46 protein-coding genes (2 of these 46 running past the window's edge) are annotated in these 57,671 nt (G+C 45.7%); 16 read left to right on the forward strand and 30 right to left on the reverse strand.

The genetic code is table 11. The features are described 5' to 3' along the window. The 4 genes from ACXAGP_RS10330 to ACXAGP_RS10345 form a co-directional block, all read right to left on the reverse strand. Window positions 1-2,241 carry the 5' portion of a CHAT domain-containing protein gene (locus ACXAGP_RS10330; RefSeq protein WP_475261237.1) on the reverse strand. 540 nt of this gene lie to the left of the window's left edge, so the window shows 2,241 of its 2,781 coding nt (coding positions 1-2,241); the start codon lies at window positions 2,239-2,241; its stop codon lies beyond the left edge, outside the window. Beyond that, window positions 2,228-3,937, reverse strand: a complete 1,710-nt coding sequence (locus ACXAGP_RS10335) for a ShlB/FhaC/HecB family hemolysin secretion/activation protein (RefSeq protein WP_475261238.1) — start codon at window positions 3,935-3,937, stop codon at window positions 2,228-2,230. The genes ACXAGP_RS10330 and ACXAGP_RS10335 overlap by 14 nt, the downstream gene beginning before the upstream one ends. After that, a complete protein-coding gene (locus ACXAGP_RS10340; RefSeq protein WP_475261239.1) occupies window positions 3,934-8,037 on the reverse strand; it encodes a two-partner secretion domain-containing protein in 4,104 nt (1,367 codons plus the stop codon). Before ACXAGP_RS10340 ends, ACXAGP_RS10335 begins: the two co-directional genes overlap by 4 nt. A 154-nt stretch (window positions 8,038-8,191) precedes the next feature. Then, entirely contained in the window at window positions 8,192-10,363 is a 2,172-nt protein-coding gene (locus ACXAGP_RS10345) for an adenylate/guanylate cyclase domain-containing protein (protein WP_475261240.1), read from the reverse strand. 230 nt (window positions 10,364-10,593) lie between these two features. Between ACXAGP_RS10345 and ACXAGP_RS10350 the strand changes: the two genes are divergently transcribed. Further along, window positions 10,594-11,073: a cyclic nucleotide-binding domain-containing protein gene (locus tag ACXAGP_RS10350; protein WP_475261241.1), complete on the forward strand. Its 480-nt coding sequence runs from the start codon at window positions 10,594-10,596 to the stop codon at window positions 11,071-11,073. Between the two features lie 33 nt (window positions 11,074-11,106). Here ACXAGP_RS10350 and ACXAGP_RS10355 read toward each other — a convergent pair whose 3' ends face one another. Continuing rightward, window positions 11,107-11,349, reverse strand: coding sequence for an HP1242/YdcH family protein (locus ACXAGP_RS10355; RefSeq protein WP_475261242.1), 243 nt, complete (start codon window positions 11,347-11,349; stop codon window positions 11,107-11,109). 207 nt (window positions 11,350-11,556) lie between these two features. Between ACXAGP_RS10355 and ACXAGP_RS10360 the strand changes: the two genes are divergently transcribed. After that, entirely contained in the window at window positions 11,557-13,128 is a 1,572-nt protein-coding gene (locus ACXAGP_RS10360; protein ID WP_475261244.1) for a cation:proton antiporter domain-containing protein, read from the forward strand. Between the two features lie 26 nt (window positions 13,129-13,154). Here ACXAGP_RS10360 and ACXAGP_RS10365 read toward each other — a convergent pair whose 3' ends face one another. From ACXAGP_RS10365 to ACXAGP_RS10380, 4 genes are all read right to left on the reverse strand, one after another. Beyond that, window positions 13,155-14,840 (reverse strand): AsmA family protein, encoded by a 1,686-nt coding sequence (locus ACXAGP_RS10365; protein WP_475261245.1) that lies wholly within the window; start codon window positions 14,838-14,840, stop codon window positions 13,155-13,157. A gap of 44 nt (window positions 14,841-14,884) precedes the next feature. After that, complete coding sequence (locus tag ACXAGP_RS10370; protein ID WP_475261246.1) at window positions 14,885-15,262, reverse strand: hypothetical protein; 378 nt, start codon at window positions 15,260-15,262, stop codon at window positions 14,885-14,887. A 150-nt stretch (window positions 15,263-15,412) separates the two neighbouring features. Next, on the reverse strand, window positions 15,413-15,787 hold the full coding sequence (locus tag ACXAGP_RS10375; RefSeq protein WP_475261247.1) for a hypothetical protein: 375 nt from the start codon (window positions 15,785-15,787) through the stop codon (window positions 15,413-15,415). A gap of 179 nt (window positions 15,788-15,966) precedes the next feature. Beyond that, window positions 15,967-17,202 carry a serine hydrolase domain-containing protein gene (locus ACXAGP_RS10380; RefSeq protein ID WP_475261248.1) on the reverse strand — a complete coding sequence of 412 codons (1,236 nt, stop codon included), beginning with the start codon at window positions 17,200-17,202 and terminating at the stop codon, window positions 15,967-15,969. Window positions 17,203-17,440: 238 nt separating this feature from the next. Here ACXAGP_RS10380 and ACXAGP_RS10385 point away from each other — a divergent pair, with 238 nt between their 5' ends. Together ACXAGP_RS10385 and ACXAGP_RS10390 are read left to right on the forward strand one after the other, a co-directional pair. Further along, window positions 17,441-19,615, forward strand: a complete 2,175-nt coding sequence (locus tag ACXAGP_RS10385; RefSeq protein ID WP_475261249.1) for a winged helix-turn-helix domain-containing protein — start codon at window positions 17,441-17,443, stop codon at window positions 19,613-19,615. Window positions 19,616-19,729: 114 nt separating this feature from the next. Beyond that, window positions 19,730-20,002 (forward strand): hypothetical protein, encoded by a 273-nt coding sequence (locus ACXAGP_RS10390; protein ID WP_475261250.1) that lies wholly within the window; start codon window positions 19,730-19,732, stop codon window positions 20,000-20,002. A gap of 46 nt (window positions 20,003-20,048) precedes the next feature. Here the strand turns inward: ACXAGP_RS10390 and ACXAGP_RS10395 are convergent, their stop codons facing one another. Continuing rightward, the gene (locus ACXAGP_RS10395) at window positions 20,049-20,918 is read right to left on the reverse strand and encodes a LysR family transcriptional regulator (RefSeq protein WP_475261251.1); all 870 of its coding nucleotides are present in this window, start codon (window positions 20,916-20,918) and stop codon (window positions 20,049-20,051) included. Between the two features lie 97 nt (window positions 20,919-21,015). Here ACXAGP_RS10395 and ACXAGP_RS10400 point away from each other — a divergent pair, with 97 nt between their 5' ends. Continuing rightward, window positions 21,016-21,735: a hypothetical protein gene (locus ACXAGP_RS10400; RefSeq protein ID WP_475261252.1), complete on the forward strand. Its 720-nt coding sequence runs from the start codon at window positions 21,016-21,018 to the stop codon at window positions 21,733-21,735. Between the two features lie 622 nt (window positions 21,736-22,357). Here ACXAGP_RS10400 and groL read toward each other — a convergent pair. Beyond that, a complete protein-coding gene (groL, locus tag ACXAGP_RS10405; protein ID WP_475261254.1) occupies window positions 22,358-24,004 on the reverse strand; it encodes a chaperonin GroEL in 1,647 nt (548 codons plus the stop codon). Between the two features lie 38 nt (window positions 24,005-24,042). Then, the gene (locus tag ACXAGP_RS10410; protein ID WP_338294367.1) at window positions 24,043-24,333 is read right to left on the reverse strand and encodes a co-chaperone GroES; all 291 of its coding nucleotides are present in this window, start codon (window positions 24,331-24,333) and stop codon (window positions 24,043-24,045) included. A gap of 257 nt (window positions 24,334-24,590) precedes the next feature. Here ACXAGP_RS10410 and ACXAGP_RS10415 point away from each other — a divergent pair, with 257 nt between their 5' ends. Further along, on the forward strand, window positions 24,591-25,202 hold the full coding sequence (locus ACXAGP_RS10415; RefSeq protein ID WP_475261255.1) for a DJ-1/PfpI family protein: 612 nt from the start codon (window positions 24,591-24,593) through the stop codon (window positions 25,200-25,202). Between the two features lie 25 nt (window positions 25,203-25,227). Here ACXAGP_RS10415 and ACXAGP_RS10420 read toward each other — a convergent pair whose 3' ends face one another. The 3 genes from ACXAGP_RS10420 to ACXAGP_RS10430 form a co-directional block, all read right to left on the reverse strand. Next, window positions 25,228-26,394, reverse strand: coding sequence for a sugar ABC transporter substrate-binding protein (locus ACXAGP_RS10420; RefSeq protein WP_475261257.1), 1,167 nt, complete (start codon window positions 26,392-26,394; stop codon window positions 25,228-25,230). Continuing rightward, window positions 26,373-27,212 (reverse strand): type 2 periplasmic-binding domain-containing protein, encoded by an 840-nt coding sequence (locus ACXAGP_RS10425; protein WP_475261258.1) that lies wholly within the window; start codon window positions 27,210-27,212, stop codon window positions 26,373-26,375. Before ACXAGP_RS10425 ends, ACXAGP_RS10420 begins: the two co-directional genes overlap by 22 nt. Before the next feature lie 101 nt (window positions 27,213-27,313). Beyond that, window positions 27,314-27,832 (reverse strand): FxsA family protein, encoded by a 519-nt coding sequence (locus ACXAGP_RS10430; RefSeq protein ID WP_475261259.1) that lies wholly within the window; start codon window positions 27,830-27,832, stop codon window positions 27,314-27,316. 159 nt (window positions 27,833-27,991) lie between these two features. Here ACXAGP_RS10430 and cutA point away from each other — a divergent pair, with 159 nt between their 5' ends. Further along, the gene (gene cutA / locus ACXAGP_RS10435; RefSeq protein ID WP_475261261.1) at window positions 27,992-28,309 is read left to right on the forward strand and encodes a divalent-cation tolerance protein CutA; all 318 of its coding nucleotides are present in this window, start codon (window positions 27,992-27,994) and stop codon (window positions 28,307-28,309) included. Next, complete coding sequence (locus ACXAGP_RS10440) at window positions 28,306-30,135, forward strand: protein-disulfide reductase DsbD (protein ID WP_475261262.1); 1,830 nt, start codon at window positions 28,306-28,308, stop codon at window positions 30,133-30,135. The genes cutA and ACXAGP_RS10440 overlap by 4 nt, the downstream gene beginning before the upstream one ends. 5 nt (window positions 30,136-30,140) lie before the next feature. Here ACXAGP_RS10440 and ACXAGP_RS10445 read toward each other — a convergent pair whose 3' ends face one another. The 4 genes from ACXAGP_RS10445 to ACXAGP_RS10460 form a co-directional block, all read right to left on the reverse strand. Further along, entirely contained in the window at window positions 30,141-30,779 is a 639-nt protein-coding gene (locus ACXAGP_RS10445) for an HAD hydrolase-like protein (RefSeq protein WP_475261263.1), read from the reverse strand. Then, window positions 30,772-31,941 carry a hypothetical protein gene (locus ACXAGP_RS10450; protein ID WP_475261265.1) on the reverse strand — a complete coding sequence of 390 codons (1,170 nt, stop codon included), beginning with the start codon at window positions 31,939-31,941 and terminating at the stop codon, window positions 30,772-30,774. The genes ACXAGP_RS10445 and ACXAGP_RS10450 overlap by 8 nt, the downstream gene beginning before the upstream one ends. After that, window positions 31,938-32,693: a polyprenyl diphosphate synthase gene (uppS, locus tag ACXAGP_RS10455; RefSeq protein WP_475261266.1), complete on the reverse strand. Its 756-nt coding sequence runs from the start codon at window positions 32,691-32,693 to the stop codon at window positions 31,938-31,940. Before uppS ends, ACXAGP_RS10450 begins: the two co-directional genes overlap by 4 nt. Before the next feature lie 163 nt (window positions 32,694-32,856). Next, window positions 32,857-33,282 carry a hypothetical protein gene (locus ACXAGP_RS10460; RefSeq protein WP_475261267.1) on the reverse strand — a complete coding sequence of 142 codons (426 nt, stop codon included), beginning with the start codon at window positions 33,280-33,282 and terminating at the stop codon, window positions 32,857-32,859. 270 nt (window positions 33,283-33,552) lie between these two features. Here ACXAGP_RS10460 and ACXAGP_RS10465 point away from each other — a divergent pair, with 270 nt between their 5' ends. Then, a complete protein-coding gene (locus ACXAGP_RS10465; RefSeq protein WP_475261269.1) occupies window positions 33,553-37,287 on the forward strand; it encodes an FG-GAP repeat domain-containing protein in 3,735 nt (1,244 codons plus the stop codon). Window positions 37,288-37,370: 83 nt separating this feature from the next. Here ACXAGP_RS10465 and upp read toward each other — a convergent pair whose 3' ends face one another. Beyond that, window positions 37,371-38,000, reverse strand: a complete 630-nt coding sequence (gene upp, locus ACXAGP_RS10470) for a uracil phosphoribosyltransferase (protein ID WP_475261271.1) — start codon at window positions 37,998-38,000, stop codon at window positions 37,371-37,373. 335 nt (window positions 38,001-38,335) lie between these two features. Here upp and aroQ point away from each other — a divergent pair, with 335 nt between their 5' ends. Genes aroQ through accC form a run of 3 tightly spaced genes read left to right on the forward strand, consistent with a single transcriptional unit; the run spans window position 38,336 to window position 40,627 of the window. Beyond that, complete coding sequence (aroQ, locus tag ACXAGP_RS10475) at window positions 38,336-38,779, forward strand: type II 3-dehydroquinate dehydratase (protein ID WP_475261272.1); 444 nt, start codon at window positions 38,336-38,338, stop codon at window positions 38,777-38,779. Window positions 38,780-38,813: 34 nt separating this feature from the next. Continuing rightward, a complete protein-coding gene (accB, locus tag ACXAGP_RS10480; protein WP_338294357.1) occupies window positions 38,814-39,266 on the forward strand; it encodes an acetyl-CoA carboxylase biotin carboxyl carrier protein in 453 nt (150 codons plus the stop codon). Window positions 39,267-39,277: 11 nt separating this feature from the next. Next, window positions 39,278-40,627, forward strand: a complete 1,350-nt coding sequence (accC, locus tag ACXAGP_RS10485) for an acetyl-CoA carboxylase biotin carboxylase subunit (protein WP_475261274.1) — start codon at window positions 39,278-39,280, stop codon at window positions 40,625-40,627. A gap of 214 nt (window positions 40,628-40,841) precedes the next feature. Here accC and ACXAGP_RS10490 read toward each other — a convergent pair whose 3' ends face one another. Next, entirely contained in the window at window positions 40,842-41,027 is a 186-nt protein-coding gene (locus ACXAGP_RS10490; RefSeq protein WP_475261276.1) for a hypothetical protein, read from the reverse strand. A 284-nt stretch (window positions 41,028-41,311) separates the two neighbouring features. Between ACXAGP_RS10490 and ACXAGP_RS10495 the strand changes: the two genes are divergently transcribed. Further along, window positions 41,312-42,556, forward strand: coding sequence for an aspartyl protease family protein (locus tag ACXAGP_RS10495; RefSeq protein WP_475261277.1), 1,245 nt, complete (start codon window positions 41,312-41,314; stop codon window positions 42,554-42,556). Window positions 42,557-42,709: 153 nt separating this feature from the next. Then, the gene (locus ACXAGP_RS10500) at window positions 42,710-45,289 is read left to right on the forward strand and encodes a leucine-rich repeat domain-containing protein (protein ID WP_475261278.1); all 2,580 of its coding nucleotides are present in this window, start codon (window positions 42,710-42,712) and stop codon (window positions 45,287-45,289) included. Between the two features lie 116 nt (window positions 45,290-45,405). On the opposite strand, the gene ACXAGP_RS10505 is transcribed toward ACXAGP_RS10500, so the two are convergent. The 3 genes from ACXAGP_RS10505 to ACXAGP_RS10515 all read right to left on the reverse strand — a co-directional run bounded on the left by ACXAGP_RS10505 (window position 45,406) and on the right by ACXAGP_RS10515 (window position 49,386). Then, entirely contained in the window at window positions 45,406-46,659 is a 1,254-nt protein-coding gene (locus tag ACXAGP_RS10505) for an MFS transporter (protein WP_475261280.1), read from the reverse strand. Window positions 46,660-46,776: 117 nt separating this feature from the next. Continuing rightward, window positions 46,777-47,778, reverse strand: coding sequence for a LacI family DNA-binding transcriptional regulator (locus ACXAGP_RS10510; RefSeq protein ID WP_475261281.1), 1,002 nt, complete (start codon window positions 47,776-47,778; stop codon window positions 46,777-46,779). 102 nt (window positions 47,779-47,880) lie between these two features. Then, on the reverse strand, window positions 47,881-49,386 hold the full coding sequence (locus tag ACXAGP_RS10515) for a trehalase family glycosidase (RefSeq protein ID WP_475261283.1): 1,506 nt from the start codon (window positions 49,384-49,386) through the stop codon (window positions 47,881-47,883). 255 nt (window positions 49,387-49,641) lie between these two features. On the opposite strand from ACXAGP_RS10515, the gene ACXAGP_RS10520 reads away from it, so the two are divergent. Beyond that, on the forward strand, window positions 49,642-51,945 hold the full coding sequence (locus ACXAGP_RS10520; protein ID WP_475261284.1) for a TonB-dependent receptor: 2,304 nt from the start codon (window positions 49,642-49,644) through the stop codon (window positions 51,943-51,945). A gap of 227 nt (window positions 51,946-52,172) precedes the next feature. Here the strand turns inward: ACXAGP_RS10520 and ACXAGP_RS10525 are convergent, their stop codons facing one another. The 4 genes from ACXAGP_RS10525 to ACXAGP_RS10540 form a co-directional block, all read right to left on the reverse strand. Further along, the gene (locus tag ACXAGP_RS10525) at window positions 52,173-52,727 is read right to left on the reverse strand and encodes a DUF5655 domain-containing protein (protein ID WP_475261285.1); all 555 of its coding nucleotides are present in this window, start codon (window positions 52,725-52,727) and stop codon (window positions 52,173-52,175) included. Further along, window positions 52,727-53,302 carry an SRPBCC domain-containing protein gene (locus tag ACXAGP_RS10530; protein ID WP_475261286.1) on the reverse strand — a complete coding sequence of 192 codons (576 nt, stop codon included), beginning with the start codon at window positions 53,300-53,302 and terminating at the stop codon, window positions 52,727-52,729. The genes ACXAGP_RS10525 and ACXAGP_RS10530 overlap by 1 nt, the downstream gene beginning before the upstream one ends. Beyond that, entirely contained in the window at window positions 53,299-53,655 is a 357-nt protein-coding gene (locus tag ACXAGP_RS10535) for an ArsR/SmtB family transcription factor (protein WP_338294345.1), read from the reverse strand. The genes ACXAGP_RS10530 and ACXAGP_RS10535 overlap by 4 nt, the downstream gene beginning before the upstream one ends. 155 nt (window positions 53,656-53,810) lie before the next feature. Further along, window positions 53,811-54,680, reverse strand: coding sequence for a diguanylate cyclase (locus ACXAGP_RS10540; RefSeq protein ID WP_475261288.1), 870 nt, complete (start codon window positions 54,678-54,680; stop codon window positions 53,811-53,813). 160 nt (window positions 54,681-54,840) lie between these two features. Between ACXAGP_RS10540 and ACXAGP_RS10545 the strand changes: the two genes are divergently transcribed. After that, on the forward strand, window positions 54,841-55,992 hold the full coding sequence (locus ACXAGP_RS10545) for a GGDEF domain-containing protein (RefSeq protein ID WP_475261289.1): 1,152 nt from the start codon (window positions 54,841-54,843) through the stop codon (window positions 55,990-55,992). Between the two features lie 2 nt (window positions 55,993-55,994). Here the strand turns inward: ACXAGP_RS10545 and ACXAGP_RS10550 are convergent, their stop codons facing one another. Continuing rightward, window positions 55,995-56,396, reverse strand: a complete 402-nt coding sequence (locus ACXAGP_RS10550) for a response regulator (protein ID WP_475261290.1) — start codon at window positions 56,394-56,396, stop codon at window positions 55,995-55,997. Then, a protein-coding gene (locus ACXAGP_RS10555; protein WP_475261291.1) for an ATP-binding protein crosses the window boundary here: on the reverse strand, window positions 56,380-57,671 show its 3' portion. 334 nt of this gene lie beyond the right edge of the window; 1,292 of the gene's 1,626 nt are visible here — the last part of the coding sequence; its start codon lies beyond the right edge, outside the window — the gene reads right to left on this strand; its stop codon occupies window positions 56,380-56,382. The genes ACXAGP_RS10550 and ACXAGP_RS10555 overlap by 17 nt, the downstream gene beginning before the upstream one ends.

Raw genomic sequence — 57,671 nt, forward strand, 5'->3', positions numbered from 1 at the left:
GGGCAGTTTTAAGCGGTTTTTCAGGCGCTCCAGGCGCTGCGCTTTAAGCAGGCGCAGCTGCTCCTGATTTTCGGGTAAGGAACGCTTTAACAGACGCAGTTGTCCGGTATTGTTACTGGCCAGCAGTTGCACTGCCTCCCCTTTTGCTTTTTGAGCGGCGTAAGGTCGCTGGTAGCGCGTTTTAGTGACTATACGAAGCGGTTGTTGCGGCTCTCTTTCTTGCAAGGCCGCCACTAATGCCTGCTGGCTTGCATATTTGGCCACAATGCGCAGCGCAGCGTATGAATTGTTTTTGTCCTGGTTTTGTTGCAAAGCGATTTTGTTCACTATGCGCAATTGCTGCCTCAATTGTGCTTGCTTAGTTTGGTAATTGGATTGTTGCTTAACACCCGGGCGCTTGCTGATGTAACGCAATTCCTCTTCGTTAATGCTGCGCTTGTCTGTGACAGCTGTTTTATTAACGATTCTTAGTCTGGACAGCATGGAAATTTTGTTTTTCTCTCTCTGTCCTCTCGGCTGAGTATCTTGCTCTCGTCGCTCACGAGGGTAGGTGAGTCTGCGACTCAAGTTTTCCTGAATTTGACTGTCGGTGGCGACATTAATCGCCGCGTAAAGCCGCTCGCTGACATCATCCACAACCGGACCCGGGGTGCTCAGTCCAGCCAATAATACCTGCATCTCATCTTTATCCCGGATGCTGGTATCAAACAGGGTTAAACCCGGCGAGGTAACAATACTGTATTGCTCAATTAAGAACTGTTTTCCATCACTGATACTGGCCAGCGGCACCAGTCGAAGTGGTCCGTCAGGCAAATAAATCAAGGTGTCAATTTGATGATCTTGTAACAGGTCGTTGATGGGGCTGATCAACCAGTCGTAAAATTGGTCTGAGAGGGTGTAGTAGTATGGGTCCAGTGTGCGAAAACTGCTGGCCAGCGCAGTGGCCGCCTGGCTGATCTCTGCTGCGCCAACCGCCACGGTGCGCTGCTCTATGCGATTGGCAAAACTCACCAATATCTCTAGCCGGTCGGGCAGTAATATTGGGTAAATTGCCGCTGTTGCCTGATTGACAGCGCTTAAATCAATCTGTTGCTGATTGTCGATAATGCAGCGATTATCAAAATAGTCTTCCAGCTCAGAGCGTTTGAGCAGTTCCACGGTTGCTCTGGCCTGACGCAAATGTGCTTGTTGCGCTGAACTCTGCTGGCTTTGGCTGGCCTGCAGCAATAGCAGGTCTGTGAGTTCCAGGTAAAGTGGCTCTAGGGTTTGTCTGAACGACGAGCGACCATCCACATAGTCCACCGGAATATCCTGACGAATGGTTTCTAAATGGTTGACGGCTCGTTGCAACGCGGCTACCGCCTCCGTTAAATTACCTTGATTACGCCAAGCTTGCCCGGATAGCCATTCCCAACGGTACAACAACTCAGGTTGTTGCTGGGCGCTGTAAATGGCGTTGTTTAATAGTTTAAGGGACTCCTCATAACGTAGCTCTGTCATGTATAGCCTGGCCATCAACCCATAAGCCTGGGATAACGCAGCTTGACTAAAATACTGTTGATTTTGCAACAGGCGATTCAAGCTATTGAATATTTGCTCTTTATGGGCTGTTTTATTGGGTGCCAGTGGTAAATAATCTAATAGCAAGGAAGCCCAGTTAAGCAGCACTTCACTGCCGGAATTTACACTTATTTGTGAGATTTCCCGCTGTAATGGTGCTAGCACGTCGATGCTTTCGGGAGCACTCTGCCATTGCAGACGAGCAAGGTTGATCCCCGACTGAACGCCTAACAGTAGATCCCCTGAAAGGGCTGCAAGACTGCGGGCTTTTTGAAACCAGCGCTGTGCTTTGTCTAGGTTTTGCTGCCTTAAAAACAGATTTGCTAAATAACTGGATTGGTCGCCTGCGATAAACCACCATAGGTTTTGCTCTGCCAGAGGTTGGGTTTCGGACAAAATCAAAAAAGCCTCATTGTAACGCCTCTGCAGTAGCATGATGTTGGCTTTCAAGCCGAGGATGAGGGTGTGCTGTTTGCTCTTCAGCTGCGTCTGTTGCTGCGCTTTGTTAAGCAAGGATAGCGCCTGGGGTAATTTGCCCTGTTCCCGCAATGCTTCCGCCTGTACAAGTTGCTTACTGACGTCCGACAACGTTTGCGCTTGTAAAGCACCCATGCCAAGCAGTGCCCAGCACATAGTGAGCCAAAGGAGGTTGTGGCGAGAGACTAACTTAGAATAAATCACCGGTGATCCTCATGTGAATGCCATCATCTTGTAGAACATAATTGGCTCTGTTTTGAGGCGCCTTAATGGTATGACCATAAATCACTTCAAGTTCCCAGCCGGGGGTAAATTGCCACACCAACCCCAACCCTGCTGACCACAAAGGGCTGGCGTTATCCTGGATTTCTGAGCGATAACTGCCCTCTCCGTAATCGCTAAAAAGGTAGGCATCCAATGCGCCAAGTTTTCCGCCGTAGTCCAGGTCATCAAAGACTGGGGAACGTAATTCAATGGAGGTAATAAAGCCTTCATCGCGTACCAGTTCATTTTCTCGGTATCCCCTGACGGTGCGAGCACCACCAATGGCAAATTGCTCTAGCGGCAACAAACCATCACTGCTCAGTTGACCATCAGCGCGCCAGGTTAAGCGCAGCCCGCCCTCAAGCAAGCGAGCATACTGTAATTGCAACAGCAGTGCTGAAAAGTCGCTATCCGGTGTGAGGTTATTATTATCCGTTGCATGAAAAGCAGTGATGCCGTGGGAGTAACGCAAGTGCGCTGACCACACCTGTTTGGCGCTGCGAATACTGCCTTGTAAAGCCAGTCTCAGTGCTGACACTCTCGACAAACCGTTGTTTTCACCATAGGCGAAGGAAAAGGGCTGGTCCAACAAGCTACCTTGATTTTCTCGCACTGATAGTGTGCCTGTCACCAGCAAGGTGCGCTCAAGGCTACTGATAATAGGTTGGCTCAAGCTGATTTCGGTGCTTTGATAATCACTTTCAATATCCAGGGTTTCGATTTGTTGTTCGATCACGTCGGAATCGTTAAAACCCAATTGCACTGTCAGGCGGGTGTCGTATTTATTGAGTGGTAATTGATAGCTTAAACTGCCGCCCAATGAACCCTCTTTCATCCTGATAGAGGCAGACATAATATCGCCATGCCCTAATAAATTCAGGTAATGTCCGTTAAGGTTGAGCTGTCCTTCACCACTACTGGCAGAGCCAAAATTATCCGCCTGAATTGACAAGCCATAAGGTGTTGCAGGGGTAATAGCCAGGTCCAGAATACTCTTTCCCGGTTGTGAACCGGGGCGAAAGCGACCGTCAAATTTATCAAACAAGGGATTGTTGAGCAGTAGTTGATATCTTTCCTGGAACTCGTTCAGGTTGAAGGGCGCTGCCGGGTCAGGTAACAACCGATCAATGATGAATTCCGGATAAATATTATCCATGCCAGAAAGCTGGATACTACTCAGGCTTCCCTCTATCACCTGAAACTGAATTTGTCCGTTACGAGCCGTTTGCGCGGGTAAGATAACCCCGGAATTGATATAACCGCGTGCAATGTAAAACTGAGTTAGCTTAACTCGCATTGCCTCAAGGTCTGACGCTGAAATGGGGCGGCCAATATAGTCAGCAATATGTTGATTGAGTTCAGAGGCAGTAAACAGCGTATTACCACTGTATATCACATTGCTGAGCACAAACGACTGGCCGGTCTGATGGTTTTGAGGAGTATCCTCTTTAATTTCCGGTAGGCTAAAGGGTTTATCTTTATTTTTTTGTTGGCTGAATTGGGGTAGCTGCGGTCGCATCTCACCTACATTTGAGGTGACTTCCTGAGCTTGATTGCTCAATGGCAAAAACAGCCACAGCCATGGCCCAACCGTTAACAGGCGTCTCGCTGTGGTACTTAATCCTTTAAACCTCATGGTGCGCCGTATTCCTTATTGCTTTCGCTGTGATTTACCTGACATTCGACTACCTCACTGGACGCCAAATGGTGATGGAGTCTTGAACGGGTATTCACATCCTCAGGAGCCGAGGATTTATGTTGTACACCATTTGAATCCGGTTGTAGCCGAATTTTGATAGCGTCGCTATTTAATATCGGAGAGTTGTACTCGTCCGGTTGTTGCGCCAGTCCGCCTTTACCTGTGTTAGCCAGGGTGCTGGCATTGCCGGTATTGCAAGGATTGTTATCCAGGTTATCCAGCTGCAATACCTCAGCGCCAATACTGGCCAATTCATCACTCAAATCAAATTCCAAGGCACCAATATTAACATCGCCGCTTACGCCATCCGGTGCCGCTGCCTGAATGACATTGATGCCGCTATTTGGCGAAAACACCAGGCGTTCTTCACCACCGGATACCAGACTTTGATTACTGACAATCAGAAAATCTGCACCTATGGTGATATCGCCACCAGTAAAATCTTGTCCCCCCGTGTTACCTTGAATAAAGCCGCCTTCCATTAATATGAAATCAGTATCTATGGCAATGTTGCCACCGTTACCGTTATTGCTTACAGAGGTGGTAACCAAGCTGTCTTCCATGAAAAACTGTTGGGTCATTAGATTGATATCACCAGCGTCAGCATCAACCGCTGACGAAGTAATTTGAGCGTCAGTGAGGGCAGTTCGGTGAGTAACTTGTATATCAATATCTCCGGCGGCGATGTTGCCACTGCTACCAGAGGTAATATTGGCGTTGTTGGCCATGAAAAACTGATTGCTGCTCAAGGTAATACTCCCGGCCTCGCGGGATTCATCGGTTTCCAGTGTGGCGCCAGTATCCACCGCAATTAAGCCGCCGCTCAGGTTAATGGTATCCGTGGCACTGATTGTGATATTTCCGGCAGCTCCCGTTCCTTCCAAACCCACCTGACTGGAAATATTCGCGGCGCGAATGTCATCATTATTGTGGTTCATCGCCAGATTATTGGTGTGAATGATGATGTCTCCCGCGTCTCCGGTGGCAAAAGAACTGGAATTAATTTCGCCGCCATTGCTCACTGTCAGGCCATTCACGTTGATGTTAATGACTCCGGCATTACCCACCGCATCGAAGTCCGAAACGGTGGTGATGCCCGTAGATAACAGTTCATTGGAGCGAATATCGATAATCGCTGCCCATTCAATGAGATCGTCATCATCCAGCGGCAATTCTTCGAATTCGTCCGGGAGATCTTCAAATTCGTCTTCAACGTATTCAATGTATCTTTCAAGTGATACCTGATTTTGAGCATCGATGATCAGTTCACCTGCGCTGAGGTTAACGGTCCCGGCATCACCGGTCGCACCTAAGGTACTGGATGTGATTTGCCCGCCCGCAGTGAGTAGTACGGTATCTACCACATCGATATTAATCTCCCCCGCAGTGCCCCGGCCCAAAAGTGAGGTGCTGGAAATGCGGGTTGGGAATCCTTCTCCGGATAAGGTCAGATTCTGCGCTGAGATGGTAATCGTGCCCGCTTCATCGGCCAAAATACTGTCGGAAACAATGTTACCGCCTTCGGAAAGGGTTATATTCCCGCTCACCGAAATATTGATATTGCCGGCATCTGAGCGGGTGAGGGCGGCGGTACTGGTAATGGAGCCCAGCTCGGAAATATCCAAAGAACCTGCGGTAATGGTGACATTACCTGCGGCCCCGCCATTGAAGGAATCAGAAGCAATGGCTCCTTCATCAGTAATAGTGACGTTCCCGGCGATCACCATAGTGACATCGCCGGCATCTCCCGCTCTAAAACCTTCCCCTTCTGCTTTACTCTCGATTTCGCCACCTTCCATATAGAAGTTGGCCGCTTCGATATAAACATTACCTGCATTGCCCAGGCTTTCACCTTCGGTTTTAATTTCAGCTTCACCAATCAGGACCATATCGCCGCTTAAGCGGATCTCAATATTGGCGGCATTTCCCGAAGAAACAAATTCTTGAAGGTCATCTTCTTCGACGGGTATCTCTTTATCTGTAGCACTACTGCTGATGCCTGTATCGCCAGAGTCATCGATAGCCGACATAGATAATGAGCGAGCATTAATAAAAATATTACCTGCATTGCCGGCATTTTCCGTATCAGAGGTAATGTTGGCACCATTAATCATCTGGATGTCATCCGTTACGTTAATGATGACTGTACCTGCATTGCCTCGGGAGCCAGGTCCGGTTGTTGAACTGTTGATACCGGAACGCGCCCTTTCGTTATTTGTACCGGTCATATAGAGGCTCTGCGCGTTGATGGTCATATCACCCGCATCACCTGCACTATTGGACAGTGTGGTGACAAAGGCATTGCCCAGAAGATTCACCGCACCTTCGGAATTAATGATGATATTACCCGCGTCCCCTGTCGCGTCAGGGCCTAAAGTATTGCTGCCGATGGTAATGGGGGTTTCACCATCCTCACTTTTTAGATATAGGCTACCCACATTGATGGAGATGTTTCCGGCATCACCATTGCCGGTGGTCACTGATGCAATTTCTCCGCCCGACTCAATGCGCAACTCGCCTGCGATATTCAGTTCAATATCCCCTGAATCCCCTTCCGGGGCATTGTCCAAATCGTCTTCAGTACCACTTAAGCTTCTAATGCCGGGTCTTGCAAGCGAGTTGGGATTATTTTCATTTCCAGTGATGGTCAGGCTGTTTGCCGTGATCTGGATGTTTCCTGCATTGCCACTGCCCAACGTCATGGCATTGAGTTGGCCGTTGCCGATTAGCTGCAATTCATTGTCTATTGCAATAACCAAGTCGCCGCCTTGGCCACTGCCTGCCGTTAATGTGGTTACGCCTACATCTGCTGTGGCGGTAACGGTGTCAACCAGCATTGAACCCGCGTGAATTTCAATATTGCCACCCGGGCCATTCTCTTGCGTAACATTACTGATAGTGGCGTTGTTGAGAATTTGTAGTGAATCTGCAATTTGTAGTTTGATATCGCCGGAAGAGCCGAAGTTAATATTATCAGGTGGCGGTGGTGGCATGGTGCCATCTGGAGGTGGAGGTGCATCACCTGGTGGTGGCCTGCGTACCTTTGATTCTGAGGACAGCACGGATTCATCTTGTTCTGTATTGCCGTCACTGGTGAGGGTGAGGGTGTTCGCTGTAATAAGCACATCGCCGGCCCGACCCGAGTTATTGGTTTCGGTTCTTATCAGACTATTTGTTATCACCATGTTCTCAGCAACAACCTCAATACCCGTCTGGCTATCCAAATCTCCCGTGTTCTGTACGGCAATCTTGGTTTTATAGGTGTTCACGTCTGAACCTACAATAACAAGACTGGCGTTGCCATTGCCCTCCAGTTTGATTTCTGATTGCTGGAAATCAATACTTCCATTACCGGTTAACTGCGGTGCATCAAGGTTCTGTGTTGTGTCACTATTACCTGTGGCAATCAAACTTAACTCACCGCCTCGATATTTTATTTCACTGGATGCTGCGCTGATGTTTGCGGCAATAAAAGCCACTTGCTCGCCGGCTTCGATTTTCAGGTTACTGCCATCAAATACAATACTGCTGGCGTGTTCTCCTAAAAAACCGAAGCTTTCAGGAGCCGCAATGGAAAGAGTGCTATTGGTTTCGGTATCGGCAGAAAATACTCCGCCATCAGAAAAATTCAGCTGTTGCGCGGTAGAGACGTAAAATGCGCCGGGCACGTCCACTTTTGCGCCTTCGCCAAACACCACGCCAGCGGGATTAATAAAATAAAAGTCAGCTGTGCCAATTTCCGATTCAATTCGACCTTGAATTTGGCTTGGGGTACCGCCTGTAACGCGACTAATGACATTACTGATGCTGTCGCTGCCGGTGAAGGTGGCAGACTGGTCAATTAACAAGTCGAATTGACTGAAACTGTGGAACAGGTTGTTGCCACTTAATGTGCCTAAAGACTGTTCAATGGTGTAATTGGGGCCTGACAGGTCGGTTGCTTCACCCATAGTACCATCAGTGATCACTTGTGCAGATGTTGTAGCACCAAACAATGCGCTACTTAAAGCGAGGGTGAGTTTCGATTTGCTCAGCATAGTCAGGCCGATTCCGTTTGCATGATACTGTTTATGAGTATATCTAATCACAGGCTAAAATCATTGCCTGAATGTCAAAAGTCATGCTTTATCACAGATGATGAATTTATAACTGCACAAAGTTCATTTTTTGTCATTAATCCCCGTATTTGCACTATTTTTCTTTGAGCAAATAACAGGTTTGTTTCGCATCCCACAAACCTTGTTCTTGCCAGTGCTCAAGTGTGGCTTTGTCCAGAGTGAAATCTTTGAGATTGTCGTGCCATGGGGGCGCCGCACCTTCATGAAAAGCCTTTTGCCAGCCGAGCCAGGCATCAATTTTTTGCGGAGCAAAACGCGGGTCGTTGCGCTCTCCCAAAGCATAAACTCCAATGGGAGCATTGCGGCCTTTTACCACGACATTAGCGATGAAGCGAACCGCAAGCTCAAGCTCTTGGGCAGGCTTTACCAAGTCTTCTGTGATCAAGATTTCGGTATTAAAATAGCGAGTCAGGCTTTCAACTCGGCTAGCCAAATTGAGGGGATCCCCCAAGCAGCCAAATTTCTGGATCCCGTTTTGCGGCCCCAGATTTCCCATCATAACCCGGCCGCTGGTTAACCCGATACCCGCGCCGATAAAACCAGAGATAGTGGTCAGCGTTTCTGCTGGAATTTCAAAGGTTTTGTTTTCCGCCAAGGTATTAAAAAAATGTTGTTGCCTACGGGCCATATCTATCGCGCCGCGCAAGGCCAGGCGCTGCTGTTCAATCAAGGAGGTGCCTTGATGAACAGGCCAGTAAAAACACACCATGTCGCCCACGTAAGACTCTAGCCAACCAGAGTACTGATTTTGTGTCGACAAGGTGGTTTCTTCAAAGTACTGATTTAACAAGTGAAACACATAGGCGGGATCTTTCAGTTCACTGGTCACATTGGAGTACTTGGCGATATCACTCATTAGAATGACGGCATCGATATGCTTGTGCACAAACTTCTTATCGCCTTTGTACTTAAGCAATAGACTGCGTATCTGAGGGGGAATGTATTGCGCCATGAGTTTGGCCTTAGCGGTTCCCAGGGAAATATGTGTCGCTAAAACCAATACAGTGCCAATCCCTGCACTGGCTACACTGGCTGCAACTGGCCATAGCTGTGTGGGTATTGAAACAAAACATAGAAAACAACTGCCAGCTAATACCAATATTGGTGCCATTAACGCAATAACGGTACGCGCATAAGCGCCCAATAGTACGCCGATGAAACTACTGACCAATAGTAACAAGAGGCGTTGTCCCAAAGCGGGTCTCACTGGTGCATCGCCTTGCATTGCTGTCTCTACCGCATCGGCTAAAAACTGAGGTCCAGAGATAAACTGGCGCGGTGAGCCAAAAGCCGAAAGCATTGGGGTTACTTTGATATCGGTGGCTTCTGTAGGCTCAGTTAACTGCAATATCACCACCCGATTTTCAAAGCGCTTTTGCATATCCGCTGTGGCTGTGAAAGGCGCGCAGGAAACCAGTTCACTCAGTGGAGTGAGGGGCTGTTCCGGGCGTTCAGAAAACTGCTGTTTAGGATGAGAAAAGCGAATTCGTTTGCAAGGTTTATCTTCACATTGCTCTGTATGACTAAGGTCCGGTGTCAGCTTTAAGCGCTCGCCTTGCAGTTTCGTCACTTTGGGGATCACCGCCTGCTCAGCCAAATTCATCCAACGAAATGAGGCGTTGAAGGCACCTTCACTGCGTTTGTGTACCGATGCGTCTGCGATGAGCCTGTGCAACTGTTGAGTATTGTTTTCCAGCTGGAAAAAATCCACTGGCAATAGCGTTTCGCCAAAGTAATTTTGTAAAAGGTTGATGGTGATGAAGTCGTCGTTTTCGGCAAACTGAGGGCGCGCAATAAAAAAGCGTTGAAACTGCGCTTCGCTTAAATTGTCAAAGGGCACAAGGTTGGCCGAGGCTTGCCAGCGAAATTGATTAGGCAGCCCATCTTGTTGGTATTTCTCGATACAAGTTGCATAGCTGGTGCGATGATCATATTCATACAGAACGGCATCCATAAATACCGCAGTGGCACCCATTTCGAACACACGTTGTGCCGCAAGCGCATAGAGCGGGAGTGTCTGGCGGCGACTGACAAAGCCCGGAATACCGGGATCCAAGGCTACGAGGCTAACGTGTTGCCACTCATTTCCGGCGTTGTGGACGACTGCTGCATCATGGAAAAAAGCATCAAACCGCGTTTCCAGTTTAGAATCAAACAGCAAGCCAACGCTGAAAGCAACGAAAACGAAAATACCTAATAAAAGCGGCTTCCTGATGGGCAATGGATGTCGAAATCTGTGCAGCAAAGTAAACCCTAAGCGTTTTAGTATTATCCAGTAGGCTAGTTCATCACTGATTGGGCAAAAAACTGCTTACTACAATCTTTGAACTTGGCCTATTATTGTATACAGTGCATTGACTGTCACTGCAAAGGTAAGCTGTAAATTGGGTTAGTAATGGTGAACTTGCTCAAAACACAGACTTATCTGACTTTACAACCTTTAATGGAATCTCGGGTTAATTTTACTAAATAATTATGAAGCCGCTGTCCTACCAATCAAAATTAAAAGCTGTTGATGTCATTCAACGGTTAGACTTTTTCAAGGGCATTTCTAAGTTTGATATCGCCAGTCTCACCAAATCGGAACAGCTTTTCTGGTTTGGTGAGCGCGATGAGACCATCATGCAGGTGGGGGAGCCCGATGATAAAAGTTTTTATTTGGTGCTTACCGGCATATTGGATGTTTACGACAAAAAGAAGAACTTTATCCGAGAGTTAAAAGGCGGGAGTTTCTTGGGTGAAATTGGGTTTATATTGGGCGAAACTCGCACTGCTACCGTCATAGTCCATGAAGACTGTATCCTGATGCGCATAACTCAGGAAGAAATGAATAAGTTTCCTCTGGGCATGAAGGACAAGATAAAAGATAAGATTATAGAAGGCCTGGCTGCCAGAGTGCTTTCCCTTAACAAAACCTGTGCCGTCCTGTACGACAATATCCGCAAAGGGTCATAGGCCTACATTGAATGAATGCAGGCCCCGCACCATTTACTGACTTTTCTTGATAATCGCCAGCAGCTCATCTTTTAATAACAGACGCTCTTTCTTACGCTCGTGCAGATAATCGTCAGACGTATTTTCAGCACCCACTTCAATGCGATGAATCTCATGCTCAACGTCATTGTATTTTTCGTGAAGATTACGGAAGTGATTGTCGTTCATCTTCAAATTGTGGATCTGATCTTTAAACTCCGGTAATTCTGCGGCGAGGCTGTGGTTTTCAATGCTCATAGTGTTTAGCTCCATTGCTGTCGTGTTCTTTTTGATGACTACAATTCTAAAGCGCCGGAAATTCGGATTTTTTGATGTCGATCATAAATCTCTATTTTTACTGATATTTATCTCTATTGTCCGGGGTTACCCGCTAGCCTGACCAGGGGGTTTTTGAATATACTAGTGCTCGACAAATTTACACGATCGAGTTATTGGAAAAGGGCTATGGATTTTATCTGGATATTTTTTGCGTTTGCCTGTGGTTTGGCCTGCCGCCTTGCATCGTTACCCCCTTTAATCGGCTTTCTCAGCGCCGGTTTCATTTTAAATTATATGGGAATGGAGCCCGCTGCCGGGCTGGAAACTCTGGCTAATCTCGGCATCACCTTAATGCTGTTTACCATTGGTTTAAAGCTTAACGTAAAACAGTTATTTAAACCTGAGGTCTGGGGCGGTACCGCAGGGCCCATGGTGCTGTGGGTGAGTTTGTTTTCTATTTTCAGCTTGCTATACGCCACTTTTGGCCTGAGCTATTTTGCTGGACTCGATTTAAAAACCGCCGCTTTATTGGGTTTTGCCCTGAGTTTTTCCAGCACGGTTTGTATCGTCAAAATACTGGAAGAAAGCGGTGAAATGAAAACTCGCCATGGCAAATTGGCCATTGGCATCTTAGTTATGCAAGACATTCTGGCTGTGGTATTTTTGGTTTTGGCTACAGGCAAAATTCCCTCTATCTACGCCTTGGCCCTGCTGGCATTGCCCTTGATTAAGCCTCTGTTGGATAGACTAATCCATGCAGCGGGGCACGGTGAGTTGTTACCTTTAACCGGCTTTTTCCTCGCGCTTGGTGGTTATGAGCTGTTTACCCTGGTTGGGGTTAAAGGCGATTTGGGCGCGTTGATTTTTGGTTTGTTACTCAGTAGTCATGTGAAAGCCTCTGAGCTGTCCAAAGCGCTAATGGGTTTTAAAGATTTATTCCTGATTGGCTTTTTCCTGTCCATTGGCTTTACTGCCTTACCCACCCTTGAAATGCTGGCGATGGCAGCGTTCATTTGCATCTTGATCCCTTGCAAGTTCCTGTTTTTCTTCTTCTTGATGACACGATTAAATTTGCGCGGCCGTACTTCTTTTCTGAGTAGCTTGTCCCTCAGCAATTACAGTGAGTTTGGCTTGATCGTCGCCGCATTGGCGGTGGCAAACGGTTGGTTGGGAGATCATTGGCTGGTTATTTTAGCCATCGCGGTTTCCATCAGCTTTGTGATCAGCAGTATCGTTTATCGCCACGCCCACCGTATCTATACCAGCAAAAAATCCTGGATTAATAAATTGGAAACCGATACTCGCCTGGCAGAAGATCACTATGCTCAACCGGGAGACGCCAAAGTTTTAGTGGTGGGTATGGGACGAGTGGGCAAGGGCAGTTACCAGGCATTGCGTCATACCATGGGGGATGACGTTTGGGGAATTGATGCTGAAAGTGAACGTATTGAAACACTCCAGAGAAAGGGCTACCAGGTGATTTGCGCTGATGCCGAAGATATCGACTTTTGGGAGTCTATTGAACTGTCACATATTCGCTTGGTGATGCTGGCTTTACCTGCCACGGACGACATAATTAACGTTTACGAGCAATTGGAAGCTGCGGGTTTTGACGGCGAAATAGCCGCTATAGCCCGGTATAGTGATGATCGCAAAAAGTTGGAACGCTCTGGCATAGACCATGTTTTCAACTTTTATGCTGAGGCTGGCGCGGGTTTCGCTGAGGAAAGTAAGCGCTTAATCTCAGGTGCAGTGTAATTATTTTTACCCTGCAAGCATAGACACTAGCTTGCGGGGTGCGTTACTTCACCTTGATAAAACGGTTTGCACTGCGAAGCTGAGTTTTTTAGGGTTTTAAGCAAACCGGAAATAGGGGCTATAGCTGAGTCTAACAAAGATTGCGCTATGGCACTGGAGGGATTGGACATAGCGCCGTTCAGCGTTTGTTTGATATCTGCGCAACCCGCTTTGTCTAGCAGTGCAAAGGTAAAGTCCTTGAAGGTCTTTTGACCGGGATTTACCTGACCATCAAACGCCAGGCGATATTCATCGGTGGCCAACGCCGTGTTTTTAAACAGGATTGCGCCCTTATCCATAGCACCATTCACTTGTAATTGAGGGATCAGTGTTTCACCACCAGAGGTAGCCGCTCCCGCACCCAAATCAAACATATTTGCAGCTAAAATCCCGATAGGGCCTGTCACCAGGAAACTGCCAACGTCCTTCCAGTCACTTTCTTTACTGTCTTTAAAGCCTTTCACAATTTTATTGATGTCGATCCCGGTAAGCTTTCCGTTATTCAGGCCAATGGCGAAATCACCGGAAAGGCTTTGCAACAGGCTATGTGGATCTTCAAGTAGGCCGCGAGTATCCAATAATCCTGAAAGTTTTATATTGCCTGAAGGGAGCACTGGCGAATCCTTCAGCAAACCTTGAAACTCATCCATATTGATTTGACTGTCATTAATTTGCAGTTTGATGACTTTCTCGCCTTGCTCACTGCTAATAATCGACTCCAGATCCAGCAGGCTTTTTGCAGTGTCCAGGCTCATCTTCAACTCACTGGAAAGGTTGGCAATAAGACTTTGTGGATTGGTCAGTTCGCCTTGTGCATTGATGTTACCCGCCAAGCTTAATAAGCCCTGTAACGGTATGGGAAGCTCTGGTGCCAGTGGTGCGAAATCCTCCAGGTTTAGCTTGCTGTCTGCTATCGCCAGTTGAATATCGGCTTGTTCTTTCGGATTTTTAATGGTCCCCGAAAGTGCGAGCTGCGAGGTTTGGGAGTTCAGTTCAAAGCGCTGGATATTGATGGTTTTTTCGGTAGCCATGATATCTGTACCGATCTGGCCAAAGTTTGCCCCTTGCGCGCTTATGTTCGCAACGCTGAGATTCGCGTTAATCGGAGCCTTATCCTGCAAGAGGACTATTTCAGCATTCTCCGCGATGTTCAGGTTTTTAAGAGTTAGCGTAAGGTTCTCAATCAGAAACTGTTGCAAGGCTGAGGTGTCTCGGAAGCTGGCATTTTCAATACTGATTTTCTTGACGATGATGCGATTGACCGGCAACGGTTCTGGCTTACCTTGTGGTTCGGGAGTGGAATTTTCTGCTTGTGTCGCTAACCAGCTGTCGAGCGCCTGCATATCGATGTCAATACGTGGTGCCAGAAGGCGAATTTCGTTGACCACTATGTTTTTGCTGAAGGCATCCAGCACATTGACATCCGCGATTAGCGTCCCTATGTCACCATTGGCGATTGGACCAGCAAGTTTTATGTCATTGAGTTTTATTTTCCCTGGTGTTAGCAAACTGTGTTCGATAACAGTAAAGCTGATACTGTGGCTTTCGACATCTTCGAGATAAGGGGTTGCCTGTCCCTTAAACCAGTTGGCATCCCAAGCAAAAATGATCACCAGAATGAGCAGAAAAGGCGCTGAGATTAAGCCAATTAGCGTTTTTTTGCGGGCATTCATGGTGGGGCAACTCCGGTTTTAATGATCAACCATAAGAGTGTATATCAAATTGCCAAGGCGCGCTGTTGTGCTTCGCTATCAAACAGTTGTAAGGGCAGATCAAAGCCATGTTTTTGTAAGAAATTACAGCTTTCTTTAACTGAAAAACACTTGTGAACCTTTATCTGCTTGGTACTGCCAAAGCTAAGTAAAAAGTCTCCTTGGTCAGCGCGATCCACAAGCCAGACTTCCTGAGATTGATTGCGGCGGTCGGTATCGAGACTGTTGGCAAACTGGCCTGCGATATTATTGGCGTGGATATGGCAGTCACGCATATCCACGAGCAATGACCATGTATTCCGGTTTACTTGTTTGATTGTGTCACTGAGCTGTGACATGTAACACAAGTCGATGGCGGGGTGCCAATCACCTCTTAATGTCACACAAATCACTTTGTTGTGGATGGTAATATCGAACCAGGCGGGGATCATACTGCTAATTAACTGTTGCTGGGCTTAGCAGATTAACGCCATTGTGTGACGTTAAGATTAAGCCGCTATTACCTGTCGGTTAAACTGACGGATGGCGTTTTGTCAGAAATCGATGCCGTATTGACTTAGCCATGTGCGGGCGGCAGATACACTTGTACAGCGTTTTAACGGGATTTTAGCCTTTTCAATAAAGTGAATCAGGTGGGCTCCTTGCGACAGATCATCCACTAACCAGCACTCGGCCATTTGGTTGCGTCTGTCCATGTGAAAAATGGTTTTCTGTTTGAAATTGACCATATCCTCACTTATCACCCAACCCCGCATGTCTACAAGCAGTGCCCATGGAGTCCCCCGAACTTTTCGCATTGCTGCGGACAACTGATTCAGGTAATCCAGATCAGACTTAACATCCCAGCTACCTTCAAGGTTTACCTTGATTAGATTTTCGCAAACTAGTACCTGAAAACTGGGGAGCATGACAAGACAAAAGGGTGAAAAAGTGGAGGCAATATTACCACTTTTTACATTTCATGGCAGATTTTATTGCTATTTAGTCGCCGCTTTAAATATAGCTATGAAAAATAAAAGGTAAATCAACTGAGTGATATAGTTACCGCTCCATCAATATTCTGGTGGAGCGGCTAGATTAAGGTTCTTTACAAGAACAGTGGGAGGATGTGCTCTGCCACCATTTGCTGAGTTTTGTCATCTCTATGATGGGCAGTCACCACTACCACCAGATCCCGCTCTTTTACCAGCATGATATACATACCGCCACCACCTTGCGCGGAGGCACTGGTAAACTTCTTTTTACCAACACTTAAGTCCGTTCCCCAAAAGTAGTAGCCATAGCCCTGATTGGATACATCCTTACCACCGCCATAGATATCATCATCGCCGTTATAAACAATGCGGCTGGTGGCCTTGTTGAGATATTCCTCGGAGATCAGCTGCTCACCCTGCCATTTGCCATTATTCATGGCCAGCATGCCAAACTTCAGCATATCACGTGAGGTAAAGCTGGTTTTCCAGCCAGATTCAGGTAATCCGCTGGGGGCGGTTTTCCAGTCGTAATTACGGATCCCTAGCTTATCGAGTAATTCTTTTTTGATGAAGTCTTTAGCTGAGCCGGGAACGACTGCATCCAGTACCTGCATAATAAACTGCGGGCCCGTACCATAGTTGAATACCTGCGTCTGTTGCGAAATGGGTTTGCTGGTTTCCAGGATAACCTGGATCTCGTTTTGCCCTTTTAGCTGCTGTGGATTTTCGTTAATCGCTTTCCATTGTTCTTCGCTAATATCGATACCTGTGGTCATGGTAAGCGCGTGATGCAAGGTGATTTTTTCGGCCCCGGCTACTAACTTTTGTGGATTGAGATGGGTTAAAACGCTGATCACTGGTTTGTGCAAATCCGCCATAGTGAGATAACCCATTTGAATCGCCCTGCCTACAGCCAGAGAGGTATAGCTTTTAGTGGCGGAGGATTGTGGATGAGACAAGTCTATTCGGCCACGCCTGTAGTAGGATTCAAAAAGCAAAGTTCCGTTTCGGGCAATCAGTAAACTATCAAGCGTGCCGTGTTGACCAGCTGCGATTTCTCTCACTAGCTCGGTTAAGGCAGGTTTGCTTATCTGGTTATTGGAGTTAGCAACGGTAATTCCATCGTCTTGCTGTGTTGGTTTGAGGGTCATGTAGGGAGTTTTAAGTTCCGGAATATCCCAGAAATCCAGATCCAGTTCTGGAACACTCCAGTGCTGTATTAAGGTTTCTTGTTTTGTTGCCTTTGGAGCGTGTTGCAGAAATGCACTGTTATCCGCTGCGCTATAACTACTAAAACTACTAATAAGTACAAGCCCAATGAGGCTTTTAAACGGGAATTTGATGTTCATGGTTTTCCTTTATTTGCGCTTTTAAAGTCACACTTAACGTTTGTCTGTTGGTTGACCAAGCTATCCGAATACAGCTGAAAAACATGAAAATCTGCTGATTTGTCGCTGATTTTAAACTGATTGTCGACTCGCTATTTTGCTCCTGGGTGGATGGTGATACCTTTAGCAAAAAATGGATGGCGCAGCGTTCCTTGATTAAAGTGACCGGGACTTTAAAGGGAGGCTGCAAAGAGGATTTATGGCGGAACAATTTTGGCTGGGTGGTTTTTTCATTGATTTGTCTCGCAATCAGATCACTCACAACAATAAAACCATTACATTGCCACCAAAAGCACTGGCGGTACTTACTTATCTTGCTGAACACCAGGGCAAAGTTGTCAGTCAGGATGATTTGCTGGATAACATCTGGCAAGGCACTATAGTCGCGCCAAACACTTTGCAGCGTTGTATCGCACAATTGCGCAAAGCCTTGGGGGATGACAGTAAGCAACAGGCCATTATCAAAACCCACGCCAAAAAAGGCTATAGTCTGGAGTGCCATGTGCGTTGGCAAGCAACGGATGGTAGCGCTTCTCAAAGCAATAGCGCCACCATACAGTTGAGTGAACAGCCGAGATTATCTGAAAGCGATAAAGTTAAGAGCGATATTGAGCTTGGCAATGGGCCAGATATAACTAAATCCCCAAAACAGCCGGAACTGAAGTTTGCCTTCGGCGCTGTCGTGCTGCTATTGGTTATTGCGGCTATCAATTTTTGGCCTGCAAGCAATACGCAATTCAGCTTCGAAGTTGAAAATATACGACCGCTCACTACCACTGATAACCGAGAGCTGGCCAGTACTTACTCACCTGATGGCAAATACATCGTATTTAAACGCTATCCAGAGATTCTCTGTGTAAACTCACTCTGGGCAAAAAATACCGAAACACAACAAGAATTCCAGCTCACCGACAACGTCAGCTTTTTTGGCACTCCCGCCTTCTCTACAGATGGCAAAACCCTGGCCTTTGTTAAAGAGGAAGATTGCAGGAAACCTATTACTCAAAAGAGTTGTTTTAAGCTGCAAAGTATTGATTTTGCATCGGCACTCAATGCACCGCAATCACCTGAAACGTTGCTTGAATGCAACAATACTGAAATTCGCAGTGCCACCTGGTTGAATAACGATGAAATTGCTTTAATGCAAAAAGAGAATGAGAGCTGGCGGCTGATAAGCTATTCCATTAGCAATAATAAAAGCACAACCCTGTATGCCCCTGATTCTGGCAACGTCATTGCTTTTGATTATTCTTCTGAAAAAGAACTAATTGCCTTAACCAGTAAGTTACAAGACGGCAAGTTTTACATTGAGACCCTGCGCTCAGATGGTCAGCGACTCTCTCGTCATGCCATTCAATATCCGCAGGAAATTGCAGGCTTTCGTCCCCTGTACCCACGTCTTGCACCATCGGGCGAACTGATGGTATTCAGCACCGGTAGACAGTTGTTTACACTGACTTTTAAAGGTGAGATTAATCGCGTGAGCGTGCCTTTAGATCAGGCCATTGGGACGCCAGTATTTCATCCGGATGGTAAACACCTGTTAGCCATCAAAGGCTATTACGACAGTGATATCGTCTCTATGTCTGGAGCGCAGTTTGCCGTTGACGCGGCCACAAACAACGAGTCAAATCCTGAATATACTGCGCTTTATCGCTCTACCCATGGAGAAGATCTTGCTGTATTCCAACCGGGTGGTGATGGCATTGCCTTTATTTCGAATCGCTCCGGTACTTCACAAATCTGGCTGGCAAGTGGTAATAACTTGCGACAACTCAGTGACTTTCCGCTAGATACCTATATTAGCGGTTATGCATGGAGTGCAGATGGCCAAAATATTCTGATAAGCGCATCATATGAAGTCACTCAAATCTCGCTGGATGGAAAATTCTCGACCTTTAGATTCGCGTCTCCTGTCTCCACTATATTTGATTGGGATAAACTAGCTCAAACCGCATTGGCTATAGCGTGGGTAAATGGCGTAAAGCGTTTTGTGGAACTCAATCTGGCAAATGCTAGTATGCAGGTACTCAACAACAAACAGGTGACCTGGGCACAGAAAAGTGAATCTGGCGCACTGATCTATAAAGATCACCTGGAGCGTTACTGGCGGCCAGGGCCGGCAGAGGATAAGCTCATTACCGCACTGATAGAGCAAGGTAGCGATCGACATGCGGTTATTTTTGAAGATGTATTGTATGGTATCAATCGCGACTTTCAGTTGTGGTCTTATGATCTAGACGATGCCAGCTTTAACATCCTGGCTGACTTGCCAGATACAGTGGATGCCATCACTGATATTAACCACGAACGAATCTTACTCACCATGCGTATCGACGCCCGTAAAGATGTGGTGGAACTAACGTTGAAATAGGGCCATCAAAAGGCCCGAGGTAGTTGAATGAGTTGCAAAGTTATATTTGAATCGTTGACTGAAATAACGAGTACAATAGTTTTCCTATGGTTCAGTCCTGGATAAATTGAACGAATGCAAAAACACCTTAATAGTTCGGTTAAGCCACTTTTGCTGGCTCTGATTATCTGTTTTAGTCCAGTAGCGTTAGCCACTAATGGCAAAATTCAGTGGGAACTCTATCTGATTGCGATTTCTGTTATTTCGGTAGCCGGTGCCTGGTGGTTTACCAGTAGAAAAAACTATGAAAGTTCGTCAATCAAGTTCCTTGCCGCCAGTGTTTACTTCTGGATTTTTACCTTTTTTCAAACCATTATCTGGGCTTTAATCTATGAGCTAACGGGTTAAATCAATGTTTTTAGCCGACCCTACAACCATCAAAAAACGCTAATCCTCAATGCACACCCGATATCAATCCGATATTTTTTTCAAAGGTTTCATACAGAAATTGCATGAGGGCTTTGATGCGAGGAAGGTCCCTTAGATCTGGATGTGTTAGCACCCACATTTCAGATTGAGGTGTCACTTCAGCGCCTTCCAGCCTCACCAGGTGTTTTGATTGCTCCGCCATAAAACACGCCGCCCTGCCAATCCCCAAACCTTGCTCTAAGGATTTGAAAACACCGACAATATCATCAATTTGCAAAAACACGGGTGCATTGGGGTAAGGAGACGACCTTAGCCATTCAGGGCGCGGTCCTTGACCCGTGCGCGTGATCCAGCGCAGCTCAGATTCAGGGGTATTACTGAGATAATCTGGATTGCCATAAAAGGACAAGCCATAAGGTGCAAAACGCCGCCCCACCAGATGAGGAGGTGGCGTATTGGTACTGCGAATAATCACATCGGCCTCGGCATTATCCAAATCTACAAAGGCGGTAGAGCAATGCAAGGTCAGTTGGATATCCGGATGATTTTTTTGAAACTCACTCAGTGGATTCATCAAAAAATATTGGAATAAAGGCTCGCCCAGAGACAAGGTGATGGGGCCTGACAGCGCGTTGGATTGAATGGCGTTGGTCCTTTGCATGCTGAGTTCAAGCTGTTCCATTTTGGTAGCAACCTGAATGAAGGAACATCCCAGTGCGGTGGCGTTATAACCGTCAACCAGTCGTTCAAAGAGGGGGGCTTGTTGTTTTCTTTCCAGTTGATCTAGTCGTCTGGCAACCGTGGTATGTGTAGTGTTTAACAGCTTCGCCGCACCGCGCAAGGAGCCTGCTCGATGTATCGCCAAAACTACTTGATAACCATTCCAATCTTGCATGGCACGATAATACACCAGGGCAAGTCAAAAACAATCCTCTCGCGTTGAGTGTTGGATAACGTAAGTTAAAACAACAATTTAGTACGGAGAGTTAAAAATGAATAATCGAATCTGGTTGGTGATGTTGCTGACACTTTGCGTTGTTTCCTCTGTGGTGAAGGCGGGTGAATCAGGCATCAGCTTTTCACCGGGCGCGGCGATGCAGGTGATAGTTGCCATCGGCAAAGAGAATGCACAAGACGTCAGAACAGAATACTATAACACGGCGATACCTTTGGCTCGTTCGTATGGCTTTTCAACGGTAGCGAGGCTTAAAGTGGATAAAAGTCTGGTGGGTAACATAACCGCCCCCGTGATTGTGATTGGAAAATGGGATGACGCTGAACGTTGGCAGGCGTTTCAAAATGACCCTCGTTGGCCAGCACTCAAGGCAATGCGCGCTAAAGGGTGGCAGCAACTGGATTTATACACCAAAGCCCTGGATTCGGCAGTGACGTTAAGCTTTAACCCCGATAAATTCTATACCCTGGCGTTTGCGTCATTTAATCCGGAACATCCCAATGATTACGCCAGCTACTTACACAATATTCAGCAGCCGCTGAGTGAAGCCGGTGGTAAGTTCATTCATAAAATGATTCAACCAAGTTTTGACACTCATAGCGAGTTTGCTCCACAAGTGAATCAAATAACCCTTGTGGAGTGGGATAGTGCAGAGGGACTGCAACAGCTGCTCACTTCCCCTGATTATCTAAAGCACAAGCACTTTTTAGAAACCGGGGTAACAGATTTTGCTTTTTTACGTGTTTCAGCGATGTAGGTTCGAGTTTACTCGGACAACAATGGTTGAATCTCACTTCATCGTAGAACTGGTCTATTTTTGCTCCCTGCAAATTAGACATTCACGACATCCATGTAGCTTGCCGATTAATGCTCCATGTAAAATCGGCTTAAATGGCTGTCCAGAATTAGTTGACCACTGCACATAGGGTTATCAAGTTACAGTGTTTTACCAATAAGATAAGACACTTAGAGTAAGTGTGCTAACGAAGGCTAATATTGTTGTTCGCATGAAAGTGAATAGACCGCCCCATTTCCCCTCATGAAGCGCCATTGAAAAACGTCAAGCAAGTTGCCGGTGATTTTCAGGGATGAAAATCAAGTCACGCCTAAGCATGGACGCGCATCGTGACGACGGAAACTTGCAGTTTTTCAATGGATTAAGCGTAAGGCGGGGAGCCTTTTTCTTTCGCATACGGTTTCTTTTTGGCAAAAAGAAATGGTATGTGGACCAAAGGGATTTGGTTCAGAAGAGCCATGGATGGCGTCTGTCAGGCTACATTAAAGTCAAAGAAGATATGCGGATTAGCAATAGATTGTAATAAACAAAAAACCCGGCAAGTGCCGGGTTTTTCGTAGATAGCTTAAGTAGCCAGGGCTGATTACATCATGCCGCCCATGCCACCCATGCCGCCCATGCCGCCCATATCTGGAGCTGCAGGTGCTTCATCTTTAGGTGCATCAGTAACCATGCACTCAGTAGTGATCATTAAGCTTGCGATAGACGCTGCGAATTGCAGAGCTGAACGCGTTACTTTAGTTGGGTCAAGGATACCCATCTCGATCATGTCACCGTAAGTGTCGTTACCCGCGTTGTAACCGTAGTTACCTTCGTTGTTCTTAATCTCGTTAGTAACAACAGACGCTTCTGCACCGGCGTTAGTAGAGATTTGACGCAAAGGAGCTTCCATCGCACGTAGTGCCAGGTTAACACCGTGAGTTTGGTCTTCGTTGTCACCAGTCAGGCCAGCCAATTTAGCTGCAACACGAACCAGAGCAACACCACCACCAGGTACTACACCTTCTTCAACCGCTGCGCGAGTTGCGTGCAATGCATCTTCTACGCGCGCTTTTTTCTCTTTCATTTCAACTTCAGTAGCTGCGCCAACTTTGATAACTGCTACACCGCCAGACAATTTAGCCAGACGCTCTTGCAGCTTCTCTTTGTCGTAGTCAGAAGTTGATTCTTCGATTTGACCACGGATTTGCGCGCAACGACCTTTAATCGCTTCTTCGTCGCCAGCACCGTCAACAACAGTTGTGTTGTCTTTGTTGATAACGATACGCTTAGCTGTACCTAAATCTTCCAGAGTCGCTTTTTCTAGCTCAAGACCGATTTCTTCAGAAATCACAGTACCGCCAGTCAGTGTAGCGATGTCTTGCAACATAGCCTTACGACGGTCACCGAAACCAGGTGCTTTAACCGCAGCAACTTTAACGATACCGCGCATGTTGTTAACAACCATAGTTGCCAACGCTTCGCCTTCTAAGTCTTCGGCGATAACCAGTAAAGGCTTAGACGCTTTAGCAACAGCTTCTAATACTGGCAACAATTCACGGATGCTAGATACTTTCTTGTCAACCAACAGGATGAAAGGGTTGTCTAGTTCAACAGTGCCATTGTCCTGGTTGTTGATGAAGTAAGGAGACAGGTAACCGCGGTCAAACTGCATACCTTCAACAACGTCTAATTCGTTTTGCAGAGCCTGACCTTCTTCAACAGTGATAACACCTTCTTGACCAACGCGGTCCATTGCTTCTGCAATGATGTTACCTACTTCTTCGTCAGAGTTTGCAGAGATAGTACCTACCTGAGCAATAGACTTGCTGTCTTTACATTCAGTAGACAGGGCTTTTAATTCTTCAACTGCAGCAGCAACGGCTTTGTCGATACCGCGCTTAAGATCCATTGGGTTCATACCCGCAGCAACAGACTTCAGACCTTCAGTTACGATAGATTGTGCTAACACAGTTGCAGTAGTTGTACCGTCACCGGCTTCGTCGTTCGCTTTAGACGCAACTTCTTTAACCATCTGTGCGCCCATGTTTTCGAACTTGTCTTCCAGTTCGATTTCTTTAGCTACAGATACACCGTCTTTAGTGATGGTAGGAGCGCCGAAAGACTTGTCTAAAACAACGTTACGGCCTTTAGGACCTAGTGTTACTTTTACTGCGTTTGCTAAAACGTTAACACCCGCCAACATTTTTGCGCGAGCGTCATCTGAGAAGCGTACTTCTTTAGCTGCCATGTTTAATTCCTCTAAATTTGCTTAGTTGATGGGGTGGATTATTCGACAATTGCCAGGATGTCGCCTTCGCTCATGATAAGCACTTCTTCGCCATCCAGCTTTTCAGTTTTAACGCCATATCCATCATTGAAGACAACGATGTCGCCAATTTTTACGTCAAGGGCACGTACATCACCGTTGTCAAGAATACGGCCGTTACCCACAGCGATAACTTCGCCACGTGTTGATTTTTCAGCAGCAGAGCCAGTTAGAACGATGCCGCCAGCAGATTTAGTTTCCTGCTCGTGACGCTTTACGATAACGCGATCGTGTAAAGGACGAATTGCCATCTCAAGATCTCCTGATCAGTCTTGTTTAATAAAATAAAAACCCTTCGCAGGGCGGTTATTTCTGCCATCGTGCTTGCGCAAGACAGCTTGTTGTTTATGTCTGCAAGCCTAGATGGGGGTCTCAATATCGATCTCAAGGACTTTTTTTAAAAAAAAGTAAATTTTTCCGATTTTGTCCCAAAATGCAGTGTGAATGTCCGGTAAATCAGTTTACGTGCACTGATAATGAGAGCAGTTAATTGTTAAGGAGCAAGATTATGAAGCGCAAAAAACTGGCGATTCTCATTTTTGATCAGGTGGAAGTGTTGGATTTTGCCGGACCCTTTGAGGTGTTTTCGGTAGCTGATGAGCTACACCAATTCTCGCTATTTGATGTATGCACCGTCACCTGTTCCGGTAAACAAATAACGGCGGTGAACGGCTTAAAAGTAGTGGCCGATTACGACTTTGATGATTGCCCGGCAGATATCGACATTTTGGTACTACCCGGCGGCGATGGCACTAAACGACATCATGGTGATCCGACTTATCAAAACTGGATTGTGGAAAAATATAAAAAGGCTGAACAGGTATTATCGGTTTGCTCTGGCAGCCGCTTTTTGGCCAGTGCTGGGTTATTGAATTCTAAGCGCTATTGTACTCATCAAGAGGTCTACCCGGCTCTCGCAGAGCTTGCTCCTCAAGGATTACCACAGCAGCACTTGCGCTACGTTACTGAAGGTAAGCTGACTTCAGCGGGGGGCATATCAGCGGGTATTGATGCGGCATTTGATGTGTTGCAACGAATAACCGGGACCGAAGTAGCCAATAAAACTGCGCAATACATGGAGTATTATCGCAACCCTGCTGAAATGCATAAGCGTTATTGATCGTAACTTGTATCGGCAATGGAGATTAGTAATTGCCTTTTGTCTCGGCAGCATTTTGGGCATTTTCTAACATTTCTTCCGCACTGATTTTATGATCGAGATACAGCGGCAGATCCCTTCCCAAGGATATCCATATCTGGTGCATCGCGGCACTGTTTGGGGAGCGGTGAGAGCGTTGGAGTTGAGTGTAGATAGCACTCAGCGATGGGTCGTTAAGGTTTTCAATAATTCGCTTGGTACCTTTGTGGACGGGCATCAGGTAGCCGTTTAAGGCAAACCTGGTCTGTACCTCCATACTGGTTAAGTAGTCTATCAAGCGCTTTAAGAGCAATTGCTCGTCGTTGTCTAACAGTTGATGGGGCAAGAATAAACCCACTGTTGTGTAATAACCTGCAATAGGCTGACCGTTGATGCTGGGCAGTGGTGCAACCCCAAAGTTGTCAGCCAATTGTTTGGCATTTGTTGTTGCAGCATTGTCTACATCAATGCTGTAGGCCGTTTTACCCTCATGAAATAAGGACTTTCCACATTCCCAGCCGCAGTTAGCAGCAAAAGTATGATTAGCTTGTTGTTGCTGATAGAAATTTAATGCATTGAGGTTAGCGTCAGAATTGATATCAGGGACGCCATTGTGGTTAAAAAAGCCGCCATTAAAGGCTTTTAAGAAGCTCAACAGATAAAACGGTGAATGAAGCGGGAATCCGATAGGGGAAACGCCCAAAGCTTTTAGCTGTGCAGTCTGCTGCGTCAATTCTTCCCAACTAGTGGCGGGTTTTGCAATGTGTTTTTTATTAAAATATAACAGCAAGTGGTTGCCACTAAAAATTGGGATCCCGTAGAGCATTGAGTCTACCCTTACCGAATCCAAATATGAGCGTGCAACAGATTCCGGTACCCAGTGGTGCGGGACAGGGGATAGAAACGACTGTATTTTACCAACCTTGTCAGCTGGCATTAGAATTGCCGTTGGATAAAGCGGAGATGTTTTTGCCTGGATTTCGTTTTCATGCACATCGGTATAGATTATTTCTAAAAGTGCATCGGGATTTTTATCGTTAAACATCTCTTCTAATGTGAACATTAGCGACTCGTGTCCCTTGAGAGAATGCAACAATTTTAGTTGTTGAGCGCTTTGCGTTGCGGGCGCAATAAGCAGCAGACCGAACAAGATTAGTACGAGAGTTCTGGCCATGCGTACACCTCGCTACTGTCTACAAATGGATTTTCAAGTTTAAACAGGGTTCTGTCAGGTAGATTAGCTTTGTTGATTGCGCCGGCTTCGATCGCATTAAACAAAAGATCGAATGAGCCGTCCTCAATACTGAGTAGTAACCCTTGCTCAATGGCGTTAGCTAAATCATGGTTGTTTGGATGGACGAAGAAAAATACGTAGGTGGGATAGTGGAAGGCGAAATATTTTTCTACTGCGACATTGTTAGCTTTGTGCTTTCTCGCTTCTCGCCAAATTTCCAGTATGGAGCGCGGAAAGTAATCTGCACGTTCTTTCACCAACAAATCGAACATGGCTTCATAGCGTTCAACCCCCATAATGTTGAGCTGATTGTGCTCAAATATTCGCGTGTCAGGCCAGTCATGACCTTGTATCGCTATTCTTTCCTGCTGCAAAGTGGTAAAACTCAATCCGGGTGGGAAGTCTGATTGTCGCGTGTTCTTGATAAGTAGCAGCCGATAGCCAAACAGGCCCTTATAGATTGGAATTTTGATGGCTTTTAAATACTGCTCTCTTTCATTACTGGTCATACTCCAGGCGACGTCAATCTCGACGTCTTTACTAAGCAGCATCAACGCTCGTCCTTGTTGAATATCTAGGCCCGATTCGGCTAATTGATACTGATGTTCCGCTGCGCTTTTAGACAGCGCTAACTTTAATAGCGCAACGGGGTAACCGTCGCTGAAGGCTTGAAATGGATAAGTGATCAGTTGTGTCCCGGCATGGGCATTTCCGAAAATGCACAGAGATACAAATAATCTGAGTAGATGGCTGGTCATCAGTACTGGCTGGTTTTTACCAAAGCGCAATTATAAATTCGCAACAGTATAATATTTATCCAGGCACAATGCCCTGCTACTTTGGTGGTAGGCGCCGAGCACTAGTCGTCTTTGCGTTGATACTCGCCTTCGATGACACTGGGATCGTGAGGCTTATGGCTATTTTCAAATGGTTGTTGCGATTGTTGTTGCTGTGATTGGAAGGGCGACTGTTGAAAACCTGCTCCTGTTGAGTGATGCGCGGACGAGTGATGCATCACCACGCGATGACCAAAATTCTGCATCAGGTAGCGGGCAATCAAAGGACGCGTCAGCGGCATGGAAAATAAAAAGCCGATACCATCGGTAACAAAACCCGGTGTCACCAGTAATACACCGGCAATTAACAGCAACAAGCCCTCTGCCATTTCTTGGCCGGGCATTTCTCCACTGCGCATTTTGAGTTGCGCGTTAGCCAGGGTTTGCACGCCTTCTTTGCGCACCAGGTGTGCGCCTACAAAGGCCGTTATGATCACGATAGCGACGGTATTCCAGCCGCCAATAATCTCACCTACATTGATCAAAAGGGCTATTTCAATAATGGGTAAAATCGCGAATAATAAGAAAAGTTTTGCAAACACGTTCGTCTCTTTTAGCCTGTGCTGTATCTTTATCTACATTGAGGCTTTGTAACAAAACTCAATGCGTTGAGTGTAACCAGGTTTTTCCGCCGGTTTTTTCCTGAACAATGAAATAGTTATTCAGGCAAGCGGGTCTTTAAACACGCTCCAGGAGCTATTATGTCAGATTTATGTGTAATTTTATGTACTTGTCCGGATAAATCACACGCCCGCGATATTGCTTGTAAAGTTGTCGAAGCTAACTTAGCGGCTTGTGTGAACATTATCCCCGGTGTGTTGTCGGTATATCGTTGGCAAGGCAAGGTACATCAAAGTTCAGAGTGTCAGATGGTGTTTAAAACCCATAAAAAGGCGTTACAGGCACTGCAAAAGTTGGTTTTTGAAGTGCACCCCTACGACGTTCCGGAGTGGGTGATTTTAGAAGCCGACGGTGCAGGTTCAGAATACGAAGAGTGGATTAAAAGTACGGTTCAATGAGTAGTAAAAATCAGTTTTTATTTGTTTTATCTTTTGTTTTCTTGTTTCTACTGGCGGGTAGTTTAGCCCCCTCTCAAGCCAGACAGTTTGAAAGCAGCGTTGATGATCTGTTTTCCGATACTCCGGAATTTTTACCTGTTGACGATGCCTTTATTTTTGATTTCGCCCAGACAGAGAACAAGTTAAAACTTACGTGGCAAATTGCGGATGGTTATTACTTGTATAAAAAGCAATATAAGTACGTCGAAAAAGACATCAGTGTTTCAGAGCCAGAATTTCACTCTGCCCATGAGCAAATAGAAGATGAGTATTTTGGCATTTCTGATGTCTATTTTAACGAGCTGGAAATTTCTCATCTTATTCAATACGCCAAACAAGATGGCGTACTCAAAGTTCGTTATCAAGGCTGTGCGGAAGCCGGCTTATGCTACCCACCGACCACTAAGCTGGTGTACCTGAATAAGGTGACGTACAGTGGTTTTCCGCCTGACAGCGACAATACAGCGGTAGAAGCCACACAGTCTGATGAAACGGTATCGGAGCAATTTGAATTACAGAACATGCTGGCAGGCGAAAAACCGCTGGTAATTACTTTACTCATCTTCGTACTTCTTGGAGCTGCACTGGCCTTTACGCCGTGTGTGTTTCCCATGTATCCCATTATCTCCAGCATCGTAGTGGGGCAAGGCAAACAAGCAAAAACTTCTCGCGTGCTGGTTTTATCCTTCTTTTATGTGCAGGGCATGGCCATTACTTACTCGCTAATTGGATTAGCAGTCGCTAGTGCCGGGGTACAATTCCAAGCTGCGCTGCAAGCTGATTGGATCCTCATTACCTTTACTCTTATTTTCACGCTATTAGCGCTGGTGATGTTCGGTGCCTGGGAACTACAACTGCCTTCGAGCTGGCAGGTCAAACTCAATAACATGAGCGCGCAACAAAAAGGTGGTAGTTTTGTTGGGGTATTTATCATGGGGGCTATTTCTGGCCTGGTGGCATCCCCCTGTACCACTGCGCCGCTGACTGGTATCTTGTTGTTCATTGCGCAAAGTGGTGACTTAGTGCTTGGTTTTACTGCGCTGTATGCTTTGAGTATTGGTATGGGCATACCGCTGATTATCTTTGCTGTTACCGGTGGCAAGTTGCTACCCAAAGCCGGTAACTGGATGAACATCGTTAAGGTCACCTTTGGCTTTATGATGTTGTCCGTCGCGCTGTTGTTCATGGAGCGCATGGTGGAAAACGTCTGGACTAATCTCGCCTGGGCCATGGTTGGAATGGCAATGTTTAGTTATTTCTACGTGATGAATCAAAACAGTAACGCCACCTTCTGGAAGGGCGTGCGCACCTTGGTGATTTTCCTCGGACTATTTGTCTCAGCCATGTGGGGGTGGCAGCATCTGCAAGCTGGGCTCTTGGGAGTTGATGGCGCGAAAACCGGCATTAGCGCCACAAAAGCACATCCCGAATTTACCATTGTGAAAGACCTGGCGGATTTTGATAAAAAGCTCGCAGCGGCCAATGCTCAAGGGAAATCGGTGATGATCGATTTATACGCTGATTGGTGTGTGGCCTGTAAAGAATTTGAAAAGTACACCTTTACCGATGTTGGAGTGCAGGATGCCCTTTCCAATACGGAATGGATGCAAATCGATCTGACCGATAATACCCCACAATCCATCGAGTTTCAGGAAGCCTTCGCGATTTTAGGGTTGCCCACTATTATGTTTTTCGATGAGCAAGGCAATGAATTGGATAGTGCCCGTGTAACGGGTTTTATGAAGGCGGCTAAGTTCGAAGCTCATGTGCGTAAGGCGCTAAACTAACAAGGCTAATTGTTTTGCACATACCGCATCAGGATGGTGCACAACTGCTGGATGTTATCGGCTGAATTATCCGGTGCGGCATGGCCTATTATCTCAGCGCTATTATAGCCCCATGTCACTGCGGTGATGGGCACTCTTGCGTGGCGGGCTGCCTCTATGTCGCGCAGTTCATCGCCCACATATAAAAACTCACCAATCCGCCTTTTCAGGCGTCGCAGCACTCGCTTTTTGCCAAATAAAGAAATGTCTGCCTTGATGAAATCGGGATTTGGTAGTTGATGATATCTAAACCACGACGCCACATTTTTAGCACTGTTGGTACTGACGATGCCAATATTACATTGCCCGGAGAATTGCGCAAACAATCCCGCGATATCGGGGTGTAAGCTCAGCTCCTGAATGCGTTTCCCCAGCATGCGTTTACCGAAGGCCATAACAAGCGGAACCTTATACCAGGCGATGCCGAAATAACGCAGGACTTCTCTGGCGGGCTTTTGTTTCAGCGCTTTTAGGGTGTCAGCGTCTACTGATTTAAAATGAAAGCGCTGCGCCAGCTTGTTCATGATTTCATGGTTTACAGCGATGCTGTCCACTAATGTGCCATCAAAGTCAAAAACGATGGTAGGACGCTGATTATCAATCATTATTGTCACTTTTATTCATGCCAAACATCAGATCATGTTGCCCTTTCATCCCCACCAAATGACAAGCCGCAATAAACATTACCCAGCACATGGAGCCGAAAAACAAGTAGCCCGAGTAGCCCAAAAACGGCATCTCAAATATCAGGAAATCGTGAATATAAGGCAAGTTGTAGTGCCAAAAGTTGGGGTTATTAGGCTGACTGTAATAGTTCCACATCTCCCAAAAAAAGCCGTTAAACAAGGCGGCAAGGCCCATCAGGATCACAGGTGACCAGTTGCCTTCTTTAATCGTGGAAAATGGGGTCCAGATACCCGCCAGTGCGCAACAGCTGGTGAGTACCATTAGTGGGCCCAGCCAAATCAGCCAGAATAACAACTCGAACTCGATACTGGTGATCACGCATAACAACAACCCCGTGATGAAATAAATGTAAGTACCCTTTTTACCCGGAGCAATTCGTGGGCCGTCGGCGTAAAACTGGCTAAATCCCTTAAAGGTACTGAGTAGCTGATACCAGATAAACAAGGCTGGCCATACAGTGCTAAAGGTTAATGCCGACCATAAATAGGTGTAAGGCTTGGGAATAAGTTCAATGTAGGGATAGTACCAGTTTTTCAGTACCAGAAAGTTCAAAAACTCAAAATAGTACCAACCAATTTCTGACATAACGGCGCAAATAAGCAACAAGCGAGGGTGCAGGCTAAAAAACGATTTGCCGCCAGTGCGATAATACAAGATGCCATCAAGTGTGAAAATGAAGCCCCACCAAAGCGGCACAAACATGAAATGGCGCAGCATGCCCAGTACTTCAAATTGGCCCCACATAATAGTCCAGGCACTGAGGCACACCACTAGCCCTAACCAGAACCAAATGGGCAATGTTGCTTTGGGTTGCGCTGCTTGTATGTAATAGGGGTTGGGCTTGCCCTGATGCTTGAACCCAAACAATCCGGGCTTCATCAAAAACACCATGATTAGAACGAAAATACTGCCAAGTACGGCAAACACTGTCCAGTCAAAAGGAGCAGGTTGTTTGGCTTGCTGTGCCAAAATACCGAATCCGGGGGGCAAGCCTTGCCAGCGCCAAAAACTACCCAGTAGTGGAAATACGAGTAACGCCAAAAGGCCAAAATAAAACAGCCAATGGGGTTTGGATTTCATGACAACATATCCTTTTGTATGCTCTTATCTTTTTCTGACGTCTTCTGGTCATCTGAAGTGACTGCGCTCACATCACCAAAACGACGCTCCCTGGTGCCAAAGCAGGCCAGAGCCTGCTCAAACTCTTGACGTCCGAAGTCCGGCCATAGTACGTCCGTGAAGTAGTATTCTGCGTAAGCTGCCTGCCAAATCAGGAAGTTGCTCAAGCGTTTTTCACCGCTGGTTCTGATGATTAAGTCCACCTTGGGCAGCGATTTTGTATCCAGGTTTGCGGAAAGCTCTTCAATGGTGAGTTTGGAGAGATCTCTCTTTTGTTTGGCAAGTTTTTGCACCGACCGTATGATCTCATCTTGACCGCCGTAATTGACAGCCAGGCGTAATTTTAAACCGGTATTGTCCTTTGAAATATGCTCAGCGTGTTTCAACAGTAGTTTGGTTTTTAGCGACAGGTGGCTGCGATCTCCGATGAGTTCAAACTGCACGTTGCGCTTCAGGAAATCCAGAATTTCTGTTTCCAGATATAGGTTCAGAATGTCAAAAATACTGAAAACTTCATCGTCTGGCCGGGACCAGTTTTCGGTAGAAAAGGCATACATTGAAAGGACTTCAATACCTTCATCTATCGCGGCATGGATAATATCAGTCGCTGCGCGCGCGCCTTGTTTGTGGCCTTCCTTGCGCGGCAAATCACGAAGTGATGCCCATCTGCCATTACCGTCCATGATAATGCCCAAGTGACGTATAGGACGCATAGTTATTATTTTTCTGTATCGTCTGTTTTGTGCGTGGGTACAGCAATAGTGTTTCGATGAGAAATTTACTGCTTGACCAATAAAGTTATCATCAATTCTTCCATATATAAGAAAAATGTAAACAATTGTTACGCGAAGTGCTTAAATTTGCAGTGGCTAATTATCAAAACAAACGGTTGGCGCTAAAAAGTAATATCATTGCAGCACACCAACCTAAGCCAATGCTAAGGGGTAAAAAGCCAAGCACCACCCCAACCTTTGATAGCAAGTCGTCTCCCACAATATCGGGCTTTATGGCCTGCAAGATAAAGCCAAAGGGATTGTAAATGGCGCCGATAAAGGTGAGCCACAAAATGATAGCGGGTACTGAGATTTGCAGTTGTATTAGTGTTAAGTATACGCCGAATAACAAGGCGCTCATGATCAGGTAATCGATATGCGAGCGCACTAAATCCCGATAGTTGGGAAATAACTTCTTCACCCAACGCCATTTCAGGTAGCGGGAAGCGGTCAGCAGCCAGGCTTCCAAAAGTGCCATTATCAAGCAGATAGCAGCAGCAAGTGGCAGAAGGTAAAGTTCAGCGGACATAACGCATTATCCTTTTTCCGGTCAGACGGTAAACTCCGTTATTTATGACATTGAAAAGGGGGTAGACACAACAGGTTTTCATCTGAGCAATGAGGTATGTGTTCTCGTTGCCATATTAACTTCGCAGAGTTTTGTGTAAACTGCGAATAAAAATACTCCTCCATCCGTTTACAATCCACATCGTGCTTAATAACAATAGATAAAAGGGAACTGTCCATGTTATGCAATGCTATTAAACCTGTTCGAAACTGTTGTCAGGTAGTCAGCAGCTTGATTTTTCTAATTTTTATTAACGTCTCTGCTTACGCTCAAGTAGAAAGCACAGTTTACGACTTGCTAAAAAATGCAGAAGGTTTAAATGCTGTGCCATCCGCAAGGGTGAATATTGATGGTCTTTATTACTATACATCATGGTCTTATGGTGAGCCGGACGCGTTGTGGCAACACAATCCTCAAACCGGTGAAAAAACACACATCGCAATTGAAGAACCAACCGGTAGTGCAGTTTCCATTGATGAGATGGTCGTTGTAGATGGGCGATTATTTTTTGAAAGCAGTCCATCAACCACTCAACTGTGGTCATATTCACCCGGCGAAGAAATGGCCAGGTTAGTGAATCTTAATGGGCTTGCCAATGGTGCTGTGCTGAAGGGGCTGACAGCGATTAGCAACACTCTGGTGTTTATTGCGGAGCAGGAACAAGGCGGTGAAGTTATATGGCAGTACAATGTCGCGTGTAATTGTATTAGCGCCGTATCTTCCGCGTTTGCGTCAATTCGGGAGATTAAGGTTTATCAGGATAACTTATATTTGCGTGGTGCTTCGATTGAACCGGAGCAGCAACAAACTACCGAGCTTTGGCATGTTGACACCACCAATGCTGTGACTACGCAAATCACCAATTTGACAGATACCCGTGATGATGAAGTGGGTGGTTGGGTTAGCGGTTTCAAAGGCATTCAAAATAGCCTGATTATTGATTTCAGGCCAGGTAATTATGAACAAGAATTCTGGTCTTATGATTTATCGGAAGGCACGCTTGAGCCGATGGAGGAAATTAATGACAGGTTGAACCAGGACGGAACCTCTTATACAGCCCGGATAGCGGCGGTTGATGCTCAATGGTTAGCATTGCGATTCGAAGCTCCTGTTCCTTGGCAGCTTGGTGGACAGTTGTGGTTGTATAACCTTGCTTCTGCACAGGTAAAAAAGGTTGCTGACCTCAATGCCTATTGGGAATGTCATGAGGGAGAGGGCTCACTCTCTGCCAAGCTCCCTCCCATTGCGTTCAACGACGGGGAGTTTTTTTACGTAAGTAATGAACCTGATTCCGGGTATGGTATCTGGCGTTTCGACCTTGATAGTGATGAGCAAGTGGAGTTGACTCCTGACACATTAACTGCAGTGCAACCGAAATATAATTGTTGGGAAGTACAATATATCAGTAACGCCTTTTCTTTCAATGACCAACAAATGTATTTTGTTTCCAGCATCCGAACCGGGGAACCTGCTGACTCAAACGCATTTGATACTGCCCGTAGCGGTTTGTGGCACATAGATACCAGCACTGGCCAGGCCAATATGTTGCTGTCAGGGCACATCAAATTGTTCAGGATGGGAGCCCAATATTTGGTTATGTCTAATCCTGCTTACAGTGAAGATAAACCGGTCTCTTTCTGGAAGTTGGATGGCGCCACAGCGCAATTGACGGAAATCCCTGATATCAAACTTGAAAATAAATACAACCTTGATATTGATCCCATTGACGATGAACTGATTATTATCAGAAAGCGCAATTTTCAAAATGAAGTAAGCTACTGGTGGGTTGACGAAAACCTGAACATCAATGAATTACCACCTTTTGTGCAGAGCAATAGCAGTTCACTGCCTCGCAGTGCAGTAGTGTCCAACGATAAGATGTATTTTCTGGCCAAATCTTCACTATCACAACGTTATTTGTGGCAAGTGGGGGCTTCTGGTGTACCCCAGTTGTTGCCCATCAATCTGGGCAGAGAGTTTGCTGATGTCCGGATTAAGGTGGCAACAGACAATGAACTGATTATTCGTCACAGAGATGATGATTTCCGGTTTACTTATTCAAAGTTTAATACGACAGACAATAGCTTTGATCCTCTGACAGCATTTAACGACAGAATTGATAGCGGCTTTCAACATTACTTTTCAGTTGTGGATGACTTGATTGCAGTGATAGTTATTCGCAAAGATTACGAGCGTGGTTTAGATGGTATACGCGATATCTTTTTCTATGATCCTGAGACGGGAGAAATGCAAACCGTATTCAATGATGTTGCCAGTGGTACTCGGCTAATTAATAAAAAGTCTATATACCTCTTGCGTTATCTAGACAATCAATCCTTGCTCTGGCGTTGGGATATTGCAGAGCAGCAATATTATCCATTGGAAGAAGAAGAGGCGCCATATTGCAGCGGAGATCTGCTGCATAGCTATAAAACTACCACCGTTGATCATTTGATTTATTTTAATAGGCGGGAGCTAATGCGCCACGACTCCCTGACTGATGAATTTGTTAGTTTAGGCTGCACGGGGCGTATCCACGGATTATCACAAAATCTGCTGGTGTTTGAGCATCCGGAGGATGGCAATGCCGCCTTGTATCGCATTGAAGGGGACTCTACAGACAAACAATGGCTGGCAGATTTTGACAGCATTGGCGAGCGCTATCTGAAAGAGAATAATACGTTGTTCTTTGTGGCGGTGACTGAGGAACATGGCGAAGCGGTTTTCCGCTACAACGAGCAGATGGACGCGCCGGAAATGGTGATGCAAATCCAAGGGGAGTTGCTGCGTTTACAAGTCATTGATGGCGAGGTCTATGTGGTCACCCAATCAGTGCTGGAGGGGAGCAGCATCATTAGTGCCAAACTGTGGCGCAGCAGTGCTTCGACCCCGGTATTTGATTTTAGTGAACTTTATCATGACTTGCGCTACGGAGAGTGGTTTTCCTTTGCCGGTGATATCTGGCTGGATGCGTTTGTTATTTCAGAAGGCGAATCACTGGGTACAGAACTGGTACGTCTGCACCTCAATAGTGAACCAGTCAGAGGCAATACCTGGTTAGATTTTGATGGTGATGGCAAAGCGGATATTGGTTTTCGGGAGCCGCAGCAGCGCAATTGGCATATCCTATTGTCTTCGTCTGACGAAGAACAACATCAAACCTTTGCTCTGAGAGCCACGGATATCCCGGTTCACGCCGATTACGATGGTGATGGTATAACGGATATCGCCTTTCGCCGCCCTGAAACCAGATATTGGTATGTGCTGAATTCCAGCGGAAGCAATTATAACAGTGACCGCGGCGATGGTATTCAGCGGGTGAAGTTTGGTCTGGCTGATGAAGACATTCCCGTACCTGCTGACTACGATGGCGATGGTATTACAGATATGGCCGTGCGTCGGCCTTCCAAAAGCTTGTGGATTATTCGACTTTCATCCACCGGGCAAATAATAGAACGCACCTTTGGCTTGCAACCAGATGACATCCCCCTAGCGGGAGACTTCGATGGTGATGGCAAGGCGGATTTAGCCTTCCGCAGGCCGGGTAATAAAACCTGGTACGTAAAAAACTCCAGCGGTAGCAATTACAACAGTGAGCGAGGCGACGATATTCAGCGAGTGGTATTGGGTTTGTCTGATGACGATGTGCCAGTACCTGCAGATTATGACGGTGATGGCATTACCGATATTGCAGTATGGCGTGCTGCCAGATCGCTATTCATCATCAGTTATTCCACCACGGGCGAGTCGGCTTTGATTAAATTCGCTGACGCGAGTGAGGCGTTGCCTGTAGTAGCGGACTATGATGGCGATGGGGCCAGTGATCCCGCGCTTTATTTCCCGGATACAGGGCTGTACCGTATTCGTACTTATGCGCTTGGTAAAAACAACAATCGCTATTTGTCACCGGCGCAAGGAGCCGTGCCACTGGCGTTGCCCATACGCGAAATGATGAACCAGCTGTAATCTTCGAAATAGCTATAAGACAGCCCCCGAATAATTTGGGGGCTTTGAATTTTAAACGAAGTCGTCGGTTATACTAAGTTAACCTATTTAGTTCCGAAGATTTTATCTCCGGCATCTCCCAGGCCTGGCAGTATGTAGCCGTTTTCGTTCAGACGTTCGTCTATCGCTGCGGTGTAAATATCCACATCATCGTGAAACTGTCGAACGTTGTGGATGCCTTCTGGCGCTGCGAGTAGTACCAAACAGGAGATTGAAGTACAGCCTTTACTCTTGAGCAAGTCGATAGTGGCGTTCATAGTACCACCAGTGGCGAGCATCGGATCCAGGATAAGGGCATGGCGCTGCTCAACATCTTCGATGACTTTGTCGAAGTAAGGTACAGGCTGCAGGGTTTCTTCATCGCGGTAAAAGCCCACTACACTGATTTTCGCGGTGGGAACCAGGTTCATGACGCCATCCAGCATGCCCAAACCGGCTCTCAAAATCGGTACCAAAGTGATCTTCTTACCGTGGATTTGTTGTACTTCCAGCGTTTCGTCGTTCCAGCCCATGATCTCGGCTTTTTCAGTGGGTAGATGACGTGTTGCTTCATAAGTTAATAAGCCACCAATTTCACCAGCCAGCTCCCGAAAGTTTTTGGTGCTGATGTCCTTGGTGCGCATTAATCCTATTTTGTGCTCGATAAGGGGGTGTTTAATATAGTGAACTGGCATGGTGGTGATTCCTGAATGCTATTTTTTTATAAGTGTACTGTAATCCGGCTTCAGTTCCATTTAAATGTCATGAAAATGTCTTCAAAAAGAAACGACTTGGTTAGAAACTGCGTTAATCTTCGCAGATTAGACCAGTAAAATGCTGCCTTTTCTGTAGTTTTGCCTATAATGAAGCAAATTAACGAATTAATTGATACTGTTTGTTGGAATATTGAGCAGTTTTGACATGGGTCTTTTTGCTTGATATGACTATATTAGCTTTTGTGTAATTTTCGCCGACGTTTGCGGATTTTAACTCTAAATAAACAGTATTAACTTCGATAAGAAAGAACACATTGAAAATATTATTGCTTAACGGCCCCAATCTGAACATGTTAGGAAAGCGCGAGCCTGAGGTTTATGGCCATCGCACGCTGCAGGATATCGTGCAAGCGCTTAAAGAAAATGCTGCGGCTAAAGGTGCTAGTTTGGAGCACTTGCAATCTAATGCCGAGCATGAACTCATTGATAAAATCCACGCCGGATTTGGCAACACCGATTTTATCATTATCAATCCAGGTGCCTTTACCCATACCAGTGTGGCATTGCGAGATGCGCTGCTCAGTGTGTCTGTGCCCTTTATCGAAGTTCATCTTTCTAACGTCCATGCCAGAGAGCCTTTTCGTCATCACTCTTATCTTGCTGATGTCGCACAGGGCGTGATCTGTGGTTTGGGCGAGCAAGGCTATCACTTTGCCCTACAAGCTGCATTGCAACATGGCAATGGACAACATTCATAACAAACAATTAAATTGATTACATAGAGAGTCAACAATGGATATACGTAAAGTTAAAAAACTGATTGAGCTGGTAGAAGAGTCCGGTATCGCTGAGTTAGAAATTACCGAAGGTGAAGAATCAGTACGCATCAACCGCGGTCACACTGGCGGTGCATACATGGCGGCTCCAATGGCTCAACCAATGGCTCCGGCTCCGGTAGCAGCTCCTGCGGCTCCTGCGGCCAGTGCGCCAGCAGCTCCTGCGGCACCATCGGGTCACACTGTGCGTTCACCTATGGTGGGCACTTTCTACCGTTCCTCTTCACCGGGTACGCCAGCATTTGTTGAAGTGGGCCAGAGTGTTTCTGTGGGTGACACCCTGTGTATCGTTGAAGCAATGAAAATGATGAACCAGATTGAAGCCGACAAGTCTGGTGTGATCAAAGAAATCCTGGTGGATAACGAAGAGCCTGTAGAATTCGATCAGCCTCTGTTTATCATCGAATAAGAGGCAGACTCATGTTAGATAAAGTTCTAATCGCCAACCGCGGTGAGATCGCACTGAGGGTGCTGCGAGCTTGTAAAGAGCTGGGCATCAAAACGGTAGCGGTGCACTCCACGGTTGACCGAAATCTAAAGCACGTGTTGCTGGCCGATGAGTCTATTTGCATCGGTAAAGCCGCTGCGCAGGAAAGTTACCTGAACATTCCCGCCATCATCGCAGCCGCTGAAGTAACCAACTCTATTGCCATTCACCCCGGTTACGGCTTTTTGGCGGAAAACGCCGATTTTGCTGACCAGGTTGAGCAAAGTGGTTTTATCTTTATTGGCCCCAAAGGCGATACCATCCGTTTGATGGGTGATAAAGTGTCTGCCATTAACGCCATGAAAAAGGCCGGGGTGCCTTGTGTTCCGGGTTCTGATGGTCCACTAACAGACGATCAGGATGCTAACAAAGCCCACGCTAGACGCATTGGTTATCCTATCATCGTAAAAGCCGCAGGTGGCGGTGGTGGTCGCGGTATGCGTGTGGTGCGCTCTGAAGCTGAACTCATCAATGCAATTGCTACTACTAAAGCGGAAGCCAAAGCGGCATTCAATAACGATGTGGTTTACATGGAGAAATTCCTGGAAAACCCTCGCCACGTCGAGATTCAGGTTCTGGCAGACGGACAGGGCAATGCTATTCACTTAGGCGAACGCGACTGCTCCATGCAGCGTCGTCATCAGAAGGTCGTGGAAGAAGCGCCAGCTCCGGGTATAACACCAGAAATGCGTGCCAAAATCGGTGAGCGTTGCTGCAAAGCCTGTATCGAAATTGGTTATCGCGGTGCTGGAACGTTCGAGTTCTTATACGAAAACGGTGAGTTCTACTTCATTGAGATGAACACCCGTATTCAGGTAGAGCATCCGGTTTCTGAGATGATTACTGGCGTTGATTTGATCAAACAACAGTTACGCGTAGCTGGTGGTTTACCACTGTCGATTGATCAGTCGCAAATCAATATTAAAGGTCACGCCATTGAGTGTCGTATCAATGCTGAAGATCCCGATACCTTCATCCCATCTCCCGGTCCAATTGATATGTTCCATTCACCAGGTGGCCTGGGTGTGCGTTGGGACTCTCACATCTACGCAGGTTATGCCGTACCACCAAATTATGACTCCATGATTGGTAAGCTAATTACTTACGGTGAAAGCCGTGATGTAGCTATTGCCAGAATGCGTCACGCACTTGATGAGCTGGTGGTGGAAGGTATTAAAACCAATATTCCACTGCAGAAGAAAATCATGGCGGATGAAAGTTTTGGTGCCGGAGGTACCAACATCCATTACCTGGAAAAGAAACTGGGGATTGGTGGTCACTAGGACCAGCTGTAAGATAGTATCGAAAACTAAAACGGGCCAGATGGCCCGTTTTTTATTTCCAGCTACGCGTCTGATATGACGCGAATCCGTCTTTATTTCGCTTTTTTCAGCTTCTTTTTCAGCTTTTTGACTTTGCTTTCATGCTTAGCAATTTTCGCTTTGCGTGCTTTGATTTCTTTTTTTAGATCTTTAGCGGTAGATTTCGCCATTCGACTTACTCCTGATTCTTGCTATTTTCGTTTTGCTCTCGCTCATATTTGGCGACAAAGCTTTTGATGAATCGTCTTACTTCACGCGCAGCACTGGTATCAAGCTCATCACAGAGTTCGACAAATGCCCTCCGCTCCTCATCATTGATGCGGATTATTAACTGGCTATTCTTTTTCTTTGATCTTTTCATGACCAGATAAATCAATAATGGATAGCAAAACGATATTATAAAGATAGCAAATGTATATACATATCGCAAAGTGGTTGTGTTGCTGAAAATATCAGATGTGTTGCAATAACTTAGAATCATTACAACAAGCGAGCTCAATAAATTAAATGCGTCAACGCAGAGTTTGAGGAATTGGAACTCATCAGAGAGCGGTGAATATAGATAAAATACACTTTTAAATTCAATTTCACATTCGTTTCACGTTTGCGTTATTACCCTTCAAAAAAATATCTCGGGGTATCGCAGTGAAATTCATTAAAGCCTTATTATTATCTTCCGCTGTATTATTTCTCACCGGATGCAATCTGGTAAATGTTATCAAGATGCGTTATGCCAACGACGATATAACCCCTGTGTGGACACAGCAAAATACCCAAGCAGTGTTAAAGGCGTTTTATGAAGATGCTGAAAAACCTTATGTTGAAGTGTCGGTTAACGGTATTGATGGTTTTAAGTTCCTTATCGATACCGGCGCTTCTATGTCCTATGTGATTGATAGCGAGAAATCAAAAGCATTGAATTTAACCAAGGGGTATTCATTGTCCATAGGCGGTTGGGGCGATGAGGAAGATAGCACCCTGTATCAGACAAAAGTGTCTTCGCTGTCGTTATCAGGGGTTGTGTTTAATGATGTCAATATGGCCTATTTGCAAGCCTCTAAAAGCCGATATTTTGCGCGTCCAGATCAAACCACTTTTGACGGGGTAATAGGACATGATATTTTGCGTCACTTCAGTTGGATTTTTGATAAGGCGTTAAATCGGGTGGTGATCAGCAGCCTGCCTTATCAACCTAATGGTGATGAAAATACGATTCCATTTGACGTGTTCCTGAGCAAGATTGCCATCCCTGTTGAAGTGGATTTTGGCGCCAACCAAAAAGTGAAACAGGACTTTTTAATTGATACTGGCAGTCGCCATTACGCCAAGGTAAGTGCTGCTTATGTTAATGACAAGATAAAGCTGTCTGGCGCGAGTGTGACTGCAGCTGATTTTGGTTTAAGTGGCAAAACCGAGCATCAACGAAGTACCATTCCGGGGGTGAAAATCGGTGACCAGTGGTTTTCAAATGTGAAAATAAACCACATCGGGCCTGATGATGACGAGGATGAAAATTGGGTTATCGGGAATGCTTTACTCAATCAACAAGTCACGGTTATCGATTATCACAGCAATGTTTTGTATCTGCTGCCCAATGAACAAGCGCCATTCCATACCAAATACAATCTGACAGGACTGGAGCTGCGTAAAATTCTCGATGGTCGGTTTGTGTTGCGCTACGTTATGCCAGATATGGCGTCAGCGGGTTTAGACTTCGCAGAGGGGGATCTGATCTATGAAATTAATGGCCAGCCTGCCAAAAACATTAGTTTATTGGAATGGCTGACGATGGCAGCTAAACCCGGTGAAATCGAGATTTGCCGCTCCCGAGAGAATAACCAATGCATCTCAATGCAGTCTAAGCATATAAAGGGCTATTCGAAACCATAGAAAAATGTAAAAGAGTAAAAATATTCACTATTTGTGCTTCCATGTGCGGAATGAATTGCTTAGGGTAGGCGTCTTGGATTTAGTTATGGCAAGTAGCTTATCGTCTATCCGATGGATGAGTTGCAGTTTTCAACATGGATAAAGGAATAAATAGTGTTATTGGAAATTTTATCAAACCGGAAGAAGGTTAATTTAAAGCTAACCTTGAAACTGTGCTTATTTTTGGCGCTAAGTAGTGGGGTAAAGGCCGCGGGTACTGAGCTCGATTTTGATGGTGACGGCAAAGCGGATTTAATCACCAGAAGAACGCAAAGCGGTGAGTTTTTTTTGAAACTGTCTGGGCAATTGAGAAACTCGATTATTCCATTTGGAGAAAGCAGCGATATTCCTTTTTCAGGAGATTTTGATGGCGATGGAATCGCTGATCTTGGCCTTAGAAGAGCTTCTAATTACACTTGGTATATAGTGAATTCATCAGGTGTAGATCCAATTGATGGTAATGCCGACGGAATCACTCGCTATGTCTTTGGGCAAAGCTTCAATGATATCCCTGTACCAGCCGATTATGATGGTGATGGTATTACCGATATCGCGGTGCGCAGACCTGAAACTCAGTATTGGTACATACGAAATTCATCAGGTATCGATGGCTTGACTCATTACCCTGACGGTATAACTCGTCAGATTTTTGGTAGAGAATCCTCTGATATACCGGTGCCTGCAGACTACGATGGTGATGGGAAAGCAGATATTGCGGTAAGAAGAGCTCGTAATCACTACTGGTATATTCAAAACTCCTCAGAAATAGATAGCGTAAGCGGCCACACTGACGGCATTACGCGACTGCGATTTGGTCGCTCATCTACGGATATTCCCGTGCCAGCAGATTATGATGGTGATGGCAAGGCAGATATTGCCGTGCGCCGACCTCACAGCTATTTTTGGTATATCAGAAATTCCTCTGGGATTGACACCTTAACCGGCAATGATGATGGTATTAGTCGCTACCAGTTTGGCAAAAACTCGGCAGATATTCCTGTTCCTGCGGACTACGATGGCGATGGAAAAACAGACTTGGCAGTACGGCGGTTATCAGAAAATCCCAACCGAAATCAATGGTTTCTCTTAAACTCTTCTGGTATTGACCCGTTCCATGGCAATGCGGATGGTATTTCCCGAACGGTGTTCAGTCGCAATAAGCACGACATTCCATTAGCACAATCTCCTGGCGTATTATGGTTTAATGCTGATATTGATAGCGATGGTTTGAGTAATTTTGAAGAATATCGTTTTGGTACCGATTTTACAGCTATGGACACAGATGGCGATGGACTCTCTGATGGTACTGAAGTTAATGTCTATCAGACAAATCCGACTGAGATTGACTCAGATGGTGACGGGGTTGACGATCCCCTGGAAATAGAAGGCGGGAGTGATCCTAATGACAACAGCTCTACAGCTGTGCTTGTGGCTAATCTTCAGATGAACGATAGCGCTTTGCAGCAGTGTATTGTGAATACTGAAGCTGTATTAGTGGCAGAAATTACCGAGCTTGAATGTAGGGAAGAAGACATAACTGATATTTCAGGTATAGAACAGCTTACAGCACTACTTAAGTTAGACTTGTGGTCGAACAGTATCGCTGATATCAGCCCCCTTGCAGCAATGCTGCAACTAGAAAACTTACACCTTAGCCACAATCCTATTACTGACTTAAGCTACCTGTCAGGGCTGGTTAACCTGAATGAATTGTCATTGGTTGAGATTTCAGCCACTGACATTTCAGCACTGGTCAATTTAACTAATTTGCATAGCTTAAACTTAAATTTAAATAACTTTGAAGACTACAGCCCTATTGAAGAGTTGACACAACTACGAGAGTTATACTTACGCAATAATCAATTGTCGGATATTGCTATGTTAAGTAGTCTTAGTTCGTTGTGGCAGCTTAATTTACAAGGCAATAATATTACTGATATCAGTCCTTTGAAGGGATTACAAAGCTTGTATTTACTAAACCTGATTGATAATCAGATTAGTGATATCAGTGTAATGCCAGAGATTAAATCTTTAGGTCACTTATATCTGGATAATAACCCTGTTTTGGATCTATCTCCTGTGGCCGAGTTTGGCAACGAGCATCGTTGGGATGGCTTGTCTTTGCGTGGACTGCAGCTGACAGATATCAACTTTCTCAGTCAATTTGAGCAGATACTCAGCCTCGATGTAAGTGATAACAATATCAGTGATTTATCACCACTGGAAAATCTCATATATAACTATCGTTTGAATTTAAGTTATAACCAGATTACTGATATCAGCAAGATATCCCTATCCAGCGCACCATCATTGCTTTATCTCTATCTTGCGGGTAATCAAATAACAGATCTGTCGTATTTGAGTAATCTCAAAGAGTTAAGGATACTTGATCTTGAAAATAATCAGGTGCTAGATATTACCGCGCTTTCGGACTTAACTAAGGTGAGAAGGGTGAATTTAAACGGTAATCAGGTTTCTGAGCTGTCTCCACTAGGAGGATTGGGAAGTTTAACTCGGCTATACCTCGCGGATAATGAGATTATTGATATTTCAATGTTATTCGAAATGCCACAGGTTCTCACTTTAGACCTATCTGGTAATGATTTAATCTCATGTTCTGATCTGCAATCATTAGCTGACTTGATATCTTTTGAAGAGTTTACGCAGCCACAGTTGTGTGTCTCCGGTAGATGACATTCGCTCAATTGCATGCTCTCTGAACACTAACATTGAACTCGTTACTTAAACAATGTTATCAGGCCTTGCTGAAACGTTAAAAGCGAGCAAGGCCAGTGTTTTTATAGATCGCACTATCCTCTGTGGAGGGTTGGAATAGCTCTGCGATATAGAACCAGACTTATCAACAATATCGCCATGGGTACCAGCATGGTGTAAAACGCGGTTTGACCATCAAACATATCGAATACTGTGCCGGTTACCAGGCTGCCGAAAGTACCCCCCAAGGCCGAGAATATAACGATGAGGCCGGTCATACTGGCGTGCTGCGCCTTGGGTAGGGCACTGAGCACTACGGAATTAATGGCCGGATAGATGGGGGCCATAAATAACCCAATTAATGGCAATATCCAGGCGGCAAAAGGAATGGCGCTCCAGCTGTTAATGGGGTGGGAGGGCGCCGCTGTTTGGGTTAACGGGATAGTTAAAAGCAGTAGCAGGGCCATTGCAACGACGCACACCACCAAAAATACAAACCAATCTACTTTGCTCAAGATGACACCCGCCGACAATCGACCCACAGCCAGTGATGCGGCAAAAATGCTGGTGATCTGGACGCTGATATTGTTGCTCAAACCCAATACGTCTTTGTTGAAGGTAGGCAGCCAGGTACCTAAGCCTTGCTCAATCAAAACGTAGAAGAAGGCGCAACAAACAAACATCACCACAAAGGGCAACCAAACCAGAGATAACATGGCTTTGAAACTGTCAAAGGTAGATTCTGACTGGGCAATTTCGGGTGCAGGGAAATCCGCTGCTATGGCAGAAAACAACGCGATGCCACACAGGATCACCACTAACCAATAAACATTGAGCCATTCGGTTGATGCCGGGTTTTCTGGGTTAATAAAAAAGCTGAATATCCAATACCCAGATAACACACCCACCATAAAACAGCCTTCCAGTAAGTTCATTTTAGAGGCGTGCTGTTTGGCGGTGTCGGCAATCAATCCAATGGTGGAATACACAGACACCTTCACTAGAGCGAAACTCACACCGACCGATAAAAACAGTAATTTGGTCATGGCAAAACCGCCGACAATGGGCATTAGTGCTGAGCTGATGGTAACGATGATAAGCCCGGTAATGATGGCTTTCTTAAAGCCAAAACGAGGCAACCAGGAAGCCAGTAAAAAAGAAACAATCGCAATCGGTAAGTCTTTAAAACCCTCAAGGGTACTGGCTTGAGTTTTAGAGACACCAAAGCTTTCAATGGATTGCAGGATCACAGTGCCGACACTATTAAGTAAAATTGCGAATACGACGTAGGTACAAATCAAACTGATAAACACCAGTGTTTTTGATTCGCTATTAACAGTACTTGGCATGACATTTCCTCCATTATTGAGTTAATAATGGCATGAGATGCTTAAAAATGCAATCGATTGCAATTGTTGTTTTTATGTTAATGATTAGAACCGAGAGGTTTTAACCGTCGCGAATTATCAACTACTACTGCGCTGGATAAGTTGAGTGTCCAATATATAAGATTCGCCGGGTTTACCTGCCAATCTGTCGAACAACAGCTCCACCAGTTTTTCGCCGCCTTTACGGGTATCCTGGCGAATGGTGCTGAGGGCTGGGGTGGTGTAAGCCGAAACCGAAATATCGTCATAACCCACAAAGGCGATATCGTCGGGGATTTTCCTTCCGGCCTCGGTGAGGGCCTTAATCATGCCCAGAGCGATAGTGTCACTGGCGGCCACAATCGCGTCATAGTGAAATTGCCCCTCTTCCAGCAGTGCTTTGGTGGTCTTGTAGGCGTCGGAAAAGTTAAAGCGCACGTCCAGATGATGTCGGTACTGTTTGCCAGCGTCTTTAAGTGCCTGCTGATAACCAAAATAACGCTGCTCAGTTTCGTAAGACAAGTGACCAGCAAAACAGATATTTCTTCTACCTGTTTCTAATAAGTGCTGCGTGGCTAATAAGCCGCCTTTATAATTATCTGTGCCCACCGTGACATAGCCAGAGCCCGGCGCAACCTGACCCCACACAATGGCTGGTAGTTCTGGTTTGACTACTTCGGTAAAATGCTCAATGTCGTCACCTTGACCGAACAATATGACGCCATCGGCTTTCTTTTGATTTACCAGTTCAGGGACATTTTCCAGGGCTTCTCCCGGATGAGATGATAACAATAAGTCGTAATTGCGTTTGCTTAGTTCATCGGCAATAACCCCCACCAGGCTGAGTAAAAAGGGGTCGCTGGCGGATTGATCTTCCTCAGAACTTACCACTAACACCACCGCAATAGTGTAAGACTTTTGGGTGCGCAGATTGCGCGCCAGGGTATTAATTTTAAACCCCATCTCCTGCGCGATTTGTTTAATGCGCTTACGGGTTTTTTCGCTCACCAGATTACTGTCATTCAGAGCGCGAGATACGGTAGATTCGGAAACGCCCGCAATACGGGCGACATCGGTAAGAGTGCTGGCTTTTTTTGTCATTAATCCTTGGGCCTGAGGAGATCACACGCTCTAATGTCAGTGATGCTGAAACTTAATGCGAAGACTAGTTGTATCAATAATCCGATAAAAAACCAACCGGGATTATTCAAGCATCAGCTTTTTATAGAAGGCTCTGCATACGCCATTAGTCCAGCCAAAGCCGGTTTGTACCTGATATTCTCCGCCGCCAGCTATCATCCCTGGTGTGAGTACGTTGTACTTCTCTAACATACAACCATGGGTTTTGAGGCAGGTTTTGACATTACCTAGCCAGCTTTCCATCACTTGCATGGCCAGTCCTTGGTAGCCGTAGTTTTCCAGCCCGCACACAGCAAACCACTGCAATGGTGCCCAGCCGTTAGGACTATCCCATTGCTGCTCAGTTTCGGTGAGCGTGGTGACAAGGCCGCCTGGTTTGAGAAAATCAGTGGCCAGTTTTTCGCTCACTTGTTGTGCCTGTTGAGCGCTTGCCAGCCCCATCACCAGGGGCAAAACACCTGCCAGAGAGTAGATTTCTGAGGTTGTTTCTTTACTGAAGATCGCATCCATATAAAAACCGGACTCTTGATGCCAACACCAGTTCTGGATGGCGTTGGCTCGTTGCTGTGCCGCTTGCTTCAACTGAGCAGCGCGTTCCGGGTTGCTCAAAACGTCATAATAATGGGACAGCGAGGTTTCCAATTTCCAAAGCAAACAATTTAAGTCCACCGGCACAATGTCCGTGGTGCGAATAGAGCTGAGGTTATATGGCTCTGACAACCAGCGAGAGCTAAAATCCCAACCGGATTCGCAGGCCGCACGCACATCTTTGAAAAAATCCGCACGGCGTGGTGCCGGTATTTCGCTTGCCAGCTCTGAATCTTCTCGCCAGGACTCAGGTCTGGGGCCGTTATGGTCATCAAAATAACGATTCAGTACGGAGCCATCAGACATTAACAGGCAGCGAATTTGTTTGTTGTTATCGGAGCTCAGTTGCGCTGAGCCACGCATCCAGTATTGATACTCTTTTTCAAGACTGGCAACGGCACTCTCCAGGAAATCAGACTCGTTGAGCCGTGGCAATTTGTCTTTATGGCTGAGTAGCAATTCCAGTAGCAATGCCAGAATAGGTGGCTGAGTCCTGCCACGGTAGTAGTCTCGATTGCCATTGGGAATACAGCCATTGTTTTCAATCAGGTATTGGAAGTTGCTAAACATATCCAGTACGAGTTGATAATGGCCATCTTCACATAGCCCCAATGCCGTAAAGTAAGTATCCCAGTAGTAGATTTCCTGAAAGCGACCACCCGGTACAATATATGGATGTGGCAGTTCAATAAGGCTGTTGCCACTGATGGTATCGGGTTTGCGCAGTAGATGTGTCCACATACTACTGATGTATTGCAACATATCTCGCTGCACAGCATCTGAAGCTTTCACTTCTTTGTGTTCAGGTAAAATAAAATGTCTCTGCACAAACTTTCCAAGATCAAACTCCGGCAAATTAGATTCTTTTTTCCAATGCTCATCAATTTCTGAGAAAGGTTTGTTGGGAATGGCATCAGCAAAGGTTTTACTGTCTGAAAACAAGGCTGCTGATTGCACGGCAATGAACAGTTCGCTTTTCAAAAATGGCTTCGATGTCTTTGATTTATCTAACATTTCCATAACATTCTAAGTGCGTGTTCAGACATTGGCAGGTAATGATGTCCTTAACCTGGATATGCTCTGTACGCCTTTCCCCCTTGCTAAATCTTATCTACAGCAATTCAGTGTACTCAGAAAAAAGCAAATTGCAATCGTTTGCAAAAAAGTTCTTGCAATCGATTGCAATAGATCCTAGATTAACAATTAAGTAACATCTGGTAGCAGAGGAAACACACAATGAGCAACACACAAACACAAGCGAATCGTTTAACTTTAAAGCAGACCAGTCTGGCTATGGCTGTCTCTTTAGCGTTGAGCGCCGGTGCAATTGCACAAGAGTCAGAAGCACAATCCCCAGATGAGGGGGCTAAAAAACAAGATCTGTATGAACAAATTATCGTTACGGGTACTGCCAGCGGTAAAGCAGTGAGAAAGGTCGATACCAGTTTTGCCACCACTTCACTCAGCGCCGAAGACATTAAGAAGCTGGTGCCTAAGTCCACCGCAGACGTGTTTAAGGCGATTCCCGGCGTTTGGGCTGAGAGTTCAGGTGGTGTTTCTGGTGCGAACGTGTTCGTGCGCGGTTTTCCCAGCACGGGCGATGCACCATTTCTGACCGTGCAATTGCAAGGCGTACCGGTTTTCCAGCCACCAACGCTATCTTTTTTAGAAAACTCTACGCTATTCCGCGTCGATGAAACCATTTCCTTTATGGATGGTTTGCGTGGTGGTCCCAACTCTGTCGTTTCAAATGGCCAGCCGGGTTTAACCACCAACTTCCTGCTAAAAGAAGGTGGTCCTGCTACAGAAGGTTTATTGAAATACACCACTTCCAGCTACGACTTGCAGCGCCTTGACGGTGTTTTGAGTGGTGAACTTGCCGAAGATTTTTACTATATGATCGGTGGTTATATTCAGCAAAGTTCCGGTATTCGCGATGCTGGTTTTAACTCTGAAAAAGGTCAGCAGTTTACCATTAACCTCACCAAGGAACTGGATAACGGTAAGCTGAATTTCTTCACTCGTGTTACCGATGATCACGGTGCCTGGTATTTGCCAACTCCGTTGGTAGACGGTGTTGATAACGAATATACCCAATTGGGTACGCTAAATCGCCAGGCCACCATTCAGTATGGTCCCGACGGTACTTCTGAATCGTTCGATTTCGGTGAAGGCCGTGGTTGGGATGGTTCCATTAGCGGTGGTTCAATTAACTTAGAGCTGGGCAATGGCTGGACTTTCGTTGATCGTTTTGCCTTTACTAAAGGCGATGCCGATACTCTGGGTCTCGTACCCAACGGATCCGCGGTTGCTCTATCTGAAGTGGCTGACAATGGCAGTACCGCCATCGGCGCTGTAACCGGCACTGAATACAGTGGTTCAACTTTAGTACAGCAGATTGGTCGTTGGGTGGTTCGTAAAGAAATTGAATCCTTCACCAATGATTTAGCCCTGACCAAAGCCGGCGATAGTTTTGAAGCCACAATTGGCCTATACGCCTCTGATTACTCGGCCAAAGATTGGTGGTCGCTGGGTAACCAGTCTTATCATGTGATTGCCCAAGGCGGCGAAAATCTGACAGGTATCGATTGTAATGACAACGCTGATTCTTGTGGCTGGAATTACGATATTAACAGTGCTGGTGATGGCAAAACTACGGCGTTTTATGGTGCCGTTGATTATCAATTTACCGACCAGTTAAGTGCGGATATTGGTTTGCGTTTCGAAAATCACGAAATTGAATATTCCGTAGATGAAGGTCTTGACGGTGTCATCACTAAGGTAGTGCAATACGACGAATCTGATACTTCCTGGACTACGGGTTTAAACTACCAGTTTGAAAACAATAGCGGTGTTTTCTTGCGTGCCAGTGAAGGCTCTAAAATGCCTTACTTTGATGATTTTCGCGATAATTACGGTGCCTATGAAGCTGGCTCTGATTTGATCTTTGATGTTACCCAGTATGAGTTTGGCTATAAGTTGGCACGTAATAACTACAACTTATACGCTACGGCATTCTTCAATGAAAGCGAGTCATCACAAACGCCTTTCCCAAGTGCGCCGTCTCAGCGATTCATCACTGAAGCGATGGGGGTAGAAGTGGACGCGGCCTGGTTTAATGATGATGGTTTATCGGTAACCTTAAACGCCACTATTCAGGATACTGAGATCACCGAAAGTGATTCCAATCCAGAATTAATTGGCAATGAAGTACAGCGTCAACCGGGCTGGCAGTTGCGAGTAACACCTAACTACGACTTTGAAATTGGTAACTTTATGGCGTCGGCCTATGCCAATGTCATCATGGTAGACGACCGCTACTCCAACAATGAAAACACCGTTGTATTGGAGGGGTACGAGCAGCTGGATGTGGGCTTTGCATTGCTTAGCGAAGAAGGTCTTAAGTTTGAACTGTCTATGCAAAACATCACCGATGAAGATGGTTTAACAGAAGGAGATCCGCGCAATCCCACAGCGCCAAACGGACGTTTTATCATGCCAAGAACGGCAACCTTTAGTGTCAGTTACGAGTTTTATTGATTGTGTTTGTAGGTTCGACTTCAGTCGGACAACTCTGGTAACTCCGTCAACGTTGTCGAACTAAAGTTCGACCTACAATAATGAATGCCGTTTAAATGTTCCCGACATAAACGGCATTTACTGCATCCCTGCAGCTTAACTCGAACCTACATCAATTTGGCTTTAATCGTCTCCCGTATAAGTGTGTCACTTTGCCCCAACTCGCAAGAGCTTGGGGCTTTTTTAATTCAAGCCACTTCCCAAGCCGCTTTTAACCAATTCAATAACTCTGTATCTATTTGTTCAATGTCGGTAATTCTGACACGATGACTTACCATGGCATTAAAGCTTCCTGACGCCTCCAGGCGTTCGTCAGGCGCAGTACCTTTTAAGTTGATGCCTACATCAATGCGCGTTTTGGTGGAAGGTTGAATCAGGGCAAATTGTTTATTGCGGCGCAGGCTGACGTAGGCTTTTTTGGGGGATACTTCCACGTCAGGGGCAAATGCCTTGATGGCTGACATGAGCTTGTCATAGATGGGTAGCAATTCTTCTTTGCCTTTGCTGTATTGCTGCGCCACCAAATCGGGCTCTTCTGCGTTGCCCTGATTTAAGAATTCATGGGCAATCAAATTAGCAAAACCATGGGTTACCTGATGCTCGGTTTTCAAGAAGCTAACGATTTTACCGTGTTTGTCTAACTTTGCCTTGGTGATTAAATCTAACCATCGGGGCAGTGCTTTTCCGGTTTTTTCTGGCAGATTTGCCAACATGGTTTGCGCTTGTTGTTCTGGTGTTGCCATTATTTTTGCTCCTCTTTGTGCAAAGCTTTAATCGCTTCAAAGCTCCAGTTTTCAGTTAAGGCCACTTTTGGCGTCATCCATGTGGTGAGTTTAATGATGCTTAAAATCATACGCCCTGAAAGCGTCGGTTTGCCGGTTTCCACAATGGCTTTGAGGTTCTCACAAATAAACTTGCCGCCATCCTGCATGGTTTTTTCGGTCTTGGAGACTTCTGCCAAATCGGGATTCTCTGAAATCAAGGTAAATTCGGTACCACCATCCACTTCTTTCAAATCGTAGATCACTTTTCCGATAGCATCTTCCATGGTGGTGAATTTAAAGGTGTGGGCGTAGCGATAGGGCGGATTAAATTCGGTCACTTCACCCACAACGCTGGTGTATTTGCCATCCGGTGAACGCATTGCCATGGGAGCCCCGGGTGTGAGTCCGGGTGTATCGCACTGGCCATTGAAGAAAAACTGTCTTGGACTGTCGGTATTCACGATCTCTGCCCAGACTTTATCTATGCTGGCGTTGATGAATACCTTATGAATTGATTGTCTCATTTTAGTGGGTTTTAAAGACGATTCTGTCATTTTTGCTTTCTCTTATCTTCGCTTTCGACTTGCTTTTGTTCGGCTAAAAATTTGATATCCAGCATTCTGCCTGCCCACAAAGCACTGTACTCAGAGGTCCAGCGGCTGTGAATCATTTGAATGGGGATAACGTTAATGAACAGGTGTTTATCTCGACCGCGTTTGTCGGTGATCAGTAGGTTGGCTTTTTCCAGCACTGTCAGGTGTTTCATCACCGCGATTCGGGTCACATCAAATTCTTTGCAAACGTCTTTGACTAAACATCCGGGATGTTCTTTTACGTAGTCCAGTAACTTACGGCGTTTGTCATTTGCCAGTGCTTGAAACACCGCATCCATAGATTCGGGAGACATGGGAAACCTGTACTTAAAATCAATAGGTAACTTATAGGTTACCTATTTGCAAAGATCAAGTTTTTTGTTGATTCTCGTTGCGAGGCAGTGAATTCCGGTTATGTCGGGAACCTTTAAACGGCGAACTGTAGGGATTTCGCAAACAGCTGTATTTTTTAATCAGAAGTCATTACATTTAGCCAGAGTCTTGGATCTTGAGTAGGCGTTTCGGGGCTCATATTGGGATTATTCAGGCGATGCACGATACGCTCATTGAGGGCTGAGCGAGCGAGAGTTTCGGCAATGACTGGATGATTGTAGAACAGTTCATCATAAGAGCCATCGGCAACACTTCTCATCAGACCGGCATGAAGTTGCTCACCCAAGCGTTGATTGTCTCTATGTACGAAGAAATAAAGCGCAAAGGGATAAATGAGCAAGTGTTTCGTTTCTACCTGAAGCTGTAATTCAGGACGAGATGCCACTTCTGACCAGGGTTCGTGCAGGGCTCTTGGGAAAAAATCAAAGCGACCACCTTCCAACATGTGAAATAAACTCTCGTATTTTACCGGGTCTACTACTGTCATATTGGCTGCTTTGAGTACTTGTGTATCTCCCCAAAATTTACCCTGTCCTAGCGCAACATTTTTAAGTTGAGAGAGTTGCGTAATCCCATTGAAACGCGGTTGATCGCCAGCGCGAATAATAAATATACGATGACCTAACATGCCTTTGAGTATCGGGATTCGAACAGGATAGAGTTGCTGTTCATATTGGGTAGTGGTGCCAGTCCAAATAATATCTAATTGCTTATCCATTAGCATCTGAATCTTGCGAGCTTCGTTGATCGATTCTCTTTTGGCATTAAATTGAATTTGATTTTTTAGCGCACTATTGGCGAACCCCTGTTTCATTAAATCCACGATAAGTTGCTCAGTAGGATTGTCAGTGAGGGTATAAGTAAGTTGCTGTGCGACGCCTGGATGACTTAGCAATGAAATTAAAAGCGCCAACAATAAAAACTTATTAAGTGGAACTAAAAACATAACATCACCCATAAAATGTTGTTTAAAAAATCGCCAGCCTCTACTTTCCTTATTAAAATGCAATCGATTGCAAAAAGCAAGTTAATCTGGTTTTTTAGTTTTTGCAGAATCGCCTGTAAAAGGCTAAATTTAAGTAACTCGCTTAAAATGGAATGCAAGTTTGATAGAAGGAATATTATTCGTGGTTCCCACAGTGATGGCATTATTCATGGCATCACTGTTATTTTTTGTTAGCCGGACAGCCAAGAAGTTTGACAGTATTTTTGATGAGCAGCCCGCATTGTGGTGGGCGGCTGGCTTTTTGCTACTTGGCTGTGCCTGGTTTCAGGCCTCTCTTCTGGCCATTAACGAAATAAGCCCCGGCCCGCTGTTAACCTTCATCAATAACATTATTTACAGCGCGCCAACTTTCCTTTGGCCTTACGGTGTTTGGAAACGCAACCGCATGGGATTTGCCTGGCAGTGGTTTTTATCTCTGGTGGCCATTCAGGTAATTAGTCTGTTCAGCTATACCTTCGTGGACGGTGATTACCCATCGCGTATTATCCTCATTCACGGTATCAGTGCGTTGACGGCACTGCTTACCATTGTAGCGATAGTGCGCTATCCACAAACCCGCTACGGCGATCGTTTGTTAATCCTGGGTTTTAGCCTCTATCTGGCGTACAACTTCCTAACCGCCATAGTGTTTGTCTCAAATCCTTCCAACAGTTTGTTCGATGGTGCGGGTCAGGCGGCAGAATTACTGACACGGCTTGCACCATTGGCATACGTGTTATTGGGCGTTTGTTTTCTTGGTGTAATGCTACTGGACGTCATTCAGGAGTTATCTGATAAGTCGCGTCATGATTACCTCACTGGTTTATACAACCGCTTTGGTTTCGAGCAAGCTTATGAAGACGCATTGGAAAAGGCGGAGCGGATTGATACCAAAGGCATGGTATTGGTGATGGTGGACCTGGATAAGTTTAAGGCAATTAACGATAAACACGGCCATAGTATTGGCGATCGCGCGCTGACCTGGTTTAGTCACCTGCTGAAAACCAGTTGCCGTAAGGCCGATGTGGTGGGACGTTTAGGTGGCGATGAATTCGTGATCCTGATGTGGGATTGTGAGTTGACTCAGTGTCAGGAGTTCTTGCAGCGATTCAGTCGGCGCTGCGAGCGTTCACCTGTGCCGGGTTTGTCCTTTCCGATTTTTGTCAGGGCTTCGTTTGGCACATGTCGTGTCTCTAAAGGGATCCCGCTGGATGAGACTCTTGCCTTGGCAGACAAAGATCTATACGCGTCAAAACCTGCAGGACAACAATAGTGTCAGTCCCGGGACTTTTTAACAAAGTTTTTAATGGCCTCCTCTACTCTTAAGTAGTTGAAGGGTTTCAGGATAAAACCGAGTACACCTACTTCCACTGAGGCCAAAACATTCTCTTTGGAGGCGTTACCGCTGACCATTACCGCTTTGCAATCGGGATAATCGGACTTGATGAGGCGCAATAATTCCAGGCCACTGCCATCAGGTAATTCGATATCCAGAAAGGCCAGGTGAATATTGTTTTTTTCCAGTGCCTGTTTAGTTTGCGCCGCATTGGCAGCCTGAAACACATTTACCTGAAACTTAAAGTTATTGTTATTGAGCACACTTTGGATTAAACCACGCAATAATTCTCTGGTGGTATCCACATCATCCACAATCAAAAAATTAATGTTTTTTTGCATTGTTTTGTTCCTTGCCATAATGGCGCATTAACTCGATAGCCTGCGGTGCTTTGTTGATAATATTGGCAAAGCCTTGCTTGCGAATATCATCATACATAAGTGTAACCAGCCGATTCAGGTCGTCCAGCGTAAAGTTACCACAGAGGCCTTTGAGTTGATGTAACACCCTCTCCACGGCTTGGGCATTGTGTTGTTCAATTGCCTGTTCAAGTTCCTCAGCGTAGGTTGGCAAGCTCGTGATAAATTTTTCCTGTAAACTCGCGTAGTCATGCACGTCGGCAACGGAAGTCTTGGTGTTAGTCGTCTTAATCGGGAGGTAATGCGCCAGGGTGCGATAAAATTTGTCGCGCTCAATGGGTTTCCCCAACCAGGCATTAAACCCCAGCCGTTTGTATTCAGCGATGTCTTCAGCCATAACATTAGCCGTCAGTGCTATCACTGGGGTGTTGTAGCCCACTGCCCGCAAGATATTGATGGCCTCTTTACCATCCATGACCGGCATTTGAATGTCCATTAAAACCAAGTCATATTCCCCAGCAAGGGCCGCTTGATATCCCTCTTCGCCGTTTTCTTCTATGTGATATTCAATGCCCATGGCACTTAAATTTTGACTGATAAGCAATTGATTCATTTCATTGTCTTCCACCATCAATACGCTACCCCGCAAAGGCTTCCAGTTTTCAAAGTCACTGAGATCACCAGGCAACTCAGTTTCAAAAAAACAGGCTTCACACAGGATAGTAAGTGTGAATTCGGAGCCTTTATCTGGTGTACTTGAAACTCCGATGTCACCCCCCATCAATCTGGCCAAATTACGAGAGATACTCAAGCCCAACCCGGTACCGCCAAATTTTCGGGTAATACTGGAATCTGCCTGAGTGAAAGGTTTAAATAATTCGCTGAGTTTGTTCTGCTCAATGCCGATACCAGTATCTCTGGCTATAAATGTTAGTTTTTTTCTGTCGGCATCGAATTTTACATCTAAGCTGATACGTCCTTGTTCTGTAAACTTAAAGGCATTGCCCAACAAATTCATCAATATCTGCCTCAAGCGAGTAGCATCGCTGGAGATTTCTAATGGGATGTTATCCTCAAGGTGAATATCAAAATGCAATCCTTTATCTTTACAAAAGCCTTTAAAGATAGAGTCAATTTCATTCAGCATTTGATGCAGTGAAAATCGGGTGTTGGAAACGGTTAGTTCACCCGATTCGATTTTAGAAATATCCAACACTTCATTAAGCACAGTTAACAAATGACGACCATTGCTAATGA

The organism is Planctobacterium sp. AWM4_229 (genome assembly GCF_056160305.1).

Excerpts from the sequence above, each read along its gene's own strand:
- ACXAGP_RS10335 (WP_475261238.1), bottom strand. The coding sequence starts at position 3,937 with ATGAGGTTTAAAGGATTAAGTACCACAGCGAGACGCCTGTTAACGGTT.
- ACXAGP_RS10380 (WP_475261248.1), bottom strand. The coding sequence starts at position 17,202 with ATGAACATCAAATTCCCGTTTAAAAGCCTCATTGGGCTTGTACTTATT.
- upp (WP_475261271.1), bottom strand. The coding sequence starts at position 38,000 with ATGCCAGTTCACTATATTAAACACCCCCTTATCGAGCACAAAATAGGA.
- ACXAGP_RS10440 (WP_475261262.1), top strand. The coding sequence starts at position 28,306 with ATGAGTAGTAAAAATCAGTTTTTATTTGTTTTATCTTTTGTTTTCTTG.
- ACXAGP_RS10490 (WP_475261276.1), bottom strand. The coding sequence starts at position 41,027 with ATGAAAAGATCAAAGAAAAAGAATAGCCAGTTAATAATCCGCATCAAT.
- cutA (WP_475261261.1), top strand. The coding sequence starts at position 27,992 with ATGTCAGATTTATGTGTAATTTTATGTACTTGTCCGGATAAATCACAC.
- ACXAGP_RS10390 (WP_475261250.1), top strand. The coding sequence starts at position 19,730 with ATGCAAAAACACCTTAATAGTTCGGTTAAGCCACTTTTGCTGGCTCTG.
- ACXAGP_RS10375 (WP_475261247.1), bottom strand. The coding sequence starts at position 15,787 with ATGCTCCCCAGTTTTCAGGTACTAGTTTGCGAAAATCTAATCAAGGTA.
- ACXAGP_RS10410 (WP_338294367.1), bottom strand. The coding sequence starts at position 24,333 with ATGGCAATTCGTCCTTTACACGATCGCGTTATCGTAAAGCGTCACGAG.
- ACXAGP_RS10415 (WP_475261255.1), top strand. The coding sequence starts at position 24,591 with ATGAAGCGCAAAAAACTGGCGATTCTCATTTTTGATCAGGTGGAAGTG.
- uppS (WP_475261266.1), bottom strand. The coding sequence starts at position 32,693 with ATGCGTCCTATACGTCACTTGGGCATTATCATGGACGGTAATGGCAGA.
- ACXAGP_RS10365 (WP_475261245.1), bottom strand. The coding sequence starts at position 14,840 with ATGAATGCCCGCAAAAAAACGCTAATTGGCTTAATCTCAGCGCCTTTT.
- ACXAGP_RS10460 (WP_475261267.1), bottom strand. The coding sequence starts at position 33,282 with ATGTCCGCTGAACTTTACCTTCTGCCACTTGCTGCTGCTATCTGCTTG.
- ACXAGP_RS10425 (WP_475261258.1), bottom strand. The coding sequence starts at position 27,212 with ATGACCAGCCATCTACTCAGATTATTTGTATCTCTGTGCATTTTCGGA.
- ACXAGP_RS10385 (WP_475261249.1), top strand. The coding sequence starts at position 17,441 with ATGGCGGAACAATTTTGGCTGGGTGGTTTTTTCATTGATTTGTCTCGC.
- ACXAGP_RS10510 (WP_475261281.1), bottom strand. The coding sequence starts at position 47,778 with ATGACAAAAAAAGCCAGCACTCTTACCGATGTCGCCCGTATTGCGGGC.
- ACXAGP_RS10400 (WP_475261252.1), top strand. The coding sequence starts at position 21,016 with ATGAATAATCGAATCTGGTTGGTGATGTTGCTGACACTTTGCGTTGTT.
- ACXAGP_RS10535 (WP_338294345.1), bottom strand. The coding sequence starts at position 53,655 with ATGTCTCCCGAATCTATGGATGCGGTGTTTCAAGCACTGGCAAATGAC.
- accC (WP_475261274.1), top strand. The coding sequence starts at position 39,278 with ATGTTAGATAAAGTTCTAATCGCCAACCGCGGTGAGATCGCACTGAGG.
- ACXAGP_RS10340 (WP_475261239.1), bottom strand. The coding sequence starts at position 8,037 with ATGCTGAGCAAATCGAAACTCACCCTCGCTTTAAGTAGCGCATTGTTT.
- ACXAGP_RS10530 (WP_475261286.1), bottom strand. The coding sequence starts at position 53,302 with ATGACAGAATCGTCTTTAAAACCCACTAAAATGAGACAATCAATTCAT.
- ACXAGP_RS10525 (WP_475261285.1), bottom strand. The coding sequence starts at position 52,727 with ATGGCAACACCAGAACAACAAGCGCAAACCATGTTGGCAAATCTGCCA.
- ACXAGP_RS10540 (WP_475261288.1), bottom strand. The coding sequence starts at position 54,680 with ATGTTTTTAGTTCCACTTAATAAGTTTTTATTGTTGGCGCTTTTAATT.
- ACXAGP_RS10450 (WP_475261265.1), bottom strand. The coding sequence starts at position 31,941 with ATGAAATCCAAACCCCATTGGCTGTTTTATTTTGGCCTTTTGGCGTTA.
- ACXAGP_RS10420 (WP_475261257.1), bottom strand. The coding sequence starts at position 26,394 with ATGGCCAGAACTCTCGTACTAATCTTGTTCGGTCTGCTGCTTATTGCG.
- ACXAGP_RS10445 (WP_475261263.1), bottom strand. The coding sequence starts at position 30,779 with ATGATTGATAATCAGCGTCCTACCATCGTTTTTGACTTTGATGGCACA.
- ACXAGP_RS10395 (WP_475261251.1), bottom strand. The coding sequence starts at position 20,918 with ATGCAAGATTGGAATGGTTATCAAGTAGTTTTGGCGATACATCGAGCA.
- accB (WP_338294357.1), top strand. The coding sequence starts at position 38,814 with ATGGATATACGTAAAGTTAAAAAACTGATTGAGCTGGTAGAAGAGTCC.
- ACXAGP_RS10360 (WP_475261244.1), top strand. The coding sequence starts at position 11,557 with ATGGATTTTATCTGGATATTTTTTGCGTTTGCCTGTGGTTTGGCCTGC.
- ACXAGP_RS10550 (WP_475261290.1), bottom strand. The coding sequence starts at position 56,396 with ATGCAAAAAAACATTAATTTTTTGATTGTGGATGATGTGGATACCACC.
- ACXAGP_RS10355 (WP_475261242.1), bottom strand. The coding sequence starts at position 11,349 with ATGAGCATTGAAAACCACAGCCTCGCCGCAGAATTACCGGAGTTTAAA.
- ACXAGP_RS10520 (WP_475261284.1), top strand. The coding sequence starts at position 49,642 with ATGAGCAACACACAAACACAAGCGAATCGTTTAACTTTAAAGCAGACC.
- ACXAGP_RS10350 (WP_475261241.1), top strand. The coding sequence starts at position 10,594 with ATGAAGCCGCTGTCCTACCAATCAAAATTAAAAGCTGTTGATGTCATT.
- ACXAGP_RS10505 (WP_475261280.1), bottom strand. The coding sequence starts at position 46,659 with ATGCCAAGTACTGTTAATAGCGAATCAAAAACACTGGTGTTTATCAGT.
- groL (WP_475261254.1), bottom strand. The coding sequence starts at position 24,004 with ATGGCAGCTAAAGAAGTACGCTTCTCAGATGACGCTCGCGCAAAAATG.